The organism is Actinospica durhamensis, assembly GCF_018139695.1.
Classification (GTDB): domain Bacteria; phylum Actinomycetota; class Actinomycetes; order Streptomycetales; family Catenulisporaceae; genus Actinospica; species Actinospica durhamensis.
Genome location: NZ_JAGSOG010000036.1, coordinates 1 through 47,482, shown reverse-complemented (window position 1 = coordinate 47,482; position 47,482 = coordinate 1). Strand labels below are relative to the sequence as shown.

The window sequence follows — 47,482 nt, the reverse complement described above, 5'->3', positions numbered from 1 at the left end:
GGATTCCGGACTTCCGGGGGTCGGAGGGGGTGTGGACCAGGAACCCGGTGGCGGAGCTGAGTGCGGACATCGTGTCTTATCTGCGCGATCCGGAGTTGCGGGCGCGGGCTTGGCTGGCGCGGCGGGACAATCCGGCGCGGGGGGCGCAGCCCAATGCGGGGCATCTGGCGCTGGTCGAGTTGGAGCGGCAGCGGTCGGTGCGGATCCTGACGCAGAACGTGGATCGGCTGCATGTGCGGGCCGGGTCGAGTCCGCGCAAGGTGCTCGAGTTGCACGGCAACATGTTCGAGGTCGTGTGCACCGACCCCAAGTGCGGGTGGACCGGGACGCTCGACGGTGTGCTCGCGCGGATCGAGGCGGGGGAGCCGGATCCGAAGTGTGAGCGCAGCGGCGGGATTCTCAAGCCCGCGACGGTGATGTTCGGGCAGCAGCTGGACCCGGAGGTGATCGGGCGGGCGGCGCAGTTCGCGCGGGCCAGTGCGGTGTTCCTGGCCGTGGGGACGTCGCTGCGGGTGCATCCGGCGGCGGGGCTGTGCGAGGTGGCGGTGGCCGCCGGGGCGGATCTGGTGATCGTCAACGACGAGGCGACGCCGTATGACGAGCTGGCGACCGAGTTGATCAGGGAGCCGATCTCGGAGGCGTTGCCGAAGCTGGTGGGCGAGCTTTCGCGGGTATCGTCGGCGACGGCGCAGGCGGCGACGGAGGCGGAAGTCTCAGGGGGCTCAGATGGATCAGGGGGCTCATAGGGCGTGGCCTCGACCTCCGGCACGGGCGCCGATCCACCCCGACCCGACCGCGCTCAGCGCAGCCGGGACTCGAGGTACGCGACGTCGTGGAAGCCGCCGGCGTTGATGGCGTCCATCCGGGCGCGCATGAAGGGGCGCAGGTCCTCGGGCAGCTCGTCGACGGCGAAGAAGCCGATCTCGGCGATCTCGTCCTCCTGCGGCCGCAGCGCGGAGGGGTCGGGGCACACCCCGACGTCGAAGGTGAGGCTCAGGAACTGCACCGGGCCCTGGCCGCGCTCGGCCCACTGGACGGCGAGCAGGCGCACCGGGGCGTCCGGGCTGACCTCGAAGCCGAGTTCCTCGCGCACCTCGCGCACGCAGGCGTCGGCGGGGGGCTCGTTGTCGTCGACCACACCGCCGGGCAGGGACCAGCCCTCACGGTAGGTGTTGCGTACGAGCGCGACGCGGCCCTCGGGGTCGCGCAGCACCGCGTTGGCGGACAGGGCGAGCTTGGGTACCGAGGCGTACCAGGCGGCCGTCTCCTCCGGGGTGAAGCCGATCGTCGTCACGCGAAGATCCTGCCACATTCGGCTCATCCGGTGGTGCGCATAAGGTGGAGGGCATGGCAGACGCACGTGACGCGCACGACATCCTCCAGGCCGCGGCCCGCATCGCCGCCGACCACCTCGGCGGCCTGCTCGAGCGCCCGGTGTGGCAGCCGGTGCCGGAGCCGCTGCGGGCCGCGCTGGCGGGGCAGGCGCTGCCGGAGCGGGGGCTTGACCAGGAGCTTCTGCTCTCGACGCTGGAACGCGACGTGCTCGCCTATCCGATGGGCAACGGGCATCCGGCCTTCTTCGGCTGGGTCAACGCGGCGCCGCATCCGGCCGGGATCGCCGGGGCGCTGCTGGCTGCGGCGATGAACCCGTCCTCGGCCGGCGGGGACCACGGCGACGTCTACCTGGAGCGGGCGGCGGTGCGCTGGATCGCCGAGCTGATCGGCTTTCCGCACGAGCCGGGCGCCGGGCTGCTGACCTCCGGCGCGTCCATGGCGACGATCGTGGCGGTGGGGGCGGCGCGGCGGCGGGCGCTGGCCGCGGCGGGCTGGGACGTGCGCGAGCGCGGGCTGGCCGGGGCGCCGCGGCTGGTGGCCTACGGCAGCGAGGAGGTGCACTCCTGCGTGCGCAAGGCGATCGAGCTGCTCGGCATCGGCTCGGCGAACCTGCACGCGGTGCCGGTGGACGCGGACGGCCACCTCGAGATCGCGGCGCTGCGGCGGGCGATCGCGGCGGACCGGGCCGAGGGCGCGGTGCCGTTCCTGGTGGCCGGGTCCGCCGGGACGGTGAGCACGGGCGCGGTCGACGCGCTGGACGAGCTGGCGGACGTGTGCGCCGACGAGGGTCTGTGGTTCCACGTCGACGGGGCGTACGGCGGCCTCGGCGTGCTCGACCCGGCGATCGCGTACCGGTACGCGGGGATGGAGCGGGCGGACTCGGTCGCGCTTGACCCGCACAAGTGGCTGCAGGTGCCGGCCGGGGTCGGCTGTGTGCTGGTGCGCGACCGGGTGCAGCTGCGCGAGACGTTCTCTTACGTGCCGGCCTATCTGCGCGACGACGCGGCCGGAGAGCTGGGCTGGTTCAGCGAGTACGGGATCGAACAGACCAGGCCGCCGCGGTCGCTGCCGGTGTGGGCGGCCATCGCGGCGCGCGGCCGGGAGGGGGTGGCCGCGGACATCACGGCGTGCACCTCGACCGCGCGGCTGCTGGGCGAGATGGTCGAGCGCGACCCGGACTTCGAGCTCGCGGCGCCGGTGGAGACCTCGATCACGGCCTTCCGTTACGCCCCGGCGGATCTGACGCCGCGGCAGGCGGACGAGCTGACCCGTGCGGCGGCCGCGGCCGTGCAGGCCTCGGGCCGGGCCTTCGTGACCGACTCGGTGTTCCGGGGCAGGCCGGTGCTGCGCGCGTGTCTGATCAACCCGGCGGCCGGCGCCGAGGACGTCGGCATCCTGCTGGACGCGGTACGGGAGGCGGTCACCGCGCGTCGGCGGGAGTACTAGGCTGTCGCCGTGCTTGGTTTGGGTGGGGACGATCCGACACGGCTGGGACCGTACCGACTGCGGGCGGTGATCGGCGACGGGGGCATGGGCCGGGTGTACCTGGCCACCTCGCCGGCCGGCCGGGCCGTGGCGGTCAAGGTGATCGGGCCGGGGCTGGCCGACCAGCCCAACTACCGGGAGCGGTTCGCCCGCGAGGCCCGGGCCGCGATGGCGGTGTCCGGGCTCTACACGGCCAGTGTCGTGGACGCGGACACCACCGGTGAGCGGCCCTATCTGGCCACCGAGTACGTGCCCGCGCCTTCGCTGGCCGACGTGGTCAAGACGGTCGGGCCGCTGCCGGCCTCGACGGTCTCGGCGCTGGCGGGCGGCCTGGCCGAGGCGCTGGCTGCGATCCACCGGGCCGGCCTGGTGCACCGGGACGTCAAGCCGCACAACATCCTGCTGGCGCCGAACGGGCCGGTGGTGATCGACTTCGGGATCGCGCTGGCGGATGAGGCGCAGACCTCGTTGACGGCGGTGGGCATGGCGGTCGGCTCGCCCGGCTACATCGCGCCGGAGGTGCTCAGCGGCCAGGAGCCGACCCCGGCCACCGACATGTTCGGGCTGGCCTGCGCGCTGGTGTACGCGGCGCGCGGGGTGGGTCCGTTCGGCAAGGGCGATCCGCTCTCGATCGCGCACCGCACGGTGTCGCAGGAGCCGGATCTGGACGGCCTGCCCGAGTTCATCAAGGGTCTGGTCCGGCCGCTGCTCTCGCGCGATCCGGCGAGCCGCCCCTCCCCCGCGCAGCTGCTCGAGCACCTCGCGATCGTCGGGCAGGACGTGGTGCTGCACGACGCCCAGTGGCTGCCGGAGAGCGTCAGGGAGCTGCTGGTCCAGCGGCGGGCCCAGGTGCAGGTGCTGCTCGGCGGCAACGGCAACGGGAACGGGCACAGCGGCCAGACCGACGCCGGGTACGGCACCGGCTCGCCGCCGACCGCGGCGGCGCAGCGGACGGTCCCGCTCGCCTACCCGCCGCCGCCCTCGAACCAGCCGGTGTCACAGCCGATGCAGCAGCCGGTGTCACAGCCGATGCAGCCGCCGATGCCGGTCCCGCTCGCCCCGCCGCGCCCGCCGGCACCCCCGCACCGGCTGCGCAACGCGCTGCTCGCGACCGGCGGCGCCGTCGTGGTCGCGGCGGCCGTGGCCACGACCGTGGTCCTGGCGCAGGGCAAGGACCACGGCCCGGGCGGGACGACGGGCACGCGCAGCGCCACGGCCGACGTCGTCGCGCTGAGTACGGGCAGCGCCGGCCAGGCGGCGACGACGCCCGCCGCGTCGACCTCCGCGACCCCGTCGGCCACGCCGACCCCCACGCCGACCCCCACGGCTACCGCCACGGCCACCGCCACTGCCACCGGCGTGCTCGGCTACAAGCCCGGCACGTACAAGCTCAACAAGCTGATCTCAACCGACACCTTCGGCTATTCGAGCGTGTACCTGGTGGACATCACGGTGAACGGGGACGGGTCGGTCCAGGCCGATCTGCGCTACACCAACAACACCGGCTCCGACCAGCAGTTCACCTGCTACGCGGACACCAAGGACGAGGCCCAGCTGGTCATCGGGGGCGAATCCAGCGTCTACTCGACCGCGACCGCGTGCACGGACGACCCGAGCTACACCAAGGACGTGCCGCCGGGCGGCTCGATCACCGGATACGACAAGTTCCCGAGCGCGCCGGCCGGTTCCGGCTCGTGGACCTACAGCCTCTCCACCATCGAGTACTCCGGCAGCGTGACGGGGATCGACATCCCGACGCAGTAGAGAACGCGAGCGGCGAGAGAGAACGCGAGCGGCGAGCCGGTAAAGTGATCATGGCCACGGCGTGTCGCCGCGCATGCCGGTATTGATTTCCTACCATGACTTTCATGGCTAGGGTTTCCGCGGGCCGCGGGACGGCCCGGCATCGCAGGAAGGCGCCGGCGCGCCGGCTCGCGGCCGAGCGGCTGCTGGCCGTGGACGGGGCCTGGCTGGTGTGCTTCGCCCTACTCGCGGAGGCCACGATCCGGCATCCGGAGCCGGCCGCGATCCTGTGCGGCATCTGCGGCATCACCGGGCCCGGTGTGGCGCGCCAGGGGGCCCGGTGCGCGGCGCGGGTGTGGGACCTGCGGCACCGGATCGGGCCGCCCCCGCAGCCCGACCCGGCCGAGCCCCCAGAATGGGAGCGTGCAGACGCAACCCGAGGCTGACTTCACTCCCGAGCAGTACGCGCGTTCCCGGGCGCGCAAGCGGGCCACGGCGCCGCTGCGCTACGGGTCGATGGCCACCGGGCTGCTGGTGGTGTGCGCACTCGGATTCAGCCCGCTCGGCAGCGGGCTGAGCCGGGCGGCCGGGAACCTGGCGGGCGGCGGCTGGATCGCGACGGCGGTGCTCGGCGCGCTCGCGCTGCGGATCGTGCTGTGGCTGGCGGCGCTGCCGTTCTCGTTGTGGAGCGAGCGGATCAACCACGCCTGGGGGCTGAGCACCCGCACCCGCCAGCTGTACTGGCTCGACTCGCTGCGCGGGTTCCTGCTGCTGGCGCTGCTGCTGTCGGGGGCCTCGCTCGGGTTCTTCGCGATCACCCGGCACGCGCCGCATACGTGGCCTGTCATCGTCGGCGCGACCGGGGTGGCGCTGGTGTTCGTGTTCTCCTTCCTGCTGCCGGTGGTGGTCGAGCCGATGTTCAACAGGTTCCGGCCGCTCGAGGCCGGGGAACTGCGCGAGCGGCTGCTCGGGGTCGCCCGGGATTCGGGCGTGCGGGTGCGCGACGTACTGGTGTCGGACGCCTCGAAGCGCACCACGGCCGACAACGCGTACGTCTCCGGATTCGGCCGTACCCGCCGGATCGTGTTGTGGGACACCACGATCGAGCACTGCACCACCGAGGAGATCGCGAGCGTCACCGCGCACGAGCTCGGGCACGCGGCCCGGCGCGACGTCCTGGTCGGCACGGCGCTGAGCGCCGGGGCGGTGGCCGTCTCGGTGGCGGTGCTGGCCTGGGCGCTCGGCCTCGGGGCGCTGCACGGCGCGGCGAACGTGACCGGCGCGGCCGATCCGCGGGCGCTGGCGCTGTGCGCGGCGGTCTCGACCGTGCTCGGCAGCGTGCTCGGGCCGCTGTTCAACGGCTACAGCCGCCGGATCGAGCGGCGCGCGGACCAGTACGCCCTGGATCTGACCGGGGATCCGGCCGCGATGATCTCCACCTGGCGGCGCCTTGGCGTGCAGAACATCGCCGACCTTGAGCCGAACCCGGTCAGTGTGCGGCTGTTCGCGACCCACCCGCCGGTCCCGGCGCGGCTGGCGCATGCCCGGGAGTGGGAGCGTTCGCGCACAGCGAACACGGGCGGGAACAGTGACCGGCCCCGGTGAAGTTGAGTAGGGCAGACTCAACCTTCGTGGCCGGTGCTCGGCGACGACGACCCGAGGAGCTGCTTTCATGGCGATCACGTCCACCACCAAGGCCCTGCCGGTCCTGCCGCTCGATGACGAGGTCGTGCTGCCGGGCATGGTCGTGCCACTGGACCTGAACGACAACGACGCGCGCGCCGCGATCGACGCCGCGCGGCTCGACCCCGATGCGGGCGAGCATCCCGAACTGCTGCTGGTCCCGCGCCCCGACGGCAAGTACGCCGGCTACGGCACTCTCGCGGTGATCGAGCAGGTCGGACGGCTGCGCGGCGGCCAGCCTGTGGCCGTGGTGCGCGGCACCGGCCGGGCCAAGATCGGGCGCGGCACCACCGGCCCCGGCGCGGCGCTGTGGGTCGAGGCGGAGATCCGCCCCGTGGCGGCCTCCACCGCCCGCGCCCGCGAGCTGGCCGAGGCCTACCGCGAGACCGCGGTCAAGATCCTCCAGCACCGCGGCGCCTTCCAGGTCGTGGACGTGATCCGGCAGATCCAGGACCCCTCCGCCCTGGCCGACTCCGCCGGGTACGCCCCGTACCTGACGCTGGAGCAGAAGCTCACGCTGCTGGAGACCACGGACGTGGAGGCGCGGCTCGAGCTGATCGGCGAGTGGGCCAGGACGGCCCTGTCCGAGCTGGAGGTCACCGAGACCATCCGCAAGGACGTGGACGAGAGCCTGGAGAAGCAGCAGCGCCAGTTCATGCTGCGGCGCCAGCAGGAGGCCATCCGCAAGGAGCTGGCCGAGCTGGACGGGCGCCCGGCCGACGAGCAGGACGACTACCGCGCCCGGGTCGAGGCCGCGGGGCTGCCGGAGAAGGTGCGCGAGGCGGCCCTGAAGGAGGTCGACAAGCTCGAGCACGGCAGCGAGCAGAACCCGGAGACCAGCTGGATCCGCACCTGGCTGGACACCGTGCTCGACCTGCCCTGGAACGAGCGCTCCGAGGACGCCTACGACCTGCCCGGCGCCCGCGCGGTGCTGGACGCCGACCACGCGGGGCTGGCGGACGTCAAGGAGCGGATCGTGGAGTACCTCGCCGTGCGCAAGCGCCGCGAGGAGCGCGGGCTCACGGCCGTCGGCGGACGCCGCTCCGGCGCCGTGCTCGCCCTGGTCGGCCCTCCCGGCGTCGGAAAAACCTCGCTCGGCGAGTCCGTGGCCCGGGCCATGGGCCGCAGCTTCGTCCGGGTCGCGCTCGGCGGCGTGCGGGACGAGGCGGAGATCCGCGGACACCGGCGCACCTACGTGGGCGCGCTGCCCGGCCGGATCGTGCGGGCGATCAAGGAGGCCGGCACGATGAACCCGGTCGTGCTGCTCGACGAGGTCGACAAGGTCGGCTCGGACTTCCGCGGCGACCCGGCCGCGGCGCTGCTCGAGGTGCTCGACCCGGCGCAGAACCACACCTTCCGCGACCACTACCTGGACGTGGACCTGGACCTGTCCGACGTGGTCTTCCTGGCCACGGCGAACGTGCTCGAGTCCATCCCCGGGCCGCTGCTGGACCGGATGGAGCTGGTGCGGCTGGACGGCTACACCGAGCAGGAGAAGGTCGTCATCGCACGCGACCACCTGCTGCCGCGCCAGCTCGAGCGGGCCGGCCTGAACGAGCAGGAGGCCGAGATCGACGAGAGCGCGCTGCGGCGGCTGGCGGCCGAGTACACCCGCGAGGCGGGCGTGCGCGACCTCGAGCGTTCGCTGGCCCGCGTGCTGCGCAAGGCCGCGGCCAAGACCGCGGTGGGCGAGCTTGAGCTGCCGGTGCGGGTGACGGCGGAGAACCTGCCGGACTTCCTCGGGCACCCGCGGCACACCCCGGAGAGCGCCGAGCGCACCACGGTGCCGGGCGTGGCCACGGGTCTGGCGGTGACCGGCGCGGGCGGCGAGGTGCTGTTCGTGGAGGCCTCGCTGGCCGACCCGGAGACCGGTTCCACCGGGGTGACCCTGACCGGCCAGCTCGGCGAGGTGATGAAGGAGTCGGCGCAGATCGCGCTGTCCTACCTGCGCTCGCACGGGGCCGAGCTCGAGCTGCCGGTGGGTGACCTCAAGGACCGCGGCGTGCACGTGCACGTCCCGGCCGGCGCGGTGCCCAAGGACGGACCGAGCGCGGGCGTGACCATGGTCACCGCCCTCGGCTCACTGCTCTCCGGACGTCCGGTGCGGGCCGAGGTGGCGATGACCGGCGAGGTCTCGCTCACCGGCCGGGTGCTGCCGATCGGCGGAGTCAAGCAGAAGCTGCTTGCCGCGCAGCGCGCCGGGGCGAAGGTCGTGCTGCTGCCCCAGCGCAACGAGCCGGATCTGGACGAGGTGCCCGCCGAGGTGCGCGAGGCGCTGGAGATCCACCTGGTCTCGGATGTGCGCGACGTGCTCGAGCTGGCGCTGGCCCCGGCGCACGCGCCGAGCCCGGTGACGGTCGGCTGAGCCCCGGAGGGCGGCCCTACTGCTCGGTGGGCTCGTCCTCGTCCGCAGTGTCTTCGGCCTCCTCGTCCCGGGAACGGGAGGAGGAGGCCGAGGCCTTGATCAGGACGGATCCGGAGCTGAGATCGATCGGTCCCCGGCCGGGCTCGTTGTTGCCCTCCACCTCACGGGTGTGTTCCAGGCGCTCCTGCTCGTCGACACGATGCCGCTGGCCCGGGCTGAACAGATCGAAGAAGATGCTCACGCTTCCCACGCTACCCTGCCGCGCGGCCAGTGCCTACAGGGTGAAGGTCACGAGCACGAGCTCGGTGCCCGGAGGCGGTGGCCGCCGGGCACCGAGCTGGAGGGTTACCGTGCTGGACTACCGCGCACTGCGCCCGACTACTGGACGGTGCCGCCGGCGTAGTCGGAGTTGAACTGCGTCTCCACCACGCTCTCGACCCCGGTGTCCTTGAGCAGGATGCCGAGCTCGCGGTTGTCGTTGAGCGAGTTGCTGGTCCAGTTCATCGAGCCGAGCTCGACCGCGGCGTCGGACAGGCCGTAGTCGGCCACGACCGCCTTGGCGTGGATGTAGTAGCCGGTGCTGCTGGAGTAGCCCACCACCGTGCCGCCGGCCGCCTTGATCTCGGAGACCTCGGAGGAGTAGTCGGACGGGTACTCCACCACCACGCGCACCTTCACGCCGGCCTTGGCCCGGGCCACCACCGCGTTGATGAGGGTGGAGCTGGAGAACTCCTCCTCCTCGATGTCGAGGGTCTTGGTGGCGCCGTTGATGATGGACAGCAGCTTGGTGGTGGCGGTGGTCGGCGACCACAGCAGGTCGTCGCCCGCGCCGGGGGTGATGGCGGTGTTGGCGTAGTCGGCGTTGAACACGGCCTCGATCGCGGCGACGTCGTTGGCGTCGGTGTCGAAGACTCCGTAGTCGCAGCTGGTGGTGTAGTACTCGCTGGTCAGGTTGCCGGTCAGGATCAGCGACTCGTCACCGTCGACCGTGATGGTCTTCTGGTGGGTGTAGGTGAAGCGGGAGGTGTTGGACTCGACCACGCCGACGCCGGCCGCCTTGAGGGCGGAGATGGCGGAGGCGTTGTACGAGGTGTGCTGGCCGTCGAGCACGACGCGCACCTTCACGCCGGCCTTCTCCCGGGCCACCAGGTCGTTGACGGCCGTGGTGTCCACGAGCTCGTACATGGTCATGTCGAGGGTCTTGGTGGCGGAGTTGATGAAGTTGTAGATGGTCGGCTCGGTGGCCGAGCTGGTGTTGAAGACGAAGGCGGAGTACGCGTCGGTGGCGGCGTGGGCCGGGGCCGCGGCGAGGGTGGACGCGACCAGGCCGCAGGCTGCGGCGGAACCGAGGGCGCGGAGAGCGGTGTGGCGCATGGGGTTTCACACTCCAAAGTGGGATGCGCCGTGCCGGTGGGTAGACGGCACGGGCCCGTTCGGGGGCGTCCCCATGACACCCGTCGCAGGGGCCTTCGACGCGACCGTGGGATGGAGGCGTCATGACGGTTCCGCAACGATTTTGTTAATCAGCCCACGAAGCGTTGACCTATGCGATATGCTGAAATCTTGACCCCTTGACTTCTCAGAGTCCTGTCATCAGACACTTGATGATGTGGGTGCGTCACGGGGTTCTTTCCGCGGCTCAGGGCCCGGTCTCGGGTCCGGCACTCCCGGCCCGCCTCGCGCGGCCCGGTGCTCGCCCGGCCCGGCTCAGGAGCCGGCGGCGCCGCGCAGCGGCCAGACCCGGCGGACCCGGCGCTCCCAGGCGCGCACTCCGCGGATCGCGGCGCCGCCGCGTCCGGCCCTGGTCTCGTCCCCGCCGTGCTCTCCGGCGCCCGCGGTGAAGGTGGCCGTGACGGTGGTCCCGGTCCGGTAGCGCGGGGCGCGCACGATCAGGGAGTCGGCCAGTTCGCGCGCGATGAACAGCCCGCGGCCGCCCTCGGCGTCGAGATCGGACTCGATGTCGTCGCGTCCCGGCACGTCCAGGCCGCGCCACTTGCCGGCGTCCTTCACGGTGCAGATCACGGCCGGCCCGCCCGAGGTGGGCTTGCGCCGCAGGATCAGCTCGACCGGGCCGCTGCCGTGCCGCAGCGCGTTGCCGGCGAGCTCGCTGATCACCAGCGCGGCGTCCCCGGCGCGCTCGGCCAGGCCCCAGCGCTCCAGCGCCCCGACGGTCAGCCGGCGCGCTTCGGACAGCGCGGCGGGCGCGGTCAGTTCGGTGACCACCAGGCCCAGCACCACCTGGGGGGAGATCGAGCGCACGGATCGTACGCCCATGGCCGAGACCAAGACTCGGCGCGCGATGCGGCTTGACTGACGCGCCACGGTAGTTCCACTCCAGCGGTAGATCTCACACATTCATTCCGGGCCATACCGGTCCGGACCACCACCGCGCACCCACCACCGGCCGCCTTCGACGCCGCACTCGCCAAGGCTCGGACCCGCCTTCGCGCGAGGCGATCCAGAAACCCGTCGCCTCGGGTACGCTCCGCGTCCACACCCTCACTTGCAGTGTTCGAAAGTGCAGGTCAACACGGGTCTTGGAGCGATAAACACGAAACCACGGTACCGACCGAAGCGTATCCCGGGATTCGTGCATCCGATACCCCTCGGCCATCACAAAATGCCCGGCGGCAGGTGTATGGAAACGACAATGCGCCCCACGATGCGCATGCAATTGCGCGTGCACGGTGCACACGCAAAGGGGGCCCCCGGGGCGCCGGACGAGTGTGTCCCGGCGCCCCGAAGGCCCCTGTTGAGCGCGTCTCGGCTCAGTGCGTCTCGGCGTCCGGGTTCGCCTGCACGCACGCCCCGGTGTCGGCGCCGTTCTCCTCATAGGACTGGCTCGGCACCGAGATCGCGGCGCTGGCCGAGTAGGTGCCCGCGGTGGAGTACGTGCTTCCGGTGGTCCAGTCGGTGCCGATGGTGAGGGTGAGCGTGGTGCCGGTGCCCGTTTCGGACAGGGCCGAGGCAGGCAGGTCGAGGTCCGTGGCGAGCTCCTGGGCCGCCTTGACCTCCTGGGCCGAGTAGACCAGCGTGGTGCTCGCGACGGTGCTGGTGGCGTCGCTGCCGGAGGAGTAGACGAATCCGTCCTGGAACACCTGGGACACCACGGCCTGGTAGCGGTCGGTGGCACCGGAGGAGTTGACGACCACCACGTGCATCGGGTGGGTGCGCGCGGCCGCGGTCTCGGACTGCTTGGCCACTGCCTCGGCCGACTGGGAGGCCGCGATCTGCTGCGCGGTCGGGGCCGAGGGCGAGCCGCTCGAGGTGGGCGAGGGCGAGCCGGAGGAGTCCGGGGTGGCGCTTGAGCTGCTGCTCAGGGCACTGACGGAGCCGCCGGAGGTGGTGAAGGACTTGTCCTGTTTAATGTCCTCGAACAGCGCCACCGCGGCCGGGTCCTCCTGCACTCGGGAGGTGTAGCTCGGGTCGCTGGTGTCGGTGTCCTGCTGCCACGGCATGGTCAGGAACGTGACGCGGTCCGAGGCCACCTCGCCGAAGTCGTTGGCGAGGTCGAGCAGCGAGGTGATGCTGTCGAGGTCGTTGTCCACGGTGGTGTACTTGGTCACCGTCTCGGCCAGCGACTGCATCTCGCCGATGTTGGTCAGCGTCGCGTTCTGCTTGACCTTGCGCAGCAGCGAGGACATGAAGATGTGGGTGGCCTGCTCCCGGCCGAGGTCGGAGCCGTCGTAGAAGGCGTGCCGGGTGCGCAGGAACTGCAGCGCCTGCTTGCCCTGCACCTCGGTCACCCCCGCGCCGATGGTCAGCCCCGAGTACGGGTCGTGCACCGCGGCGCTCACGCACACCGGGACGCCGCCGAGCTCGGTGGACAGGTCCACCACGCCGGAGAAGTCGAACTCGACGAAGTGGTCGATGGTGACGCCGGTGAGCAGGTTCACCGCGGCCACCTGGCAGGCCGGGCCGTATTGCAGGGCGCTGTTGATCATGCCGCGCCCGCCGCCGGCGCACTGCGGCAGCTGCGTCTCGGTGTCGCGCGGGATGGAGACCACCGTGGCGTTGCTGCGGTCCGCCGACAGGTGCACGATCATCTCGCTGTCGCCGTTGGCGCCGGAGTTCGCGTCGCCCTGCACGCACGCGCCGCCGAGCGAGCAGTCCGAGCTGGTGTCCCGGGTGTCCGAGCCGAGCAGCAGGATGTTGAGCGCGGAGCGGCCGTAGGCGTCCACGGTCTCCGGCGGCTCGGTCACCCCGGGCGGCAGCAGCGCGACGTGCTTGAGATTGTGCGTCAGATGCTGGACGTCGTAGGCCACGTAGACGAAGGCCGCGGCGACCACGAGGGAGCCGGTGACCGTCATGGACAGCAGCGCGTACTTGGCCCGGCGCCGCCGTTTCGCCCGGCGTACCAGCCGTTCGCGGCGCTGGGTCTGTTCCACGAACTCCTCGGTGGACTGGGCGTCTTCCAGCATCGCGCCGAATCCGCCCTCGTCCCGTGCCCCCGGATCCTGTTCCGGGCCCTGCCCCGGTCCCGGGCCCTGTCGCAGGTCCCGTTCCGGCTCCCCCGCGGCCGCACTGCCCACCCGGCCGTTCGCGTCGTCCGACACCGTCAGTCCTCCACCCCTGTCAATCCCGCGCGTACTGTGACGTCCGGCCAGGGCGGCTGGTTGCCTACGGGTGCTGAGAAGTGGCTGAGTTCACACTTTGGCGACCAGTCGGTCACGCAGTGCGGTCAGGATGGCGACGGACACCGCGAGCAGGACCACGCTGAGCACGATGGCGGATTGCGGATCGACCTCGAAGGCGAGGTAGACCGCGAGCGGCATGGTCTGGGTGGTGCCGGGGAAGTCGCCGGCGAAGGTGATGGTGGCGCCGAACTCGCCGAGGGCGCGGGCCCAGGCGAGCACCGCGCCGGCGCCGATCGCGGGCAGCAGGTTGGGCAGGGTGATGTACCTGAAGGTCTGCCAGACGCTCGCCCCGCTGGTGGCGGCGGCCTCCTCGATGTCCGGGTCGAGTGAGCGCAGCGCGGTCTCCACCGAGACGACCAGGAACGGCATGGCCACGAAGGTCTCGGCCATGATCACGCCCGGGGTGGTGAACGGCAGCGTGACGCCGAACCAGCGGTCGAGGTACATCCCGAGCACGCCGGAGCGGCCGAACATCAGCAGCAGCGCCATGCCGCCGACCACCGGCGGCAGCACCAGCGGCACCATCACCAGGGCGCGGGCCAGGCCCCGGCCGGGCAGCTCGGTGCGCACCAGCAGCCAGGCCAGCGGCACGCCGAACAGCAGGCTGACACCGGTGGCCGCGGTGGCGCACTCGAGTGAGAGGCGCAGCGCGGTCCAGGTGTCGCCGGCCGAGAGGTCCTGGGTGAACTGCCGCCAGGGCGTGCGCACGAGCAGGCCGACCACCGGCAGCACCAGGAAGGCGAGGCCGACCAGGGACGGCAGCAGCAACAGGGCCGGAGCGCGCCCGCCGGTGCGGCGGCCCGAGCCGGACCGCCGCCGCTGCCGCCGGGTCCTGCCGGTGGGTCGGGTCACGGCGCCTGGAAGCCCGCGGCCAGCAGCACCTGCTCGCTGGCGGAGGTGAGGATGAAGGCCTCGAAGGCCGCGGCCGCGGTCGGGTTCGTCGAGCCCTTGAGCACGTCGATCGGGTAGGAGTTGACCGCGTCGGAGGCGGTGGAGAAGACGACCCCGTCCACCTTGCCGTCGGCGCCGAGGATGTCGCTGTGGTAGACCAGCGCCGCGTCCACCTCACCGAGCTCGACCTTCGCCAGGGCGCCGGTGACCTCGGTCTCGTAGGTCACCGGGGTGAGCGAGACCTTCGCCGCGGCCAGGGCCTTGACCGCGGCCGAGCCGCAGGGCACGGTCTTGGCGCACAGCGCCACCTTGATCCCGGACTTGGTCAGGTCGGCGAGGGTCTTGATGCCCTTCGGGTCGCCCGGGGCGACGGCTATCTCGAGGGTGTTCTTCACGAACACGGTCGGGGTGCCGGTGGTGTCCCCCGCCTTCTGCACGGTCTGCATGGTGGCGGTGTTGGCGGAGGCGAACACGTCGGCCGGCGCGCCCTGGGTGATCTGCGCGGCCAGGGTGTCGCTGCCGCCGAAGGAGAACTTCACCGTGACGCCGGGATGCGCCTTCTCGAAGGTGGTGGCGAGCGAGGTGAAGGTCTTCTGCAGCGAGGAGGCGGCGAAGACCGTGACGGTGCCCGAGATCGCGGGCGCGGACGAGGAGGAACTGGAGGCCGGGGTGGTCGCGGCGGTCGGCGTGGACGACGAGCACGCGGCGGTCAGACCGGCCAGGCCGAGGGCCAGTGCGGCGGCGGTCAGGCGGGTACGGCGGTTCATCAGGGTTCGATCCGTTCGACGACGACGTTGGTGGACTTGACCACGGCCACCGAGAGCACCCCGGGCTCGAGCCCGAGTGCGTCGGCGGCCTCACGGCTCATCAGCGAGACGATGCGGTGCGGACCGGCCTGCATCTCGACCTGGGCCATGACCCCGTCGCGCACGACCCGGGTGACGATGCCGCGCATCCGGTTGCGGGCCGAGGAGACCGAGCCGTGGCGCTGCTGCTCCTCCACGTCCGCGAAGGTGGTGGCGAAGGCGGCCAGGTCGGGTCCGGCGATGGTGCGGTGGCCGGGTCCGTCCGCGGAATCGCCGCGCCGGGCCGGCAGCCGGCCGGCGTCGATCCAGCGGCGCACGGTGTCCGCGCTGACCCCGAGCAGGTCGGCCGCCTCGCCGATCCGGAAATCTCGCGTTTGCGTCACGCTGTGCACTGTAGTGCCGCATCTGCGGGCCATCTTCCCCCGGCCGCTCGCATCCGCGCAGTTGTTACGCATTCGATAGCGCGCGGCTGCGGCGGGTCGCGAATGGGGGGCGAATCCGCTTAATCAGTGGACTTGTACGCCGGGTTGGCGGATCATGGCTGGTCGTGACCAAGACGGGCTTTGAAGCCACGGCCGCGCCCGATCCGGCGCGGGAGCGGGTCGATTCGCCCTGGTACGTGTGGGGCGTGCTGGACCACAGTGTCGACTTCCACGAGATCACCCGGTTCCTGTACCTGTCCGCGTTCGCGGAGGGCCGCGAGCCGCACGGCTACCGCATGCCGCTCGGGCGGGTGCGCAAGGGGGAATGGCGCCTGCCCGAGGGCGCCCGGGTGCTGCGCGAGGGCCGCAGCCGCGGCCAGCGCGCGCTGTACGCGGTGGGCGAGGGCTGGAGCCTGTTCGTGCACCGCTACAACCCGGGCCACGGCGGGGTGGCCGTGACCGCGGTGACCGAGGAACTGGCCCGGGAGGTCGCGGAGCGGGCCGCGACGCTGGTGCGCAAGAAGGTCAAACAGCGCGACGACCGGGTCAAGCTCGGGTTCTGGCATGCCACCGGCGGCGGCGCGGTGAACCAGGAGCGCAGCATCGAGGCGCCGGAGTGGGCCGAGGTGCGCGGCAACTACGCGGCCCCCGTGGCCGACCAGCTCGACCGGCTGATGAAGACCGGCCCGGACGACGTCAACGGCAAGCTCATCTTGCTGCACGGGCCACCCGGCACCGGCAAGACCACCGCGCTACGGGCGCTCGGCCGCGCCTGGGGCAAGTGGTGCCGCACCGACTGCGTGCTCGACCCCGAGCGGCTCTTCGCGGACCCGGGCTACCTGCTCGAGGTGGTGATGGGCGAGGACGACGACGACCGGCGCTGGCGGCTGCTGATCCTCGAGGACTGCGACGAGCTGATCCGCGGCGAGGCGAAGAGCACCGCGGGCCAGGCCCTGTCCCGACTGCTGAACCTGACCGACGGACTGCTCGGCCAGGGCCAGAACATCCTGATCGCCATCACCACCAACGAGCCGCTGGAGCGCCTGCACCCGGCCGTGGTGCGCCCCGGCCGCTGCCTGGCCGAGATCGAGGTGGGCCCGCTCAGCACGGCCGAGGCGACGGCCTGGCTCGACACCGGCGCCGGGTCCGTGGCCGGCCCGATGACGCTGGCCGCGCTCTACGCGCGCAAGGCCGGACGCGAGGACCCGGCCGGGCTCGCGGTGGAACCGTCGACGGGAATGTACATATGAGTGTGGCCCTCACCCCCGAGGCGATGGTCGACTGCGCGGCGCCGTGGCGGCCGACGGTGGCTCCGGACGGGCGCCGCGTCGCCTACCTGGTCGCGCGGACCGACGAGGACGGGCGGCGGCTGATGTCGCTGTGGGTGGGTGCGCGGCGGCTGCTGGCCGACCAGGCCCGGATCAGTGCCCTGCGCTGGAACGCCGGCTCCGACGCCCTGTACTACGTCGCGGAGGGGCAGGTGCACCGGATCGCGGTGGTCGACGGAGCCGGCGCCGGCGCGGAGGCCGAACCCGAGGCGCTCACCGACTGGCCGGGCCGGATCGTGGACCAGGTGCCGCTCGCGGACGGACGCACCGTCGCCGTCGTGGCCCCCGACGAGCGGGACGAGGACGCGCAGGACGAGCCGACGGTCTGGGGCGAGCAGACACCGCCCGACCAACTGCGGCTGCTCGACCTCGAACGCCGCGAGCTGAACCTGGTCGACGAGCTCTGCGACCGGCACGTCATCGCCGTGGCCGCGCGCCCCGACGGCGATGCGCTCGCGGTGATCAGCTGGGCCGAGCCGATGGACGACCCCGGCGCCTTCACCGCGCGGCTGCACGTGGTCGATCCGCACACCGGCAAGGTGCAGGACCTCGGCGCCCTCGGCATCGACGCGCGGTCGCCGGCCTGGTGGCGGGACCGGGACGACGCCTGGCACGTGGCCTACATCGCCGTCCCGCCGGGCGAGGCGGCCGGGATGGCGGTCTTCGACGCCACCGAGAGCGGGCACCGGAACCTGACCGCCGACCTGGAGGCCTGCCCGGTCGAACTGGTGCAGATCGCCGAGGGCGCGCCGCTGGCCCTGTTCGCGCAGGGCCTCGACACCGCCGTCTACCGGCTCGACCCGGTCGCCCTGCGCTTCGACCTGGTACTGCTGGAGAGCGGCCTGCTCGACACGCTCAGCGCGTGCGACCGGGGCGAGCAGATCGCCGCGCGCAAGTCCACGTCGTACGAGCCGAAGGACGTCTTCGCAGGGCCGGTACAGGGCCCGCTGGCCCGGCTGAGCGACGTGGAACCCGAACTCAGGCAGGTGGACTGGGGCCGGAGCGAGCGCCTCGTCTTCCGCGGCGCGGACGGCCTCGAGCTCGACGGCCTGCTGATCCTGCCGCCCGGCCGCACCCGCGAGGACGGCCCGTTCCCGCTGATCACGAGCGTGCACGGCGGCCCCTACTTCCGACACTGCGACGATCTCGCGCTCTACGAGCAGCCCGCGCCGCAGTGGCTCGCGGCCGCCGGGTACGCGGTGTTCCTGCCCAACCCGCGTGGCAGCCAGGGCCGCGGCGGCGCGTTCGCGCGGCTGGTGCTGGGCGCGGTGGGCCGGCAGGAGTACACCGACATCCTGGCCGGCATCGACCTGCTGGTGGCCGAGGGCGTGGCCGACCCTGACCGGCTCGGGATCAGCGGCTGGAGCCACGGCGGCTTCATGGCGGCGTGGGCGATCGGCCAGACCGACCGCTTCAAGGCCGCGCTGATGGGCGCCGGGATCAGCGACTGGGGCATGCAGGTCGGCCTCGGCGAACTCGGCGCGCAGGACGGCGCCCTGGCCGGCGGCTTCGGCTGGGAGGGCCCGGGACCGCACCCGCACGACGTGCTCAGCCCGATCTCCTACGCCTCGCGGGTGCGCACGCCGGTGCTCATCCTGCACGGCGACCAGGACCAGAACGTGCCGCTGGGCCAGGCGGTCTACTTCCATCGAGCCCTACGTCACCACGGCGTCGAGCACGAGTTCGTGGTCTACCCGGGCGAGGGCCACGGCATCGTGGTGCGCTCGCACCGGCTCGACCTGGTGCGCCGCTCCCTGGCCTGGTTCGACCGCTGGCTGCGCCCCGCCGCGTAGAGATGAAGGCCCGACAGCCCCGCCGGCGACGCTGCCGGCGGGGCTGTCGGGCCTTCAGGGTGCTGCGACGGCTACTGCCAGGTGACGGTGTCGCCGAGGAACTTCATGTACTGCGACGTGAGGCCGCTCTTCGAGGAATCGCCGTCGTTGTACCAGGTGACGTCGCCGTCGTCCTGGATCAGGTAGACCGGGCTGCCCGAGGACAGCGAGGCGGGAAGGACCCCGATGCCCTCCCAGGCGCCGGACGTGGACGCCCCGGCCTGCGCCGGGGCGGGCAGGGTCACACCGTTCTGCACCGGGGCGTCGGCGGCCACGCCGTCCCAGGACCAGAGCGCGGCCGCGTCGTTGTCGCCGTTGGAGGTGCCGGTGAGGATGACGTACTGGTTGGCCGCGTTCTTGCGGATCTCCCGGATGCCGAGGCCGTCCAGGTTCATGTCGATCGCGCTGCCGAAGGTCGCCGTGGTCGCGGCGCTGGTGACGAGCTGGTCGATGTTGGTGACCGGCACGACCAGCGCGTCGGTACGGGTGGAGGTGCTCTCCAGCGGGGCGCGGAAGGCGACGTACGCGGTGCTGGTGGAGTTCGGCGCGAACTCCATGCCCTCGACGTTCAGGCCCGTGGTGGACTTGGGGTCGTTGGTCGAGGAGGCGTTCAGGCCGAGCGCGTTGCCGTTCGACTTGTCCCAGGACAGCAGGTCGCCGAGCAGGCCGGTGTAGGCGCCGACGTAGGTCAGCGTGGCGGAGGCGCCGGTGCCGGTGACGTCGGTGGCGAACAGGGTGCTGCGGGAGGGCTCGGCGTTGCCGCTGCTGCTGGCGCTCATCGAGCCGGTCCAGTAGATGCGGTTGCCGACGCGGGCCGCGGCCTCGATGTCGACCTCGGTCGTGCCGTAGGGCAGCTCCGAGGTGAAGTCGAAGGTCTTGACCGGCGCGGTGACGCCCTGCTGGTAGAGGTAGAGCACGTTGGTCTCGTCGTCACCGATGAAGAAGTAGCCGTTGCCCGCGTCGATCAGCGTGGAGGCGTTGCCGATGCCGGAGTAGTAGTCGGCGGACGGGTCGGCGTCGTCCTCGAACGAGGCGGCGTAGGCGATCGTGGTGGTGGCGGTGCTGCTGCCCGCGGTGGCGGTGATGGTCAGCGTGGAGTACCCGGCGGCCGACGGGGTGACCGTCAGGGTGCGGGTGGCGCCGGTGCCGGAGAACGTCAGGCCGCTCGTGGGCACCACGCTCGTCTTGGAGGACTTGGCGGTGAGGGTGACCGCGGCGGCGCCGTAGTAGGCATCGCCGACGGTGATCGTCGCGGTCGGGTTCTTGGTGTTGCCGACGGCGCCGAGCAGCGTGGCCGGGGAGGCCGAGATCGTCGGGGTCTTACTCCCCGACGGCGAGGCGGAGGCCGAAGCCGACGCGGAGGCGCTGGCGGAGGCGGACGCACTGGCGGAGGGGCTCGGGGTGGCCGAGGCGGAGGCCGTGGCGGCGCCGCTCGGAGCGAAGGCGACGCCGCGGAAGGCCTCCTTGGACGCGGCAGAAGCCAGGGTGCTGACGGTGCCGGACATGCTCGCGCCCGCGCCCGCGGCGTCGGTCACCAGGGAGAGCGTGCCGCTGGTGCCGGAGGAGCCGCTGCCGGTCGAGTAGAGCACGGCCTTGCCGCCGACCACGGAACCGGTCAGGTCGACCACGTTCGACACGCTGGTGCTGCCCTCGGCCGTCCAGCTCCCGCTGACCAGGCTGTACTTGAGGATCTTGCCCGCGGTGTTGTCGGACACGTACATGGTGTCCGGGGTGGAGCCGCCGGACAGGCTCAGCAGCACCGCGCTGTACGGGTCGCCGCTGCTCTCCGGCTTGCCCGGCAGGTTGGCCAGGGACTGCCCCGAGGTGGTCGGGGTGCCGCTGCCGACGGTGGAGACCCCGATGCTGCTCTTGTTCGAGGTGGTGTAGAGCTGGCCGTCGACGACCTCGACCTCGCGCACGTTCGAGCTGCTGAGCTGGGTGTAAGAGCTCGAACCGAGGGTGGTGTAGCCGATGCCCTCGTTGGCGCCGGACACCCAGATGCTGGTGCCGTCGGTGCTGGTGGCGCCGCGCACGTTGTTGCCGTCGGCGAAGCCGCTGAGCATCGTGGAGGTGTCCACCGTGCCGTCGCCGCCGACGCGGGCGACCGTCACGTCGTCGGTGCTCGCCACGCTGCTCTTGCCGACCGCCTGGTGGTAGCCGGGGGCGAGCAGGTAGCGGCCGTCGGCGGAGAGGGTGAGCAGGCCCTCGGACGCGGCGCTGCCGGAGGCGGTGAGCTCGTGGGTGGTGCCGCTGTCGGCCGTGGGCAGCTCGACCGAGGTCACCAGCGTGCCGGAGGGGGTGTATTCGTCCAGGAACACCGGCGCGGCGCTGGAGCTCAGGGAGCTGCTGCCGTCGCCGACCCGGTAGACGACGAGGTCGCCGGCGGTGAACGCGGTGGCGGTGGCGGCACTGGCGCTGGCGACCACCGGGACGACCACGGCGCCGAGCGCGAGCGTGCCGGCCAGGACCGGGCCGAGCACGGCGCGGCGGCGCCGGGAGTGGAGTTCGCGGGGGCGGGATGAGGCGGGCTGGGAGGCTGGGACTCTCTCAGTCACAGAGGTTGCTGCCTTTCAGCGGCGAGGGCGGAACCGCCGAAGGGCTGGGTGACCACGTCGACGGTATCCATGGGTGTGGACACAAGCCTCGCCACTGTGTCGATCACAGGTGACGTCCCGGTGAACCACACCCGACGCGCCGCCGCCCGGCGGCCGACGAAATGAGCCTTCTGCAATATCCGGGCGGCGGGGCAACCGTACGGGTTCTACTTCCCGTGCAAGAGGAAGAAGCCGTAGCAGGCGATCGTCTGGGCGTCGCGGATCGTGCCGTCGCGCATCATCTTCTCCAGGTCGGCGCGGGCGAACCAGGCCAGGCGCATGTCCTGCTCCTCGGGTTCGCGGGCGAATTCGCCGGGCACCAGGCCGGTGGCCAGATAGACGTGGCCGCCCTGGGAGGAGAAGCCGGGGACGCAGTAGAGCTCGCCGAGCAGTTCCCAGCGCTCGGCCCGCAACCCCGTCTCCTCCAACAGTTCCCGCTGCGCCAGCTCGAGCGGGTCCACGGTCCGGCGGCCCGGGTAGGTGCCCATCGGGAACTCCCAGGACCGCTTGCCCACCGGGTAGCGGTACTGCTCCACGAGCCAGAACCCGTCGTTCTCGAAGGGCACCACGACCGCGTAGTTGCCCTTGTCCACCACGCTGTAGATCCCGGGCGAGCCGTCGGCGCGCTCGATCTCGTCCTCGCGCACGAGCAACCACGGGTTCTCGTACACGACCCGGCTCGAGATCGTCTTGATGTCCTTGGCGGGCCTGCTCTCGGTTTCGCTCACCCTTCCACGCTAGTGCCTGGCCCTTTCACGAGGCGCTGTACGCAGCCGCCTGGAGCCCGTAGAGGTCCGCGTAACGTCCGCCGGGCAGGTCCACGAGCTGGTCGTGGCGCCCGGTCTCGACCAGCTTCCCGTCCGCGAGCACCAGGATCAGGTCCGCGCCCGCCACGGTGGAGAAGCGGTGCGAGACGATGATCGTGATCGCCCCGGTGCGGCGGGAGAGGCTGCGGGCGCGCACCATGTAGCGTTCGAAGATCTCCTGCTCGCTCGGCGCGTCCAGCGACGCGGTCGGCTCGTCGAGCACGAACAGCAGCGGCGAGGTGCGCATCGAGGCGCGGGCCAGGGCGGCCTTCTGCCACTGCCCCTCGGACAGGTCCACCCCGCCGGTCTCGGTGCCCAGCTCGGTGTCAAGGCCCTGCGGAAGGCGGCGGACCAGCTCCTGCGCGTTGGCGTCGGCCACCGCGGCCTGCACCGCGGCGCGGTCCTCGAGCCTGGGCAGGTCGCCGAAGCCGACGTTGTGCGAGAAGACGGTCTTGAACCGGCCGAAGTCCTGGAACGCGGCGGCCGAGCGGGCCCGCCACGCGTCGGTGTCGAGGGCGGCCAGATCCGTGCCGTCCACCAGGATCCGGCCCGAGGTGGGGCGGTAGAACTTCTCCAGCAGCTTCACCAGGGTGGTCTTGCCCGAGCCGTACTCGCCCACGATCGCGACCACCGAGCCGGGCGGGATGGTCAGGTTCAGCCCGTCCACGGCCTTGCGGTCGGTGCCGGGGTAGACGTAGGTGACGTCCTCGAACACGAGGCCCTCGGACAGCGTCTCCGGCGGCATGGCGGTGCCCTGGACCCGCGCCCGCTCCTCGGCGACGTAGGCGCGCAGCCACAGGTACGGCGCGATCACCCGGCCGGCCTGCGCGGCGCCGGAGGACTCCGAGACGGTGCCCTGCAGGGCCGTGCGCAGCGTCGTGGCCACCGTGATGGACAGCACGATGTCGCCGATGCTGCCGTGGCCGTGCGCGGCCCGGTACACGATCAGCCAGAGCGAGCCGGCGAAGCCGAGGGTGAACAGGATCCAGCCGGCGAGCTTCAACACCGAGGCCCGGACCAGGGCCCGGTAGCGGCCCTCGACCGCCTCGTCGAACGCGGCCCGCTGCAGCCGGGCGATCTCTGTGCCGGAGCCCGCGACCCGGATCTCCTTGCCGGAACCGGCGGTGGTGGCCACCTCGAACAGGTGGCGCTGGAGCCTGACCTGCTCGGCGGTGTCGGTCTCGGCCCGGATCACCCCGCGCTTGCCGAGCCGTTCCCACCACAGCGGCACGCCGGCGAACACCAGCAGGCTCATCAGCCACGGGTCGATGGAGCCGAGCAGCAGCAGGGTGACCCCGAGCTGGAGCACGGTGAAGAACACCCGCACCGCGCTGAAGAGCCCGAACATCAGCATCCACATGCCGGTGCGCACGACGGTGAGCCGGTCGAGCACGTCGGTGCGCTCGAGGTGCTCGATGCCCTCGAGCGTGGCGATGTCCCGGTGCACCTGCGGCATCAGGTCCAGCAGCGCCGTCTTCTCCACCGCGTAGAGGGTCGAGCCGCCCACCAGCGAGGTGCAGAACATGCTGCTGGTACAGGCGAGCGCGACCACCACCCCGGCCACCAGCGCGGAGTGCGCACGGCCCTGGATGGCGTCGTTCACGGTCGAGCGCATGCCCAGCGCGATGGCCGCGGTGAGCCCGACCTGCACGGCCTGCAGGCCGAACACGAGCACGACCCGGCCGGGCACCCGCTTCCAGGCCAGGCCCATCAGCTCTCTGCCGAGACGCAGGTAGGCGCCGCGCGAGACGCGGGGAGAGTACTCGGTGGGTGCCGCGGTCACAGCAGCTCCCCTTCCTCGATGTGGTCGTCGTAGCCGGCCTGGAAGCGCTCGGCCTGAATCGCGAACATCCGCGCGTACTCGCCGCCGCGGGCCAGCAGCTCCTCGTGGGTGCCGGAGTCGGTGATCCGGCCGCCGTCGAGCAGCACGATCCGGTCGGCGTAGCGGACGGTGGACAGGCGGTGCGAGATCAGCACGATGCTCGCCTCGCCCCGGCGTTCGGCGAGGCGTTGGAAGACCTCGAACTCGGTGCGCACGTCGAGGTGCGCAGTGGGCTCGTCGAGCACCAGCAGCTTCGCGCCCTTGCGCAGCGCGTAGAGCGCGCGGGTGAGCACGACCTGCTGCCACTGGCCGCCGGACAGGTCCACCCCGCCGGTGCGGGTGCGGGCGAGCGGGGTGTCCCAGCCGGCCGGCAGGCGGGAGAGCACCTCGCCGAACCCGGCCTCCTCGGCCGCGAGCTCAAGCTCCTCGAAGTCGGGCGCCAGGTTCCCCCGGCCCAGCAGCACGTTCTGGGCCGCGCTCAGCTCGTACTTCACGAAGTCCTGGAAGACCACGGATATCCGGGAGCGCCAGGCCTCGTGCCCATAAGAGGCGATGTCGAGCCCGTCGGCGGTGATCCGGCCCGAGGTCGGGGTGTAGAGCATCGACAGGAGTTTGATGAGGGTGGACTTGCCCGCGCCGTTCAGGCCCACCAGCGCGAGCAGCTCACCCGGTTTGATCTCCAGGTCCACCGAGTGCAGCACGGTGCGCTCGGTGCCCGGGTAGCGGAAGCCCAGGCCCTCGAAGGCGATCAGCGGCACGCGGTCGGGCAGCTCGCGCGGGGCGGCGGCCGCGGCGTCGGGGGCGAGCACCGCCGCGGGTACGGCCGCCGGCTCGAGCACCTGGCGCAGTTCCTCGTACGCGGCCAGGCATTCGCCCGCGGAGGTGACCGAGATGGTGGTGTCGGTCCAGCCGAGGGACTGGAAGATGGACCAGCCCGCCGCCAGCACCGCGGACTCGACCGCGACCGTGGTGCGGCCGGTGGCCGCGTCGTGGCCGACCACGGCCAGGGCGACTGAGAACGGCAGGCCGACCAGGAGGAAGACCTGCCACTCGTCCTTGGCCGTGAGCTTGGCCCAGATGGGCTCGAAGGCGGTGCGGATGTGCGTCTGGATGGAGTCGGCGATCCAGTCGCCGAGCCCGTAGACGCGGATGTCCTTGCTGGTGCCGGGATCGGCCGCGGTGCGCTCCCACACGTTGCCGCGCTGCATCTCGCGGCGCGAGGCGCGCCAGTTGTGCATGAAGGACTGGTGCCGGCGGGCCAGGATGCACCACTGCGCCAGCGCCGGCAGGAAGATCAGCGGCACCAGCCACCAGGCGAAGCCGGCCAGCACGGCGCAGGAGGCCACCGCCCCGGCGAACACCGCCGCGATGTGGATCAGGGCCATGACACCGGTGCCCGGGGTGCGCTCGGTCCAGTTCACCGGATCGGCCCGGGCGGCCCGGACCAGCCGCTGGCTCTCCGGGTCCTCGAGCCGGTCCACGGTGGGGCTGGTGGCCGCGAGCTCGGTGATCCGGGCCCGGTAGGCGCCGTCGATCCGGAACGCGCCGAGGTAGACCAGCGGTTCGAGCGCCGCGTCGGCCGCGTGCCCGATCCCGAGCACCAGGGCGAAGACGATCAGCGGGACGGTGGTCGCGGCCACCAGGTCCGAGGGCACGGCGTGCTGGACCCGGCCGATCAGCAGCGCCGTGGCCAGGGCGAGGCCCGCGGGGGCGAGGTTCTGGAGCAGGATGAGGATACCGAGGCCGGTGAGCAGGCGGCCTCCCGCGTCGCGGGCGCAGCGCGTGAGACCTCGGAGGGTTTGGTACGTCAAGACTTGCCTTCACTGCGAGACATGGTTCGGGCGGCGCCCATGCTGCTCCTTCCCGGGCGCCACCGCCAGTTCTTTTCCCGCAGCTCAGAGGACGTATTCCTGTCCGTGCCTGACCTCCGGGAGCAGGGCGCGGCGCCCCGCCTTGTCGAAGGCGGCTTCGACGGCGGCGTAATCATCGGAGAAATGCGCCCAGCTGTCGCAGTGCAACACGACGGCGCGTCGGCTCCCGAGGATGCGCGCGGCCTCGGCCGCCTCGGCCGAGTCCAGGGTGAGCGCGGCGCCGCCGAGCACCTCGGGCACCCGCGCCGCCCCGGCGAAGATCACCGCGGTGTCCACCGGCCCGAACCGTTCGGCGACCTGCTCGACCAGGGCGAGTGAGGCGTTGTCCCCGCTGACGTAGACGCTCGGCAGATCCGGGGCGTGCAGCAGGAATCCGAGCACCTGCCCGGTCACCGGCTCGCACCCGGCCGGGCCGTGCTGCGCGGGCAGCGCGGTGACCCGCAGCGTGCCGCCGTCCGGCCGGGCCAGCTCGTACGGCTCCCAGGGCGCGAGGCCCACCGCGGGCACGGCGGCGGCGCTGAGCCGGCCGGCCCCGGAGGTGGTGGTGAGCACCAGCGGGACCTCGGCCAGCAGGGCCCGGCCGGAGCGGTCGAGGTTGTCCGGGTGCTCGTCGTGCGAGAGCAGCACCGCGTCGATCCGGCCGAGCGCCTCGGGTCCGAGCACGGCGGGCTCGGTCTTGGTCAGGCTCGCCCCGGAGCGCGAGACGTAGTCGCCGGGCTCGTCGAAGGTGGGGTCGGTCAGCAGGCGCAGCCCGCCGACCTCGATCAGGGCGGTCGGGCCGCCGGTGGACAGCAGGCGGATCACAGGGCTCTGGTGCGTCGGGTTCGTCATGTCTTGATCCTGGCAGCGCGGCCCGGCCGGGGACAGTGGCGTGAAAGCCGACCATCGATGGGATACTGCCAAGCATGCGCCGTATCGCCCTGCTGGTCATGGACGGGGTCCGGATGTTCGACATCTCGGTCGTCGCCGAGGTCTTCCGCAACGACCGGATCCCGGGCGGGAGCGCGCCGTTCGACCTGCGCACCTGCGGCGTGGACCGGGAGCCGGTCGCGCTCGAGCACGGCGCGTCCATGGCCGCGCGCCAGACCCTGGCCTGGCTGCGCACCGCGGACCTCGTCATCGTGCCCGGAGTCACCTCGCCCACCGCGGCCTTCCCGCAGCCGGTCCTACGGGCCCTGCGATCCGCCCACCGGGCCGGCACCCCGGTCGCGGCCCTCTGCCTCGGGGCGTTCGTGCTGGCGCAGGCCGGGCTGCTGGACGGGCGGCGCGCCGTCACGCACTGGAACGCCGCCGAACTGCTGGCCCGGCGCCACCCGGAGGTCAAGGTCGACCCCACCGCGCTCTACGTCGAGGACGACGGGGTGTGGACCTCGGCGGGCGTGGCCGGCGGCATCGACCTGTGCCTGCACCTGGTGCGCGTCGGGCACGGCGCCGAGACGGCCGCGGCGATCGCCCGGGCCATGGTCGTCGCCCCGTTCCGCACCGGCGACCAGGCGCAGTTCGTGGACCGGCCCATCCCGGTGCGCGACGAGGGCGACGAGTTGCTCACGGCCGTGCGGACGCGGGCGCTGGCCGAACTCGAGCAGCCGCTGACGGTGCCTCGGCTCGCCGCCTGGGCGGGTCTGTCCGAGCGCACCTTCGCCCGCCGCTTCCTGGCCACCACCGGCACCACGCCGGCGCAGTGGCTCATCGCGCAGCGGGTGCTGCGGGCGCAGCGGCTGCTCGAGCAGACGGACCTGCCGATGGACCGGGTCGCGGCCGCCTCCGGCTTCGGCAGTCCGGTCACCCTGCGCCAGCACTTCGTGGAGCGGGTCGGTCTGGCTCCGCGCGACTACCGGCGCTCCTTCCGCCGGATCGGCTGAGACGGCTGCGACGCTCGAGACAGCTGTGACCGGACCCGGCACCGGGCGGCCCAACCTTCGATTTCGCCACGGGGCGCCGACTGGCGTGGGCCCGGGCGGACGGGTTAGGTGGGTTGAGGCCAACCAGTCGGTTTACGAGAGGCGTTTGCCATGAAGGTCACCGAGATCCTCCCCGGCTCCCCCTGTTGGACCCAGCTGAGCACGTCCGACGTGGACGCCGCCAAGAAGTTCTACGGCCAGCTCTTCGGCTGGGGTGCCGAGACCGATCCGCGGCCCGAGGCCGGCGGATACACCATGTTCATGCTCGACGAGAGCCCGGTCGGGGCCGTCGCGCCGCTGATGAACCCGCAGCAGCCGGTGCGCTGGATGCTCTCGTTCGACACCAAGGACATCGACGCCACCACCGCCGCGGCCAAGAAGGCGGGCGCGCAGGTGTGGATGGAGCCGATGGACGTGATGGACGTCGGCCGCTGGGCGCTGCTGAGCGACCCGACCGGCGCCGCGTTCAGCCTCTGGCAGAAGGGCTCCTTCGCCGGCTTCGGCAAGGTCGAGGAGCCGAACACCTTCGGCTGGATCGACCTGGCCACCCGGGACAAGGACGCCGCGGTGCGCTTCTACACCGAGGTGCTCGGCTGGGAGGCCACCGACGACGAGATGTACCCGCAGGTCGGGCTGGCCGGCAAGGAGTTCGGCGGCGTGATGGACATGGGAGAGATGTTCCCGGCCGACACGCTCTCGCACTGGAACCCGTACTTCCTGGTCTCCGACGTGGACGCGATCGCGGACAAGGCCAAGCAGCTCGGCGGCGGCGTCCTGCACGGCCCGGAGGACACCCCGATGGAGGGCGGCCCGCGCATCGCCCTGCTGCACGACGGCCAGAACGCGCCCTTCGGCGTCTTCTCGGTCAAGATGTAGCGGCGTAGCCGCGCCGCGGACGGACGCGGGGCCCGGATCCGAGTCGGATCCGGGCCCCGCGTCTGCGCGTACGCCGCATGCCGAGGCTCGGCTAGGTCATCGAGGTGTAGGCCACCACTCCGCGGCGGATCAGGTCCACCGCGCCGCGGGCCGACTCGCGCACGCCCGAGGACCGGTCCGAGGCGGCCGCGTCGGCGATCTGGCCGAGCAGGTCGATCAGCTGCTTGCACCAGCGCACGAAGTCGCCCGCGGGCAGGCCCACCTCGTCCAGCACGTCCTCGAGCCGGTGCCCGCTGGCCCAGCGGTAGGCCGCCCAGGCGAAGCCGGTGTCCGGCTCGCGCTGGAAGTCGAGGTCGTAGTCGCTCTCGATGGAGTGGGTGTCCAGCCAGATCCGCAGGGTGCGCTCGATCGCCTCCCTGGCCGGGCCCTTGGGCACCCGCGGCGGCGGCGCGTCGTCGCTCATCCGGGCCTCGTAGACCAGCAGCGAGGCGGCGCAGGCCAGGTCGGCCGGGCCGAGCCCGTCCCACACGCCCTCGCGCAGGCACTCGGCCGCGACCAGGTCGAGCTCGGAGTAGATCCGGGCCAGGCGCCTGCCGGCCTCGGTCACCCGCTCGCCGTCCAGATAGCCGAGCACCGTGAGCACCGAGCAGACCCGGTCGAAGGTGCGCGCGATCGAGTTGGTGCGGCTGCGCACCCGCCGCTCGAGCTGGTCGGTCTCCCGCTGCAGCCGCCAGTAGCGCTCGGCCCAGCGGGCGTGGTTCTCCCGGTCCTCGCAGCCGTGGCACGCGTGCCGGCGCAGGGCCGCGCGCAGCCGGCTGATCTCGGCGTCGTCCGCGGCCTCGGTCCTGGACCGGCGCGGCCGGGTGGCCTTGATGCCCTCGGCCCCGGCCTTGGTCCGCAGCGCCGAGGCCAGGTCCTTGCGCGACTGCGGGGACTTCGGGTTGAAGCTCTTCGGGATGCGCATCCAGCCGATCGGCTCCACCGGCACCGGGAAGTCGAGCATGGACAGCCGCGCCACCTGCCGTTCCGCCGTGAGCACGACCGGGCGCGGACCCTCCTTGCCGGTGTCCAGACCCGGGTCGAGCACCACCGCGAGCCCGGAGCGCCGCCCGGCCGGGACGGTGATGATGTCGCCGATCTTGAGCGCCTCGACCGCTCCGGCCGCCGCGGCCCGGCGGGACGCGGAGTTCTGCCGGGACAGCTCGGCCTCGCGGTCCGACAGCGCCCGGCGCAGCCCCGCGTACTCCTCGAAGTCGCCGAGGTGGCAGGTCATCGACTCCTTGTAGCCGTTCAGCGCCTCGGTGTTGCGGCGCAGCTGACGGGTCAGCCCCACCACCGCGCGGTCGGCCTGGAACTGCGCGAAGGAGCTCTCCAGCAGCGCCCGGGCCCGGGCCGTGCCGACCTGGCCGACCAGGTTGACCGCCATGTTGTAGGACGGCTTGAAGGAGGAGCGCAGCGGATAGGTGCGGGTCGAGGCCAGGCCGGCCAGTGCCCGCGGATCGAGCCCGGGGCGGTAGAGCACCACCGCGTGGCCCTCGATGTCGATCCCGCGCCGCCCGGCCCGGCCGGTGAGCTGGGTGTACTCCCCCGGGGTGACGTCGACGTGCGCCTCCCCGTTCCACTTCACCAGCGACTCGAGCACCACCGAGCGGGCCGGCATGTTGATGCCCAGGGCCAGCGTCTCGGTCGCGAACACGGCCTTGACCAGGCCCTGGACGAACAGCTCCTCGACGATCTCCTTGAACGTGGGCAGCATGCCGGCGTGGTGCGCCGCCACGCCGCGCTCGAGCCCGTCCAGGAAGTCGTGGTATCCCAGGACGTTGAGGTCCTCGCGGGGGATCTCGGTGGTGCGGGCGCTCACGTGCGCGCGCACCTTCAGCCGGTCCTCCTGGCTCAACAACCGGATGTTGGAGCGCAGGAACTGCTGGACCGCGCCCTCGCAACCGGCCCGGGAGAAGATGAAGGTGATGGCCGGCAGCAGGCCGTCGGAGTCGAGCCGGTCGACCACGTCCACCCGGCTCGGCGGCCCGGACCGGCCGCGCCCGACCCCGGCCGAGCGCCCGCGCCGTCCGCCGCCCGGGGCGAAGCGCTCCTCCTGCCGGCAGTAGCGCACCAGCTCCGGGTTGACCCGCGCGGCGTCCGGGGTCTCCGGGTCCACCCCGTTGTAGAGGTCGTAGATCTTGCCGCCGGCCAGTACGTGCTGCCAGAGCGGGACCGGCCGGTGCTCGGAGACGATGATCGTGGTGGACCCGCGCACGGTCTCGAGCCACTCGCCGAACTCCTCGGCGTTGGACACGGTGGCCGAGAGGGACACCAGCTGCACCGACTCGGGCAGGTGGATGATCACCTCCTCCCACACCGCGCCGCGGAAGCGGTCGGCGAGGTAGTGCACCTCGTCCATGACCACGAAGCCGAGGCCGTCGAGGGCGCTGGAGCCGGCGTAGAGCATGTTGCGCAGCACCTCGGTGGTCATCACCACCACCGGCGCGTCGCCGTTGATCGAGTTGTCCCCGGTGAGCAGGCCCACGTTGGCGGCGCCGTGCCGCTTGACCAGGTCGGCGTACTTCTGGTTCGACAGGGCCTTGATGGGCGTGGTGTAGAAGCACTTGCGTCCGCGCTCGAGCGCGAGGAAGACGGCGTACTCCCCGACGACGGTCTTGCCGGCGCCGGTGGGAGCCGCGACCAGCACCCCGTGGCCCTCGTCCAGTGCGGCACACCCCTGGACCTGGAATTCGTCGAGCCCGAACGGGTAAAGAGCGGAGAACTGCGGGAACGGCGAGGCCATGCACCTCATCCTAGGGCAAGGGTCCGACAGGGGGAGATCGATTTCCCGCTCGTCCGGCGGCCCGCGACCGGGCTGCGGGCCCTGATCCACCGCACCGCGTACCCGGTCCGCCACCCGCGCCCCGTCACCGTTCGACCGCACCGTGTTTGGTCCGGCGGCGTCGACGGCCGAGCCGGACGCCACCGGCTCTCAGTACATGCCCGTCCGCGTGCACGCTCACACCCGTACGGAGCAGCGGACACGCCGGGAAATCCGGCCGCTACCGGCGGCGACGGCCGGGGGCCGGATGCCGCCGCCGGTGGCGGCCGAGCGGTGGGGCAAGCGCTAGAGGATGTCCTCGAGGGACTCGGCCCGCTCGATCGGAGCCGGGGTCAGATCCAGGTCGGTGGCCTCATCCGGCGACAGGCCCGCGCCCGGCATGGCCGCACGGCGGCGGGCCCGGCGGCGGTCGTTGACCTCGGAGACGCCCACCGCGGCGAAGTAGAGCACGACCAGCGGCAGGGCCAGCGCGCTCATGCCGAACGGGTCGCCGGTGGGCACCGCGATCGCGCCGAAGACGAAGCAGGCCAGCACGACCACGCGCCAGTGCTTGCGCATCGCCTTGGAGCTGAGGATGCCGATGAAGTTGAACAGCACCAGCACCAGCGGCAGCACGAAGGAGACGCCGAAGACCGTCATCATCTGCAGGATGAAGGTCATGTACTGGCTGGCGTCGAGCATGGTGGAGGCGCCGGCGCCGTTCAGGAAGGTGAGCAGCACGTGCATGATCACCGGGAACAGCTCGTAGCAGACCGCCACGCCGGCCAGGAACAGCGGCACCGCCGTCAAGATGAACGCGAGGCTGTACTTCTTCTCCTTCTTGTACAGCCCCGGCGCGAGGAAGGCCCAGATCTGGTAGAGCCAGACCGGGCTGCCGAGCACCACGCCCACGTACATGGCGATCTTGAACGAGAGGTTCACCTGGGAGGTGGCGCCGCTGAAGACCAGCGCGCCGTCCGGGCACCGCGAGTTCTTCTGGCCCACTCCGCTCAGGCCCTGAATGTTACAGACCGGGCCCTCGAGGCTGTGCAGGATCTGGCCGCGGAAGATGAACCCGATGACCGCGCCGATCAGGACCGCGAGGGCGGCCTTCATCAGGCGGTTGCGCAGTTCCCGGATGTGCTCGACGAGCGGCATCCGCGTGGCGTCGTCCGCCGAGCGCCCAGCCTTGCCTGCCACTTTACGTGCCTGCCTGTCCGTCGCGTCGGGATACAACATCCTCGGGCCTGGCCTCGACCACGCGCCGCTTGGGCAGCGGCACGTCGTCACGCAGGGCCTGCGCCTCGGACTTGAGGATACGGCGCGCGCGGCCCAGATCCCGCATCGCCCCGGGCAGCCGCCGCCAGCCGAACAGCAGCAGGCCGACCACGACGATCAGGAAGAGAGACTCGGTACGCAGCAGCATCGGTTGCGCTTCCTCACTCGACTCGCGGCCACGGCTCCGCACGGCGGCCCGACCTGGTTCTCCACTTCCAGCGCTCTCACTTTCCCGGCGACCCGGAGTCTTTGTCAACGGTGACCGGGTGAAGATTGCGCCCCGAGCCGCTCGAGCGCCTCGGTCAGCGGAGCGGCGTGTTCGCCGAGCGACTTGGCGCTCGCGCCGAGTTGGCGGCTCAGGGCCATCCCCTCGCGCCAGACCCGGAAGGCGAAGCAGCCGATCGCGACCAGGGCCAGGAAGGCCAGGACCGAGAAGACGATCACCCAGAGCATCACGGTGGACGAGCCTACCGCCTCGGACCCGTCACAGTGCTCTTCCGGCGAAGTCGTAGGCCCGCGCGTAGTCCACCACCAGTCGCGCGGTGCTTCCGGTCGGGTGCACCCGGTAAGGGCTGAACGTGTGAATCGGGATCAGCACCTTGGGATTGATGGTGCGCACGAACTCGTGCAGGTCGTCCTGGTAGGCGTGCCCGGAGCAGCCGATGCGGCGCAGCGGCACGCCCAGCCTGGCCAGCCAGTCCACGAACAGCTGCCAGCGCGGCTCGAACGGCCCGAGCGGCTCGCCGTTGGCGTGCACGAAGGCGCTGCCCGGGCCGAAGGGCAGGTCCAGCATCCCGGGCAGGTCGTCCGCGTCGAGTTGCACCACGTACGCCCCGGGCGCGGCGTGGATCTCGGCGAGCCCGACCTCGGCGAACGAGACGACGTCCGCGAACCCGGCCTCGGTCAGGAAGGCCGCGATCCGCTCGGGCCACACGATCCGGCGCCCGGCCGCGGCGGCGAGCCCGGTGAAGGCGCGCACCCGGTCGAAGTCGCGCGGGTAGAGCGAGAGCATCACCAGGTCCGGGTTGCCGGCCAGCTCGGCCTCGAACATGGCGTTCACGTCGGCCTCGGTGCGCAGCGGGTGGTACTCCTCCCAGCTGAGCGTCGTGCCCTCGGTGACCAGCACGTCGGCACCGGCGACCGCCTCGGCGAAGCCCCAGGAGCGCTCCGGGTGGTAGCCGTGGAAGCGGAAGTCGCCGGTGAACGCCAGCACCCCGTCGCTCGTGACGACGCGGTAGCCGCTGGCCCCGGGCACGTCGTGGTCCACGTCGAAGCGCTCGATCGTCATCGGGCCCACCCGCACCGGCTCGCCGAGCCCGACCGGCCGCCAGCCGCTCGCGCCGTCGAACACCCGCGGCCCGGGCAGCCCCTCGTCCGCCCGCTCCAGCGCGCCCAGCAGCGCGACCGTCGCGGCCGAGGCGTGCACCGCCACCTCCGGCCGCACGAAGCCGACCAGGCCGACGTGGTCGATGTGCGGGTGCGTGACGAACAGCGCGGTCGGCTCGGCCGACTCGCCGAGCGCGTCGCCCGGCGCCAGCGCGGCCGGGTCGAACAGGCCCGGGATCGCCGGGGCCGCGCCCACCCGCAGCCGGTCGGCCAGCTCCCGGCCCCGGCGCGGCGCGGCCGGGGCGCGGAACAGGTCGCCGTCCTTCGGAATGTCCAGGCCCAGATCCAGCAGGACGCGGTGCCCCCCGTCCCTGATCAGTACCTTGCTGGAGCCGATGACACCGACTCCGCCCCAGAACTCGACGCTCGCCGACACTGCGTTACTTCCTTCACTCGCTTGCTCGTGGACCGGTCACCCGCAACGCACCCGGCCGAATCAGCCCGACGGACGGGCGGTGGACTCGGGATCGGCGGCCCAGGCGTGGATCACGGGCAACAGCCGCTCGGCGACGGGGGCAGTGGCCGTCGCGGGGCCGTCGGCTCGGCCGAACCGATCAATGTATCCCGTCGCCGCACCGATCTCAACCGCCGGGGCGATCTCGTTGCGGTAGTGGTCGCCCAGGGAGAAGGCGCGCCAGGGTTCGACGTCCGCGTACCCGCCGAGCTCGCGCCGCAGCAGGGCCCGCATACCGGCCGGCTTGCCCGCGTCCGCGACCACCGCGTCGAAGGCCCCTGCCACGCCGAGCCGGCCGAGCAGCGGGCCGAGCCCGGGGTGCGGGCTGTTGGTGGCCAGCACGACGCGGGCGGCGCCGCGCAGCTCGGCCAGGGTCTCGAGCAGCGGGGTGACGACCTCGATCTCACAGGCCGGGTCGAGCATGTCCTGCCGGGCCCCGGCGAACGCCGCGGCCACCGCGTCCGGCGCCACGCCGAAGACCTCCTCGGCCAGCGCCGCCGCAGCGCCCCAGTGGTCCACCGACGCCCGCAGCGCGGCCGCGGCGGCGGGGTCGGCGAGGTCCTCGGCCGCGGCGACGCCCTCGGCGAGATAGCACGCGAACAGGGCCAGGTAGCGTTCGGCCGCTTCGGGCGGCAGGGTCGCGGCGATCCGGGCGGCGTAGGCGCGTACCGGTCCGTCACCGCGGTAGACGGTGCCGTCGAAGTCGACGACGAGCAGCAGAGTATTCATCTGGGGTGTGCACGTTTCCTAGGGTTCGGCCGCTATTTCACGGAGCCCGCGGCGGTCATCGCGCCGCGGATGAACTGCCGTTGCAACAGCAGGAACACCAGCATGATGGGAAGGGTGGTGAAGCACACGGCGGCGCTCATCGCGGACCAGTCCGTGCCGTTGTCGGTGGTGAACGAGGCCAGGCCCACCTCGATCGGCTGCTTGCTCGGGTCGGTGACCATGACCTGCGGCCACAGGAAGGAGTTCCAGGAGGCCACGAAGACGTTGATGCCGATCAGCAGCAGCGCCGGGCGCACCGCGGGAACGCCGATGTGCCACAGGATACGCAGCCGTCCGGCCCCGTCCACCGCGGCCGCATCCATGATCTCCTGAGGCATCGTCAGGAAGAACTGGCGCACCAGGAAGATGCCGAAGACGCTGGAGCCGAACGGCAGGATCTGGACCCAGTAGGTGTTGAGCAGGTGCAGCTCGTTCGCGATGACGAAGTCCGGCACGATCAGCGTGACCGTCGGCACCATCAGCACCGACAGGATCAGCCCCATCAGCACCTTCTTGCCGCGGAAGCGCAGCACGCCGAAGGCGAACCCGGCCAGCACCGAGGTGACCAGGCACAGCGCCACCGTGCAGGCCGCGACGAAGACCGTGTTGGCGAAGTAGCGCGGCCAGGTGTCCAGGTCCCAGGCGCGGGAGTAGTTCGCCCAGTGCCACTGCGGCACCAGGTTCAGCGGCCAGCTGGAGATCGTCGTGCCCGGCTGCACCGAGATGACGAACACCCAGTAGAACGGCACCAGGAACGCCGCCGCGAGCAGCAGCGCGACCAGGCGGCGGGTCCAGGTCCAGCCGCGCCAGGCCCCGACGGGTCCGCCGGAGCCGCGACGCGGCGCGCCGCCCCGGAGCTTGTGGCCCCGGGACGACGCGCGCGAGGTGAGCGGGAGGGTCATCCTCAGCTCTCTGCGCTCTTCTTGGAGGCGCAGTCACTCTGCGCGGTCTGCAGGGCGGAGGCGGCGTCGGAGCCGCTCAGCGCCGAGGAGACGGCGGTCTCGAGGTCGGTCTGGCAGTCGGTGGCCCAGCCGAACGGCGGGTCGACGAAGGCCGTGTTCAGGTTGCCGATGGTCTGCTGGATCCACGGGTTCGCGGACAGGTAGCTCGCGTCCATGTCGGTCAGCGCCTGCGAGGTCACCGGGTAGTAGCCGATGCCCTCGGACCAGGTGGCCTGCACCGAGGCGCTGGCCAGGTACTGCAGCAGCTCCCAGGCGGCGGCGCGCTGCTGGGTGGTCGCGCTGGTGTAGACGACCAGGTTGGCCCCGGCCATCATCGAGTCGCCCGGCAGCGCGGCGAACTCGAGGGTGTCGCCCTTGGGCGTCTCCTCGTAGGTGACGCCGGCCGAGGAGGTGATGTCCTCGGCGCCGGTGCCGCCGGTCAGCGCGTCCTCGCCGGGGTAGAGGTCGGTGGTCGAGCCGCCGACCGCGATCGCGCCCTTGGACTTCTCGGTCTGCAGGAACTTCAGCGCCTTGACCGCGGCGGCCGAGGTGAACTGCGGGGTGCCGTCGGCGGCGTAGAGCTGCTGGCCGTCGGTCGCCGCGATCTCCTCGAACAGCGTCTCGCCGCTGCCCTGCGGGTAGACGGTGATGCCGGCGTACTTGGCGTTGGCCGCCTTCTCCTTGGCGGTCACCGCCTCGAGGTCGGTGGCCCACTGGTCCCAGGTGGTCGGGGCCGCGGTGATGCCGGCCGCGGTGAACTGGGTCTGGTTGATCGCCTGCAGCTGCAGCGACTTGCCCAGCGGCCACATCCAGATATCGCCGTCGGACAGCTTCAGGTCGTTCTGCACCCCGGTGTAGAAGGTGGAGTACTCGGACGGGCTGTTGGTGCCGGCCAGGTCCTTGATCGGCACGATCTTCTGCGCGGCCGACCAGGTCTGCGCGTAGCTCTCGTAGGCCATCCCGATGGTCGGCGTGTTGCCGGCGGTGACCTCGGCGTTCTCCTTCTCGAACAGCGCGGAGTAGTTCGAGGAGGCCTGGAGCTGGACGGTGATGTACGGGTTCGCCTTCTCGAACGCGTCGACCACCTTGGTGAGCGTGGCCAGCTGGGACTTGCTGCCGTACACCTCCTGGAAGGTGATGGTGACCGGCCCGGTCACGGTCGAGAGCGGGGTGCTCGAGACGGTCGAGGCCACGGTGGAGGTGGATCCTCCGCCGGCGCAGGCGGACACCGCCAGGCCGAACGCCGTGATGAGGGCAGCCCCGGCGACCCGGCGCGGCCGGGCTCCGTCGATGGTGGCTCTGATTCGCATGGTGGGCGCGTTCTCCTTCTGAGAGATCGAGGGTTCAGGTGCCGTCGCCCCGTTGCGGACGGCGATACTGCGCGCAGGGTGGAGCCGGCGGCGGATCACGAGGCGACCGCACCGCCCCCGACGGATGTGCGCCGTCGGACGAGTGAGAAGAGCACCGTGATGGCGAACAGCACCGTCGCGGCGGCCGCGGCGTAGCCCAGGGTGGGCGACTGGCCGTCGGCGTTGAGGAAGATCAGCAGGCTGAGCGTGACGGTGGAGTTCCCGGCCCCGCGCAGCTCGTAGAACTGGGTGAAGGCCTGCAGCGAGCCGATCGTGGTGATCAGCACCACGAAGGTGGTCACCGGCCGCAGCTGGGGCCAGGTGATGTACCAGAACTCCCGCCACGGCCCGCACCCGTCCACCCGCGCGGCCTCCCCGTACTCGTCCGAGATGACCGCGAGCCCGCCGATGAACACGAGGGTGATGAAGCCGACCTCGTGCCAGAGGCTGTAGACGATCACGGCGGGCATGGACGAGCCCGGGCTGTAGAGCCACTGCGAGGTGGGCAGGTGCAGCTTGTCCAGGCCGTAGTTGAGCAGCCCGAACCGCGGGTCGAAGATCATGCCCCAGACCAGCGAGCTCGCGATCAGCGGGGTGGCGTGCGGCAGGTAGAACCCCAGCCGGGACAGTGCGAGCAGCCGCCCGCCGCGCTGCACCAGCAGCGCGAAGCCCAGCGCGATCGCGGTGCCGCCGAGGACCATGCCCACGGTGAAGTAGAGCGAGTGCCCGAAGGCGTCGAGGAACGAGGGGTCGCCCTGCTGGAACAGCTGCCGGTAGTTGGCCAGCCCCACGTACTTCGACAGGGAGATGTCGAACTCGTTCCAGTGCCAGAGCGAGATGTAGAACGTGTAGAAGGTCGGGAAGATCGTCCAGACCCCGAACACCAGCAGCGCCGGCAGCACGAACAGATACCCCCACGCCGTGGCGCGGAAGTCCCGCCGGTCCCGCGGCCCGGCCCCGGCGGGGATCCGGCCGGTCCGCCGGCCCAGGCGCGGGCCGGTGCGCGGGCGGACGGGCGAGGGCTGGTTCTGGGATACCCCGGCGGCCGGGGCGAGACTCTCTGGCACACCTGAAGTGAAGCCAGCGAAAGTGACGCGCCTGCGAACAGCTGACGAACAGTCAGCAAACTACCTTGAATTCTTCGGCGCGACCTGAAATCCTGTAATATTCGGCACCCTGTAGTCAAGTAGAGCCGCAGGGAGCCGACCTGAGGCATATCGCCCCAGGTCGGAGGCGGTTCTGGGGCGCGCTCGTGGGGTTCGGGCCCGCGCGTGGCGCGGCTCGGCCCGCAGCGTCCGTCAGGCCGGGAGGCTCAGCCCGCCTGGCTGCCGTAGCCCGCCAGCGCCGCCGACGCGGTGTCCCGCACCGCCGCCGCGAACTCGCCGGGACCCAGCACCCGCGCGCTCTCGCCGAGCCGCAGCACGAGCCGCCTTATCCGGTCCTGGTCCGGCGCCCGCAGCGCCACCCGCAGCCCGCCCCCGGGCAGCTCGCTCACGGACTCGCACGGGTAGTACTCCGGCACCCAGCGCGCGCCCGGGGCGAGTTCGAGCTCGATCAACGGGTCCTGCGCGTCCACCCGCAGCGCCGAGTGCTCCACCTCCGGCGCGTTCTTCACGTGCTCGGGCACCGCAGCCGGCTCCTCGAGCACCTCGATCCCGACCACCCGGTCCAGCCGGAACATCCGCCGGTCCCGCGAGCCGCGGCACCAGGCGTCCAGGTACGCGCGGCCGGAGAGCATCGAGATCCGGATCGGGTCCACGGTCCGCTCGGTCACCTCGTCGCGCGAGGGCACGTAGTAGCCGAGCCGCAGCGCCCGGCCGGAGGTCTGGGCCCGGGTCGCCGCCTCGAGCACCACATCGCGCGCCTCGAACGCCACCGAGAGCCGCTCGGCCGTGTCCGCGGCCGACTGCCCCACCGCGGCCTCCAGCTTCGCCAGCACCCGCTCGAGCGAGTCCCGGTCGGCCAGCCCCGGCACCTGCGCCATCGCCCGCAGCGCCACCAGCAGCGCCACCGCCTCGCGGGTGGAGAGCCGCAGCGGCCGGGTGATCTGCTCGGCCGCGTTGTCCAGGTGGATCGCGCCGCCCTCGCCCACGTGCGGCTCCATCAGGTCGTCGGCGAACCCGCCGGGCGTCCCGCAGAACCACAGCACATTGAGATCCTTGGCGATCTGGCGCTGGCTCACCCCGAACTCGTCCGCGACCTCGGCCACGGTGACCCCGGGGTGGCTGCGCAGATAGGGCACCAGGTTCAGCAACCGCTCGACCTGCTCCACCGCCGTGCTCATGACGCCGTCTCCCATTCCGCCCGCAAGTCCACCTCGTCCACGCCGTCCACCCCGTCCGCGCCGCCCGCCTCGCCGAGCCGCTGGCCCGGCACGGCCCCGCGCCCGGCCAGCGCCCGCAGATTGCGGATCACCGCGTCGCGCAGCCGCGGCGGGTCGAGTACCACCACGTCCGCGCCGAACTCCGCCACGTACCCCTCGAACCCGTCCCGGTAGGTCAGCACCAGCACGTCCCAGCCCTCGCCGTCCGGCTCGATCGCGCTCGCGGCGCGGCGCAGCGGGAAGCAGGTGCCCGAGCGGACCCGGAGCGTGGCCGTGCCGAGGTCGGCCTCCGGCCGCAGGGCGAAGGCGGCCACCCGGGAGCGCACGTCGACCTGGTCGGGCAGCGGGTGGCTGGGCGCGCGGCCGGTCAGCAGCACCGGGCCGGCGATCCGGTCGAGCCGGAAGATCCGCTCGTCGGACCGGCCGAGGTCGTATCCGGCCAGGTACCAGCGGCCGCGCCAGGAGTCGATCGTCCACGGCTCGACCTCGCGCGAGCGCACCTCGCCGTCTCCGCGGCGGTAGGAGAAGCGCACCACCTGCCGCTCGTAGACGGCCTCGAGCAGCGGCTCGAACGCGGGGGCCTCGGCCCGCACCCGCGGCTCGATGCCGACCGGCGAGACCGGCCCGACCTCCACCCCGGCGGCCTTGAGCTTGAGCAGCGCCGAGGACGCGGCCTGGGCCAGCGTCGCCTGCTGCCAGAACCGCACCGCCGCCCCGAGCGCCTGCGCCTCGTCCGTCGCGAGGGCGAGTTCCGGCAGCGCGTACTCGCCGGGCGCGATCCGGTATCCCACCTCGTCGTCGAAGTAGGCGTCGGTGGTGCCCACCTCGAGCGGGACCCCGAGTTCGCGCAGCTCCTCCTTGTCCCGCTCGAACATCCGCTCGAAGGCCTCGTCCGTGGGACAGTTGCGATAGGGCTCGAGCACGCGCCGCAGCCGTTCCTTCGGAACGAAGGTCCGGCTCGCGAGCAGGCAGATCACCAGGTTGACCAGGCGTTCCGACTTCGTCGCCGCCATGAGTGCCGCCTTCCCTCCGCTCCCGGCATGTGCGCGTCCGACGCTACCCGTTTCCGGGCGGGTTTCGCACGGACTTCCGATACCGTGGTGCCCCGTGGTCGGCTGGCTCGAAGGCACCGTGACCGCACTCGGCCGGACGTGGCCGGGAGCGCGGGAGTTGACCGTGCGCTGCGCCGGCGACGGCCGCGACGGTGGTATCGGTGGAGGGCACGAGGCCGTGGTGCGCCCGGAGCCCGCCGACGGTGTCGATCGCCGCGCCCTAGCCTACCCCGAGTTGGTGGGAGATCCGCAGGTCGGAGACCGCGTCCTGCTCAACGTCAACGCGCAGGCCCTGGGCCTGGGCACCGGCGGATACGCCCTGGTCGTGGCGATCCCCGACCGCCTGCCCGGCGCCGCCGCCGGTCCCGGCGCCACCGCGGCCTCCGCCGCCGCCGACCCGTCGCCCCCCGGCCACATGGTCAAGGCCCGCTACACCCCGCTGCAGACCGTCGTGCTGGGCGTGGACGAGCAGGACTCCCCGCACCACGAGCTCCTGCGCGACGCCGACGACCTGGCCGGCCTGCCCGTGGTCACCGCCGACCTGCACTCCGCCCTGCCCGCCGTCTGCGCCGCCGTGCTGCACGACCGCCCCGGCACCCGGATCGCGTACGTGATGACCGACGGCGGCGCGCTCCCGCTGTGGTTCTCCCGCACCGTCGCCGGCCTGCGCGCGGCGGGCTGGCTGTGCGGCTCGGTCACCGTCGGCCAGGCCTTCGGCGGCGACCTCGAGGCCGTCACCCTGCACACCGGCCTGCTCGCCGCCCGGCACGTGCTCGGCGCGCAGATCGCAGTCGTCTGCCAGGGCCCGGGCAACCTCGGCACCGGCACGAAATGGGGCTTCACCGGCGTGGCCTGCGGCGAGGCGGTCAACGCGGTCGCCGCGCTGAACGGACGGCCCTTCGGCGTGCTGCGGGTCTCCGAGGCCGACTCGCGCGAGCGTCATCGGGGCCTGAGCCACCACAGCCTGACCGCGTACGGCAGGGTCGCGCTGGCCCCGGCCGACCTCGCCCTCCCGGATGAATCGGGGGCGTTCTGGGACGGCGTGCGCGCCCAGGCCGAGGCGCTGACGCCCCGTCACCGGCTGCGCGCGGTGCCCGCCGAAGGGCTGGACGCGGCGCTGGCGGCCAGCCCCGTCGCGCTCTCGACCATGGGCCGCGACAGAGATCAGGATCGCGCCAACTTCCTCGCCGCCGCCTGCGCCGGTCGCTTGGCCGCCGCCGCGACCCGCTAGGCTGAGCCGGTCACCGGATAACGAGAGGATTACGGACGCATGGCTAAGCTTGAGAAGCCCGAAGTCGACTTCCCCGAGGGCGCTCCCCCCAAGGACCTCGAGATCGTCGACATCTGGGAGGGCCAGGGCGACGAGGCCAAGCCCGGCCACCAGGTCACCGTCCACTACGTGGGCGTGGCCTTCTCCACCGGCGAGGAGTTCGACGCCTCCTGGAACCGCGGCGAGGCGGGCTTCCAGTTCCCCCTCGGCGCCGGACGGGTCATCAAGGGCTGGGACCAGGGCGTCGCGGGCATGAAGATCGGCGGCCGCCGTCGCCTGACCATCCCCGCGCACCTCGCCTACGGCAACCAGAGCCCCACCCCGGCCATCAAGCCGGGCGAGACGCTCATCTTCGTGGTGGACCTGCTCGGCGTGAAGTGACCCGCCGCCGACCCGTCGCCCCGCGACTCGTCGCCCCGGCCCGGCCCCGACGCGCTCACCGCGCGCGGGCCCGGGCCGGTGGTTTCGGGGCGAGCAGCGCAGGCCGGCTGCCCGACAGGGGTTCAGGCTCGCGGCAGGGTCAGCCGTCGGCAGCCTCCCCAGGGCTCTTCGTCCTCCGGAACGTCGGCCAGAGGACGCACCACGCATCGGTGGCGGAGCAGGTCGCGGCGCTCTGACGGGGTCAGCCGGGCGTCACCGAATTCGGTCTCTTCATCGATGTCCGCATCCGCGTCGACATTGAACTGATAAGCATCGGCCGTCAGGTAGTCACGGCGGAAGTCGGTCTTCCACTGCGAGTTGGTGCCCCATCCGAGAGACATGTCGTAGGTGGGTCGATAACGACGCAGGAAGACCTCGTTCAGCGTCGATCGGTCCGCGAGGCCGGCCACCGCGTGCTGCTCACCGGCCCGGACGCGGACTCCGGCGCGGCTGAACAGCAATTCGCCGAGCATCAGGCAGGGCCACGACTCCTGCGCCACCTCGATCGGCGCGGCGGGGTCTTCGCTCTGCTCGACGGCCGCGATCTCATGAAAGAACGGGTCGAACCGCGCGACCTCTTCGCGCCGCATTCCCAACGCGGCGAAGAAACTCACGTATTCGTCCTCGGCGATCCTCGGCTCGCGCCCGCTCTCGGGCAGATGCAGTTCGTGCGCCCAGGGCTTCTCGATCTCGGACGGCAGCGGGCTCTGGAAGCCCAGGAGCAGCAGATCACTGACGCGGCAGAGCGCGTAGGCCTGCTCGAGCAGGTCTCCCCATACGTACTCCACACGCCGCCAACCTCCGTGGACGGCCAGCGGGGCGAGCAACTCGGCCACCGCGGCGGCGTGCCCGTCGGCCCACGGCGCGAGGACGTCGCGATGCGCCGCAGGGCCCGTATATGTGCGCAGGGCGTAGTACAGCTCGCGGATGGAGGTCGTCGTGGTCACGACGCGACAGCCTACGGTCCGGCGCCTGGGCACTCCCATCGAATTCGTGGTGCCCCACGGTAGGCGGGAATCCGGTGGCGCGGGAGCGGGTGAACGTTCGAGGATGGCCGCCATGACCGTTCAGCAGGTGACCTTGAGGACGATGACGCCCGCGGAGTATCTCGCCGCGACCGAACACCGCGAGGCCGAGTCGGTGCGGGTGCTCAGTAGGCTGATGCCGGCCGAGCTGGCGCGGGAGCGGGTCGCGCGGGGGACGGCTCGCTTTCTGCCGGACGGGCTCGACACGGCCGGGCATCACCTGCTGACGGCGCGGAACGACGCGGGCGAGGCGGTGGGCAATGCCTGGGTCGGGCCGGATCCGGCTCAGGCCGGGAACGCCCGAGCCGCGTGGCTCTACGACATCAACGTGTTCGAGGCGTTCCAGCGCCGCGGGTACGGCACGGCCGTCCTCGCCGCGGTGGAGGCGCACATCGCGCGCGAGGGCATGACGGGGCTCGGGCTGAACGTGGTCGGGGACAACGAGGCGGCGATCGCCCTCTACCGCCGCAGCGGGTACGACGTGACGTCGATGTCCATGCGCAAGGACGTCTCGGCTGCGGGCGGCTCGGAAATCGCTGTGGCTCCGGCCGAATAGCGCGTCGCACATCGCACGTCGTACGACTTCGAGCTACGGCACCCCCTGCCGTCAGCTCAGCGCGTCCACCACGTCCACCACGAACACGAGGGTGTCGCCGCCGTGGATGCCCACGGAGGGGACGCCCTTGCTGCCGTAGGCGTCGGCGGCGGGGATGACGAGCAGGACGCGGTCGCCGACGCGGTCGCCGACGAGGCCCTTGTTCCAGCCGGAGATGACGGTGTCGCTGCCGAAGACGAAGCTGGCGATCCCCCGGCCGAACGAGGAGTCGAACTGCTTGCCGGTGTTCCAGTCGACGCCGGTGTACTGCACCATCAGGCGCTGGCCGGCGGTGACCGGGGCGCCGCTGCCGTGGATCAGCACCGTGCTCTGCAGCGTGGTGGGCGCGGACCCCGCCGGGAGCCGGATGTGGACGCCGCCGGTGCCCGGGTTTCCGGCCACCACCGGCGCATCGGCGGCGCGCTGGTCCGGCTGGGTGCCGGTGATGTCGGCGTTCTTCGGGTAGCCGCCGACGACGTCGAGTACGTACACGAGGTCGTCGGTGCCCTTGATGCCGTAGGCGGTCGCGCCGCCGGTGCCGAAGGCGCCGGCGGGCGGGGTGACGATCTCGACCCGGCTGCCCACCTGCACGCCCTGCAGCGCCTGGTTCCAGGAGCCGAGCGCGGCGTCGGATCCGAGCACGAACTCCTGGGTCTTGTCCGGGCTGCCGTTCGCGCCGTAGGTGCTGCCGACGAGCTTCGCGCCGGTCCAGTTCATCAGCGTGTAGTCGACCACGACGGCGTCGCCGTCGGCGAGGGGCTGGCCGTTGCCGCGCACCAGGACGCCGGACTCCACCCGGGTCGGCGGGGGCTGATTCGTCGGGATGGCGATGACCGCCTGCTCCCCCACCGCGCCGGAGACCGTCGGCAGGCCGCTGATCGAGCCGGAGCCCGAGCCGTCGCTTCCGCCGCCGCAGCCCGCCGTGGCCAGGGCCAACGCCGTCACCGCGGCCATCGCCGCCGCGGGCACCAGGGCCCGGCGGCGTGAGGGTCGGTGACGGCGGCGGCGAACACTCACTCCGAGTAGCAGCACGCGCACAGACTACCCGGCCGCGCGCGCCTACATGGACGCGATGAGCTTATCCACCCTTTCGTCCACGGCGCGGAACGGATCCTTGCACAGCACGGTGCGCTGGGCCTGGTCGTTGAGCTTCAGGTGCACCCAGTCCACGGTGAAGTCGCGCCGCTGCTCCTGTGCCCGCTTGATGAACTCCCCGCGCAGCCGGGCCCTGGTGTTCTGCGGCGGCACCGACTTGGCCCGGAAGATGTCCAGGTCGCGTGCGGTGCGGTCGACCAGGCCGCGGCGCTCGAGCAGGTAGTACAGGCCGCGCTTGCGGCTGATGTCGTGGTAGGCGAGGTCGAGCTGCGCGATCCGCGGGTGCGCTATCGGCAGGTCGTACTTCTCCTGGTAGCGCTGGATCAGGCGGTACTTGATCGCCCAGTCGATCTCCCGCTCCATCTTCGCCAGGTCCTGCTGCTCGATCGCGTCGAGGGTGCGCTCCCACAGGTCGAGCACCCGGGCGACGGTGCCGGTCCGCAGGTCCCTGCGATCGGCGAAGTCCGCCGCCTTGGCCAGGTACTCGCGCTGGATCTCCAGCGCGGTGGCCTCGCGGCCGTTGGCCAGGCGCAGCTTCTTGCGGCCGGTCAGGTCGTGGCTGACCTCGCGGATGGCCCGGATCGGGTTCTCCAGGGTCAGGTCCCGCATCACCAGGCCGACCTCGACCATCCGCAGCACCAGGTCGGTCGCGCCGACCTTGAGCAGCATGGTGGTCTCGCTCATGTTGGAGTCGCCCACGATCACGTGCAGGCGGCGGTAGCGCTCGGCGTCGGCGTGCGGCTCGTCCCGGGTGTTGATGATGGGGCGCGAGCGGGTGGTGGCGGAGGAGACGCCCTCCCAGATGTGCTCGGCCCGCTGGCTCACGCAGTAGACCGCGCCGCGCGGGGTCGGCAGCACCTTGCCCGCGCCGCAGATCAGCTGACGGGTGACCAGGAACGGGATGAGCACGTCGGCCAGCCGGGAGAACTCCCCGTGCCGGGTGACGAGGTAGTTCTCGTGGCAGCCGTAGGAGTTGCCGGCCGAGTCGGTGTTGTTCTTGAACAGGTAGACGTCTCCGGCGATGCCCTCCTCGTGCAGGCGGCGCTCGGCGTCGTGCAGCAGGCCTTCGAGGATGCGCTCGCCGGCCTTGTCGTGCACGACGAGTTCCTCGATCGAGTCGCACTCCGGAGTGGCGTACTCCGGGTGCGAGCCGACGTCCAGGTAGAGCCGGGCGCCGTTGCGCAGGAAGACGTTCGAGGAGCGCCCCCAGGAGACCACCCGCCGGAACAGGTAGCGCGCGACCTCGTCCGGGCTCAGCCGACGCTGGCCGCGGAAGGTGCAGGTGACGCCGTATTCGTTCTCGAGTCCGAAGATCCTACGGTCCATCAGGCCCCTCCTGGGGGGTAGATGACGCTAGTTGTCGCCGTTGTCCTCGCCGCGCCCGGAGTCCTCGTCGAGGGCCTCGTCGATCAGTGCATTGGTGTCGAGCCCGGAGTCCTCGTCGCCGTCCGCTGCGGTGGCCGCGGCCGGGGCCGCGGTGTCCGTGCCCGGCTCCTCCCGCTCGGCCGCCGAGGCGCCGGCGGACTCGCCGTTCTCGACCAGCGCGGCGGCGTCCGCGCCCGGGGCGTCCTGGAGCAGTGCGGCCAACTGCGCGCCGAGCAGGCGGCGGAACTTGCGCGGCTGCTTGCGGTTGCGGTCCAGCACGGCGACCTCGAGCTGAGCCGGGCTCAGCTCGCGCGTCTCGGTGCCGTCGCGGCCGAGCGCCGCCACCGCGATCCGCAGCGCCTCGCCGAGGCCCGGGGTCTCCTGGTAGGTCTCGGTCAGCACGGCCGAGACCGCCTCGGCCGCACCGCCGATGACGACGAAGCCGTGCGAGTCCACGACCGAGCCGTCGTACGGGATCCGGTAGATCTGGTCCTGCTCGGGACGGTCGCCCACCTCGGCGATCACCAGTTCGGCCTCGTACGGCTTGGCGCCGGACTCGGAGAAGATGTTGCCCAGCAACTGGGCGTAGGCGTTGGCCAGGCCCAGGGCCGTGACGTCGCGCCGGTCGTAGAGGTAGCCGCGGCTGTCGGCCAGGCGCACGCCGGCCTGGCGCAGGTTCTCGAACTCGTTGTACTTGCCGGCGGCGGCGAATCCGATCCGGTCGTAGATCTCGCTCACCTTGTGCAGTACCCGGGAGCGGTTCTCCGCGACGAACAGGATGCCCCCGTCGTAGTGCAGCACCGCCGCGGAGCCACCGCGCGCGATGTTCTTGCGCACGAAGTCCGCCCGATCCTTCATCAGCTGTTCGGGCGAGACGTAGAACGGCGTCGTCACGTTACCTGGTCCTCGTCAGTCGTCTGTCGTCGTCGGGGGTCGGGTGGGGCGGCGGCCACGTCAGCGC

General features: G+C 72.0%; 41 protein-coding genes. 13 read left to right on the top strand and 28 right to left on the bottom strand.

The window, feature by feature from the left end; genetic code table 11:
* Positions 1–2 precede the first annotated feature (2 nt).
* Entirely contained in the window at positions 3–746 is a 744-nt protein-coding gene (locus KDL01_RS10400; RefSeq protein WP_368861541.1) for an SIR2 family NAD-dependent protein deacylase, read from the top strand.
* A 53-nt stretch (positions 747–799) separates the two neighbouring features.
* Here KDL01_RS10400 and KDL01_RS10395 read toward each other — a convergent pair whose 3' ends face one another.
* Positions 800–1,294, bottom strand: a complete 495-nt coding sequence (locus tag KDL01_RS10395; RefSeq protein ID WP_212528192.1) for an NUDIX domain-containing protein — start codon at positions 1,292–1,294, stop codon at positions 800–802.
* A 53-nt stretch (positions 1,295–1,347) separates the two neighbouring features.
* Here KDL01_RS10395 and KDL01_RS10390 point away from each other — a divergent pair, with 53 nt between their 5' ends.
* The 5 genes from KDL01_RS10390 (at position 1,348) to lon (ending at position 8,611) form a co-directional block, all read left to right on the top strand.
* Entirely contained in the window at positions 1,348–2,781 is a 1,434-nt protein-coding gene (locus KDL01_RS10390; protein WP_212528191.1) for a pyridoxal phosphate-dependent decarboxylase family protein, read from the top strand.
* 9 nt (positions 2,782–2,790) lie between these two features.
* A complete protein-coding gene (locus tag KDL01_RS10385; RefSeq protein WP_212528190.1) occupies positions 2,791–4,584 on the top strand; it encodes a serine/threonine-protein kinase in 1,794 nt (597 codons plus the stop codon).
* A gap of 104 nt (positions 4,585–4,688) precedes the next feature.
* A complete protein-coding gene (locus KDL01_RS10380; protein ID WP_212528189.1) occupies positions 4,689–5,009 on the top strand; it encodes a hypothetical protein in 321 nt (106 codons plus the stop codon).
* Positions 4,987–6,168, top strand: coding sequence for a M48 family metallopeptidase (locus tag KDL01_RS10375; protein WP_212528188.1), 1,182 nt, complete (start codon positions 4,987–4,989; stop codon positions 6,166–6,168). The genes KDL01_RS10380 and KDL01_RS10375 overlap by 23 nt, the downstream gene beginning before the upstream one ends.
* Before the next feature lie 67 nt (positions 6,169–6,235).
* Entirely contained in the window at positions 6,236–8,611 is a 2,376-nt protein-coding gene (lon, locus tag KDL01_RS10370) for an endopeptidase La (RefSeq protein ID WP_212528187.1), read from the top strand.
* Positions 8,612–8,627: 16 nt separating this feature from the next.
* Here the strand turns inward: lon and KDL01_RS10365 are convergent, their stop codons facing one another.
* The 7 genes from KDL01_RS10365 to KDL01_RS10335 form a co-directional block, all read right to left on the bottom strand.
* Positions 8,628–8,852 carry a DUF6191 domain-containing protein gene (locus KDL01_RS10365; RefSeq protein ID WP_212528186.1) on the bottom strand — a complete coding sequence of 75 codons (225 nt, stop codon included), beginning with the start codon at positions 8,850–8,852 and terminating at the stop codon, positions 8,628–8,630.
* 137 nt (positions 8,853–8,989) lie between these two features.
* Entirely contained in the window at positions 8,990–9,985 is a 996-nt protein-coding gene (locus KDL01_RS10360; RefSeq protein WP_212528185.1) for a phospholipase D-like domain-containing protein, read from the bottom strand.
* 333 nt (positions 9,986–10,318) lie between these two features.
* Complete coding sequence (locus KDL01_RS10355; protein WP_212528184.1) at positions 10,319–10,885, bottom strand: ATP-binding protein; 567 nt, start codon at positions 10,883–10,885, stop codon at positions 10,319–10,321.
* A 494-nt stretch (positions 10,886–11,379) separates the two neighbouring features.
* The gene (locus KDL01_RS10350; RefSeq protein ID WP_212528183.1) at positions 11,380–13,167 is read right to left on the bottom strand and encodes an LCP family protein; all 1,788 of its coding nucleotides are present in this window, start codon (positions 13,165–13,167) and stop codon (positions 11,380–11,382) included.
* A gap of 90 nt (positions 13,168–13,257) precedes the next feature.
* Entirely contained in the window at positions 13,258–14,100 is an 843-nt protein-coding gene (gene modB / locus KDL01_RS10345) for a molybdate ABC transporter permease subunit (RefSeq protein WP_212528182.1), read from the bottom strand.
* Positions 14,097–14,906, bottom strand: a complete 810-nt coding sequence (gene modA / locus KDL01_RS10340) for a molybdate ABC transporter substrate-binding protein (protein WP_212528181.1) — start codon at positions 14,904–14,906, stop codon at positions 14,097–14,099. Before modA ends, modB begins: the two co-directional genes overlap by 4 nt.
* Complete coding sequence (locus tag KDL01_RS10335) at positions 14,906–15,328, bottom strand: TOBE domain-containing protein (protein ID WP_307846228.1); 423 nt, start codon at positions 15,326–15,328, stop codon at positions 14,906–14,908. Before KDL01_RS10335 ends, modA begins: the two co-directional genes overlap by 1 nt.
* Before the next feature lie 236 nt (positions 15,329–15,564).
* Here KDL01_RS10335 and KDL01_RS10330 point away from each other — a divergent pair, with 236 nt between their 5' ends.
* On the top strand, positions 15,565–16,617 hold the full coding sequence (locus tag KDL01_RS10330; protein ID WP_438801954.1) for a DUF5925 domain-containing protein: 1,053 nt from the start codon (positions 15,565–15,567) through the stop codon (positions 16,615–16,617).
* Complete coding sequence (locus KDL01_RS10325) at positions 16,614–18,488, top strand: S9 family peptidase (RefSeq protein ID WP_212528179.1); 1,875 nt, start codon at positions 16,614–16,616, stop codon at positions 18,486–18,488. Before KDL01_RS10330 ends, KDL01_RS10325 begins: the two co-directional genes overlap by 4 nt.
* 71 nt (positions 18,489–18,559) lie before the next feature.
* Here the strand turns inward: KDL01_RS10325 and KDL01_RS10320 are convergent, their stop codons facing one another.
* The 5 genes from KDL01_RS10320 to KDL01_RS10300 all read right to left on the bottom strand — a co-directional run bounded on the left by KDL01_RS10320 (position 18,560) and on the right by KDL01_RS10300 (position 26,451).
* The gene (locus KDL01_RS10320) at positions 18,560–21,082 is read right to left on the bottom strand and encodes a hypothetical protein (protein WP_212528178.1); all 2,523 of its coding nucleotides are present in this window, start codon (positions 21,080–21,082) and stop codon (positions 18,560–18,562) included.
* A gap of 206 nt (positions 21,083–21,288) precedes the next feature.
* Positions 21,289–21,849 (bottom strand): NUDIX domain-containing protein, encoded by a 561-nt coding sequence (locus tag KDL01_RS10315; RefSeq protein WP_307846225.1) that lies wholly within the window; start codon positions 21,847–21,849, stop codon positions 21,289–21,291.
* Between the two features lie 25 nt (positions 21,850–21,874).
* Complete coding sequence (locus KDL01_RS45200) at positions 21,875–23,710, bottom strand: ABC transporter ATP-binding protein (protein WP_212528177.1); 1,836 nt, start codon at positions 23,708–23,710, stop codon at positions 21,875–21,877.
* On the bottom strand, positions 23,707–25,560 hold the full coding sequence (locus KDL01_RS10305) for an ABC transporter ATP-binding protein (protein WP_212528176.1): 1,854 nt from the start codon (positions 25,558–25,560) through the stop codon (positions 23,707–23,709). Before KDL01_RS10305 ends, KDL01_RS45200 begins: the two co-directional genes overlap by 4 nt.
* An 84-nt stretch (positions 25,561–25,644) precedes the next feature.
* Entirely contained in the window at positions 25,645–26,451 is an 807-nt protein-coding gene (locus KDL01_RS10300) for an MBL fold metallo-hydrolase (protein WP_212528175.1), read from the bottom strand.
* A 74-nt stretch (positions 26,452–26,525) separates the two neighbouring features.
* On the opposite strand from KDL01_RS10300, the gene KDL01_RS10295 reads away from it, so the two are divergent.
* The gene (locus KDL01_RS10295; RefSeq protein WP_212528174.1) at positions 26,526–27,482 is read left to right on the top strand and encodes a GlxA family transcriptional regulator; all 957 of its coding nucleotides are present in this window, start codon (positions 26,526–26,528) and stop codon (positions 27,480–27,482) included.
* Between the two features lie 150 nt (positions 27,483–27,632).
* A complete protein-coding gene (locus KDL01_RS10290) occupies positions 27,633–28,397 on the top strand; it encodes a VOC family protein (protein WP_212528173.1) in 765 nt (254 codons plus the stop codon).
* Positions 28,398–28,488: 91 nt separating this feature from the next.
* Here the strand turns inward: KDL01_RS10290 and KDL01_RS10285 are convergent, their stop codons facing one another.
* From KDL01_RS10285 to KDL01_RS10235, 11 genes are all read right to left on the bottom strand, one after another.
* Positions 28,489–31,182: a DEAD/DEAH box helicase gene (locus KDL01_RS10285; RefSeq protein WP_246576222.1), complete on the bottom strand. Its 2,694-nt coding sequence runs from the start codon at positions 31,180–31,182 to the stop codon at positions 28,489–28,491.
* A 324-nt stretch (positions 31,183–31,506) separates the two neighbouring features.
* Positions 31,507–32,400 carry a twin-arginine translocase subunit TatC gene (tatC, locus tag KDL01_RS10280; protein WP_212528171.1) on the bottom strand — a complete coding sequence of 298 codons (894 nt, stop codon included), beginning with the start codon at positions 32,398–32,400 and terminating at the stop codon, positions 31,507–31,509.
* A 1-nt stretch (position 32,401) separates the two neighbouring features.
* Positions 32,402–32,626, bottom strand: coding sequence for a twin-arginine translocase TatA/TatE family subunit (locus KDL01_RS10275; protein WP_212528170.1), 225 nt, complete (start codon positions 32,624–32,626; stop codon positions 32,402–32,404).
* A gap of 104 nt (positions 32,627–32,730) precedes the next feature.
* Positions 32,731–32,934: a hypothetical protein gene (locus KDL01_RS10270; RefSeq protein ID WP_212528169.1), complete on the bottom strand. Its 204-nt coding sequence runs from the start codon at positions 32,932–32,934 to the stop codon at positions 32,731–32,733.
* Between the two features lie 28 nt (positions 32,935–32,962).
* Positions 32,963–34,240 (bottom strand): MBL fold metallo-hydrolase, encoded by a 1,278-nt coding sequence (locus tag KDL01_RS10265; protein ID WP_212528168.1) that lies wholly within the window; start codon positions 34,238–34,240, stop codon positions 32,963–32,965.
* A gap of 60 nt (positions 34,241–34,300) precedes the next feature.
* Positions 34,301–35,047 (bottom strand): HAD family hydrolase, encoded by a 747-nt coding sequence (locus KDL01_RS10260; RefSeq protein WP_212528167.1) that lies wholly within the window; start codon positions 35,045–35,047, stop codon positions 34,301–34,303.
* A 32-nt stretch (positions 35,048–35,079) separates the two neighbouring features.
* Positions 35,080–35,988 carry a carbohydrate ABC transporter permease gene (locus tag KDL01_RS10255; protein WP_212528166.1) on the bottom strand — a complete coding sequence of 303 codons (909 nt, stop codon included), beginning with the start codon at positions 35,986–35,988 and terminating at the stop codon, positions 35,080–35,082.
* Between the two features lie 2 nt (positions 35,989–35,990).
* A complete protein-coding gene (locus KDL01_RS10250) occupies positions 35,991–37,337 on the bottom strand; it encodes an ABC transporter substrate-binding protein (RefSeq protein WP_212528165.1) in 1,347 nt (448 codons plus the stop codon).
* A 95-nt stretch (positions 37,338–37,432) separates the two neighbouring features.
* Entirely contained in the window at positions 37,433–38,443 is a 1,011-nt protein-coding gene (locus KDL01_RS45195) for a carbohydrate ABC transporter permease (RefSeq protein ID WP_212528164.1), read from the bottom strand.
* A 245-nt stretch (positions 38,444–38,688) separates the two neighbouring features.
* The gene (locus KDL01_RS10240; RefSeq protein ID WP_212528163.1) at positions 38,689–39,660 is read right to left on the bottom strand and encodes a helix-turn-helix transcriptional regulator; all 972 of its coding nucleotides are present in this window, start codon (positions 39,658–39,660) and stop codon (positions 38,689–38,691) included.
* Entirely contained in the window at positions 39,657–40,712 is a 1,056-nt protein-coding gene (locus tag KDL01_RS10235; RefSeq protein ID WP_212528162.1) for a helix-turn-helix transcriptional regulator, read from the bottom strand. Before KDL01_RS10235 ends, KDL01_RS10240 begins: the two co-directional genes overlap by 4 nt.
* A 94-nt stretch (positions 40,713–40,806) precedes the next feature.
* Between KDL01_RS10235 and KDL01_RS10230 the strand changes: the two genes are divergently transcribed.
* Together KDL01_RS10230 and KDL01_RS10225 are read left to right on the top strand one after the other, a co-directional pair.
* Positions 40,807–41,982 carry a DUF3866 family protein gene (locus KDL01_RS10230; protein ID WP_212528161.1) on the top strand — a complete coding sequence of 392 codons (1,176 nt, stop codon included), beginning with the start codon at positions 40,807–40,809 and terminating at the stop codon, positions 41,980–41,982.
* Positions 41,983–42,021: 39 nt separating this feature from the next.
* Positions 42,022–42,402: an FKBP-type peptidyl-prolyl cis-trans isomerase gene (locus KDL01_RS10225; protein ID WP_212528160.1), complete on the top strand. Its 381-nt coding sequence runs from the start codon at positions 42,022–42,024 to the stop codon at positions 42,400–42,402.
* Positions 42,403–42,524: 122 nt separating this feature from the next.
* On the opposite strand, the gene KDL01_RS10220 is transcribed toward KDL01_RS10225, so the two are convergent.
* Positions 42,525–43,388, bottom strand: coding sequence for a hypothetical protein (locus tag KDL01_RS10220; RefSeq protein WP_212528159.1), 864 nt, complete (start codon positions 43,386–43,388; stop codon positions 42,525–42,527).
* A gap of 112 nt (positions 43,389–43,500) precedes the next feature.
* Between KDL01_RS10220 and KDL01_RS10215 the strand changes: the two genes are divergently transcribed.
* Positions 43,501–44,022, top strand: a complete 522-nt coding sequence (locus tag KDL01_RS10215; RefSeq protein WP_246576220.1) for a GNAT family N-acetyltransferase — start codon at positions 43,501–43,503, stop codon at positions 44,020–44,022.
* 51 nt (positions 44,023–44,073) lie between these two features.
* On the opposite strand, the gene KDL01_RS10210 is transcribed toward KDL01_RS10215, so the two are convergent.
* From KDL01_RS10210 to prcA, 3 genes are read right to left on the bottom strand one after another with little or no spacing between them, the layout of a single operon-like run.
* Positions 44,074–45,093, bottom strand: coding sequence for an FKBP-type peptidyl-prolyl cis-trans isomerase (locus KDL01_RS10210; RefSeq protein WP_212528157.1), 1,020 nt, complete (start codon positions 45,091–45,093; stop codon positions 44,074–44,076).
* A 27-nt stretch (positions 45,094–45,120) separates the two neighbouring features.
* Complete coding sequence (gene pafA, locus KDL01_RS10205) at positions 45,121–46,482, bottom strand: Pup--protein ligase (protein WP_212528156.1); 1,362 nt, start codon at positions 46,480–46,482, stop codon at positions 45,121–45,123.
* A 27-nt stretch (positions 46,483–46,509) separates the two neighbouring features.
* Positions 46,510–47,415, bottom strand: a complete 906-nt coding sequence (prcA, locus tag KDL01_RS10200) for a proteasome subunit alpha (RefSeq protein ID WP_212528155.1) — start codon at positions 47,413–47,415, stop codon at positions 46,510–46,512.
* Positions 47,416–47,482: the final 67 nt, after the last annotated feature.

Bases quoted from the DNA above. Each gene is read 5' to 3' on its own strand.
- KDL01_RS10390 (WP_212528191.1), top strand. From the start codon at position 1,348: ATGGCAGACGCACGTGACGCGCACGACATCCTCCAGGCCGCGGCCCGC.
- KDL01_RS10380 (WP_212528189.1), top strand. From the start codon at position 4,689: ATGGCTAGGGTTTCCGCGGGCCGCGGGACGGCCCGGCATCGCAGGAAG.
- lon (WP_212528187.1), top strand. From the start codon at position 6,236: ATGGCGATCACGTCCACCACCAAGGCCCTGCCGGTCCTGCCGCTCGAT.
- KDL01_RS10360 (WP_212528185.1), bottom strand. From the start codon at position 9,985: ATGCGCCACACCGCTCTCCGCGCCCTCGGTTCCGCCGCAGCCTGCGGC.
- KDL01_RS10355 (WP_212528184.1), bottom strand. From the start codon at position 10,885: ATGGGCGTACGATCCGTGCGCTCGATCTCCCCCCAGGTGGTGCTGGGC.
- modA (WP_212528181.1), bottom strand. From the start codon at position 14,906: ATGAACCGCCGTACCCGCCTGACCGCCGCCGCACTGGCCCTCGGCCTG.
- KDL01_RS10325 (WP_212528179.1), top strand. From the start codon at position 16,614: ATGAGTGTGGCCCTCACCCCCGAGGCGATGGTCGACTGCGCGGCGCCG.
- KDL01_RS10300 (WP_212528175.1), bottom strand. From the start codon at position 26,451: ATGACGAACCCGACGCACCAGAGCCCTGTGATCCGCCTGCTGTCCACC.
- KDL01_RS10295 (WP_212528174.1), top strand. From the start codon at position 26,526: ATGCGCCGTATCGCCCTGCTGGTCATGGACGGGGTCCGGATGTTCGAC.
- KDL01_RS10290 (WP_212528173.1), top strand. From the start codon at position 27,633: ATGAAGGTCACCGAGATCCTCCCCGGCTCCCCCTGTTGGACCCAGCTG.
- KDL01_RS10285 (WP_246576222.1), bottom strand. From the start codon at position 31,182: ATGGCCTCGCCGTTCCCGCAGTTCTCCGCTCTTTACCCGTTCGGGCTC.
- KDL01_RS10275 (WP_212528170.1), bottom strand. From the start codon at position 32,626: ATGCTGCTGCGTACCGAGTCTCTCTTCCTGATCGTCGTGGTCGGCCTG.
- KDL01_RS10260 (WP_212528167.1), bottom strand. From the start codon at position 35,047: ATGAATACTCTGCTGCTCGTCGTCGACTTCGACGGCACCGTCTACCGC.
- KDL01_RS10255 (WP_212528166.1), bottom strand. From the start codon at position 35,988: ATGACCCTCCCGCTCACCTCGCGCGCGTCGTCCCGGGGCCACAAGCTC.
- KDL01_RS10250 (WP_212528165.1), bottom strand. From the start codon at position 37,337: ATGCGAATCAGAGCCACCATCGACGGAGCCCGGCCGCGCCGGGTCGCC.
- KDL01_RS10240 (WP_212528163.1), bottom strand. From the start codon at position 39,660: ATGAGCACGGCGGTGGAGCAGGTCGAGCGGTTGCTGAACCTGGTGCCC.
- KDL01_RS10235 (WP_212528162.1), bottom strand. From the start codon at position 40,712: ATGGCGGCGACGAAGTCGGAACGCCTGGTCAACCTGGTGATCTGCCTG.
- KDL01_RS10225 (WP_212528160.1), top strand. From the start codon at position 42,022: ATGGCTAAGCTTGAGAAGCCCGAAGTCGACTTCCCCGAGGGCGCTCCC.
- KDL01_RS10215 (WP_246576220.1), top strand. From the start codon at position 43,501: ATGACCGTTCAGCAGGTGACCTTGAGGACGATGACGCCCGCGGAGTAT.
- pafA (WP_212528156.1), bottom strand. From the start codon at position 46,482: ATGGACCGTAGGATCTTCGGACTCGAGAACGAATACGGCGTCACCTGC.